General features: G+C 61.9%; 44 protein-coding genes, 2 tRNA genes, 9 pseudogenes and 1 other annotated feature (2 of these 56 cut by a window edge). Of the genes and pseudogenes, 25 read left to right on the top strand and 30 right to left on the bottom strand.

Annotated elements, in window-relative coordinates; all coding sequences use genetic code 11:
* Both E0W60_RS30500 and E0W60_RS30495 read right to left on the bottom strand, forming a co-directional pair.
* On the bottom strand, positions 1-132 hold the 5' portion of the coding sequence (locus tag E0W60_RS30500) for a lipid-transfer protein (RefSeq protein ID WP_135706631.1). Its footprint begins 1,056 nt before the window's first position; the window shows 132 of its 1,188 coding nt (coding positions 1-132); the start codon lies at positions 130-132; the stop codon falls past the left edge of the window.
* Positions 133-193: 61 nt separating this feature from the next.
* Complete coding sequence (locus tag E0W60_RS30495) at positions 194-1,333, bottom strand: acyl-CoA dehydrogenase family protein (RefSeq protein WP_135706630.1); 1,140 nt, start codon at positions 1,331-1,333, stop codon at positions 194-196.
* Between the two features lie 177 nt (positions 1,334-1,510).
* On the opposite strand from E0W60_RS30495, the gene E0W60_RS30490 reads away from it, so the two are divergent.
* The gene (locus tag E0W60_RS30490) at positions 1,511-2,422 is read left to right on the top strand and encodes an enoyl-CoA hydratase/isomerase family protein (protein ID WP_240746099.1); all 912 of its coding nucleotides are present in this window, start codon (positions 1,511-1,513) and stop codon (positions 2,420-2,422) included.
* Positions 2,423-2,472: 50 nt separating this feature from the next.
* Here E0W60_RS30490 and E0W60_RS30485 read toward each other — a convergent pair whose 3' ends face one another.
* From E0W60_RS30485 to E0W60_RS30465, 5 genes are all read right to left on the bottom strand, one after another.
* A complete protein-coding gene (locus E0W60_RS30485; RefSeq protein ID WP_135706629.1) occupies positions 2,473-5,259 on the bottom strand; it encodes a LuxR C-terminal-related transcriptional regulator in 2,787 nt (928 codons plus the stop codon).
* 118 nt (positions 5,260-5,377) lie between these two features.
* The gene (locus E0W60_RS30480) at positions 5,378-6,367 is read right to left on the bottom strand and encodes a Bug family tripartite tricarboxylate transporter substrate binding protein (protein WP_135706628.1); all 990 of its coding nucleotides are present in this window, start codon (positions 6,365-6,367) and stop codon (positions 5,378-5,380) included.
* A gap of 48 nt (positions 6,368-6,415) precedes the next feature.
* Positions 6,416-7,411: a Bug family tripartite tricarboxylate transporter substrate binding protein gene (locus E0W60_RS30475; RefSeq protein WP_135706627.1), complete on the bottom strand. Its 996-nt coding sequence runs from the start codon at positions 7,409-7,411 to the stop codon at positions 6,416-6,418.
* A 130-nt stretch (positions 7,412-7,541) separates the two neighbouring features.
* The gene (locus E0W60_RS30470; RefSeq protein ID WP_135706626.1) at positions 7,542-8,690 is read right to left on the bottom strand and encodes a porin; all 1,149 of its coding nucleotides are present in this window, start codon (positions 8,688-8,690) and stop codon (positions 7,542-7,544) included.
* A 419-nt stretch (positions 8,691-9,109) separates the two neighbouring features.
* Positions 9,110-10,255: a CaiB/BaiF CoA transferase family protein gene (locus E0W60_RS30465; RefSeq protein WP_135706625.1), complete on the bottom strand. Its 1,146-nt coding sequence runs from the start codon at positions 10,253-10,255 to the stop codon at positions 9,110-9,112.
* 190 nt (positions 10,256-10,445) lie between these two features.
* On the opposite strand from E0W60_RS30465, the gene E0W60_RS30460 reads away from it, so the two are divergent.
* The 8 genes and pseudogenes from E0W60_RS30460 to E0W60_RS30425 all read left to right on the top strand — a co-directional run bounded on the left by E0W60_RS30460 (position 10,446) and on the right by E0W60_RS30425 (position 19,204).
* Positions 10,446-10,688: a hypothetical protein gene (locus E0W60_RS30460; RefSeq protein WP_135706624.1), complete on the top strand. Its 243-nt coding sequence runs from the start codon at positions 10,446-10,448 to the stop codon at positions 10,686-10,688.
* 57 nt (positions 10,689-10,745) lie between these two features.
* Positions 10,746-11,936, top strand: coding sequence for a lipid-transfer protein (locus E0W60_RS30455; RefSeq protein WP_135706623.1), 1,191 nt, complete (start codon positions 10,746-10,748; stop codon positions 11,934-11,936).
* Between the two features lie 157 nt (positions 11,937-12,093).
* Positions 12,094-12,285, top strand: a pseudogene (locus tag E0W60_RS30450) (SDR family NAD(P)-dependent oxidoreductase); the annotation flags it as partial.
* A 13-nt stretch (positions 12,286-12,298) separates the two neighbouring features.
* A pseudogene (locus E0W60_RS30445) lies at positions 12,299-13,427 on the top strand (acyl-CoA dehydrogenase family protein).
* Between the two features lie 41 nt (positions 13,428-13,468).
* Complete coding sequence (locus tag E0W60_RS30440) at positions 13,469-13,786, top strand: aldehyde dehydrogenase family protein (protein WP_431189929.1); 318 nt, start codon at positions 13,469-13,471, stop codon at positions 13,784-13,786.
* A gap of 129 nt (positions 13,787-13,915) precedes the next feature.
* Positions 13,916-15,175, top strand: coding sequence for a GMC family oxidoreductase (locus E0W60_RS30435; protein ID WP_135706621.1), 1,260 nt, complete (start codon positions 13,916-13,918; stop codon positions 15,173-15,175).
* Complete coding sequence (locus E0W60_RS30430; protein WP_135706620.1) at positions 15,172-15,546, top strand: GMC oxidoreductase; 375 nt, start codon at positions 15,172-15,174, stop codon at positions 15,544-15,546. Before E0W60_RS30435 ends, E0W60_RS30430 begins: the two co-directional genes overlap by 4 nt.
* 208 nt (positions 15,547-15,754) lie before the next feature.
* Positions 15,755-19,204: an adenylate/guanylate cyclase domain-containing protein gene (locus tag E0W60_RS30425; RefSeq protein WP_135706619.1), complete on the top strand. Its 3,450-nt coding sequence runs from the start codon at positions 15,755-15,757 to the stop codon at positions 19,202-19,204.
* 94 nt (positions 19,205-19,298) lie between these two features.
* Here the strand turns inward: E0W60_RS30425 and E0W60_RS30420 are convergent, their stop codons facing one another.
* Positions 19,299-19,874: a cold shock and DUF1294 domain-containing protein gene (locus E0W60_RS30420; RefSeq protein WP_135706618.1), complete on the bottom strand. Its 576-nt coding sequence runs from the start codon at positions 19,872-19,874 to the stop codon at positions 19,299-19,301.
* A gap of 639 nt (positions 19,875-20,513) precedes the next feature.
* Between E0W60_RS30420 and E0W60_RS30415 the strand changes: the two genes are divergently transcribed.
* From E0W60_RS30415 to E0W60_RS30400, 3 genes are all read left to right on the top strand, one after another.
* Positions 20,514-20,849 carry a restriction endonuclease gene (locus E0W60_RS30415; RefSeq protein WP_240746098.1) on the top strand — a complete coding sequence of 112 codons (336 nt, stop codon included), beginning with the start codon at positions 20,514-20,516 and terminating at the stop codon, positions 20,847-20,849.
* 894 nt (positions 20,850-21,743) lie between these two features.
* The gene (locus E0W60_RS30410) at positions 21,744-22,262 is read left to right on the top strand and encodes a hypothetical protein (RefSeq protein WP_135706617.1); all 519 of its coding nucleotides are present in this window, start codon (positions 21,744-21,746) and stop codon (positions 22,260-22,262) included.
* A 679-nt stretch (positions 22,263-22,941) separates the two neighbouring features.
* Entirely contained in the window at positions 22,942-23,223 is a 282-nt protein-coding gene (locus E0W60_RS30400; protein ID WP_240746097.1) for a hypothetical protein, read from the top strand.
* 398 nt (positions 23,224-23,621) lie between these two features.
* Here the strand turns inward: E0W60_RS30400 and E0W60_RS30395 are convergent, their stop codons facing one another.
* Entirely contained in the window at positions 23,622-23,966 is a 345-nt protein-coding gene (locus E0W60_RS30395) for a hypothetical protein (protein WP_135706615.1), read from the bottom strand.
* A gap of 223 nt (positions 23,967-24,189) precedes the next feature.
* Between E0W60_RS30395 and E0W60_RS30390 the strand changes: the two are divergent.
* A pseudogene (locus E0W60_RS30390) lies at positions 24,190-24,438 on the top strand (hypothetical protein); the annotation flags it as partial.
* A 137-nt stretch (positions 24,439-24,575) separates the two neighbouring features.
* Here E0W60_RS30390 and E0W60_RS30385 read toward each other — a convergent pair.
* Together E0W60_RS30385 and E0W60_RS37190 are read right to left on the bottom strand one after the other, a co-directional pair.
* Positions 24,576-27,548: pseudogene (locus E0W60_RS30385) on the bottom strand (Tn3 family transposase).
* 137 nt (positions 27,549-27,685) lie between these two features.
* Entirely contained in the window at positions 27,686-27,823 is a 138-nt protein-coding gene (locus E0W60_RS37190; protein ID WP_167884623.1) for a hypothetical protein, read from the bottom strand.
* 505 nt (positions 27,824-28,328) lie between these two features.
* Between E0W60_RS37190 and E0W60_RS30375 the strand changes: the two genes are divergently transcribed.
* The 6 genes and pseudogenes from E0W60_RS30375 to E0W60_RS37750 all read left to right on the top strand — a co-directional run.
* The gene (locus E0W60_RS30375) at positions 28,329-30,101 is read left to right on the top strand and encodes a hypothetical protein (protein WP_240746096.1); all 1,773 of its coding nucleotides are present in this window, start codon (positions 28,329-28,331) and stop codon (positions 30,099-30,101) included.
* Between the two features lie 334 nt (positions 30,102-30,435).
* Positions 30,436-31,866 carry a Wadjet anti-phage system protein JetA family protein gene (locus E0W60_RS30370; RefSeq protein WP_133098379.1) on the top strand — a complete coding sequence of 477 codons (1,431 nt, stop codon included), beginning with the start codon at positions 30,436-30,438 and terminating at the stop codon, positions 31,864-31,866.
* Positions 31,859-32,545 carry a DUF4194 domain-containing protein gene (locus E0W60_RS30365; protein ID WP_135706613.1) on the top strand — a complete coding sequence of 229 codons (687 nt, stop codon included), beginning with the start codon at positions 31,859-31,861 and terminating at the stop codon, positions 32,543-32,545. The genes E0W60_RS30370 and E0W60_RS30365 overlap by 8 nt, the downstream gene beginning before the upstream one ends.
* Complete coding sequence (locus E0W60_RS30360) at positions 32,535-36,206, top strand: ATP-binding protein (protein ID WP_135706612.1); 3,672 nt, start codon at positions 32,535-32,537, stop codon at positions 36,204-36,206. The genes E0W60_RS30365 and E0W60_RS30360 overlap by 11 nt, the downstream gene beginning before the upstream one ends.
* Entirely contained in the window at positions 36,203-37,366 is a 1,164-nt protein-coding gene (locus E0W60_RS30355; RefSeq protein ID WP_135706611.1) for a Wadjet anti-phage system protein JetD domain-containing protein, read from the top strand. Before E0W60_RS30360 ends, E0W60_RS30355 begins: the two co-directional genes overlap by 4 nt.
* 201 nt (positions 37,367-37,567) lie before the next feature.
* Positions 37,568-37,857 (top strand): annotated as a pseudogene (locus tag E0W60_RS37750) (ISKra4-like element ISBte1 family transposase); the annotation flags it as partial.
* A 40-nt stretch (positions 37,858-37,897) separates the two neighbouring features.
* On the opposite strand, the pseudogene E0W60_RS30350 reads toward E0W60_RS37750, so the two are convergent.
* The 13 genes and pseudogenes from E0W60_RS30350 to E0W60_RS30285 all read right to left on the bottom strand — a co-directional run.
* Positions 37,898-38,104: pseudogene (locus E0W60_RS30350) on the bottom strand (IS3 family transposase); the annotation flags it as partial.
* A 12-nt stretch (positions 38,105-38,116) separates the two neighbouring features.
* Positions 38,117-39,172, bottom strand: a complete 1,056-nt coding sequence (locus E0W60_RS30345) for an IS110 family transposase (RefSeq protein WP_135706610.1) — start codon at positions 39,170-39,172, stop codon at positions 38,117-38,119.
* A gap of 214 nt (positions 39,173-39,386) precedes the next feature.
* Positions 39,387-39,653: pseudogene (locus E0W60_RS30340) on the bottom strand (DDE-type integrase/transposase/recombinase); the annotation flags it as partial.
* Positions 39,654-39,732: 79 nt separating this feature from the next.
* Positions 39,733-40,976 (bottom strand): annotated as a pseudogene (gene ltrA, locus E0W60_RS30335) (group II intron reverse transcriptase/maturase).
* 514 nt (positions 40,977-41,490) lie between these two features.
* Positions 41,491-42,227, bottom strand: a pseudogene (locus E0W60_RS30325) (IS3 family transposase); the annotation flags it as partial.
* Positions 41,833-41,949 (bottom strand) — a sequence feature (AL1L pseudoknot). It overlaps the preceding pseudogene by 117 nt.
* Before the next feature lie 201 nt (positions 42,228-42,428).
* Positions 42,429-43,931, bottom strand: coding sequence for an ISNCY family transposase (locus E0W60_RS30320; RefSeq protein WP_431189931.1), 1,503 nt, complete (start codon positions 43,929-43,931; stop codon positions 42,429-42,431).
* Positions 43,932-44,189: 258 nt separating this feature from the next.
* Positions 44,190-44,402: an XRE family transcriptional regulator gene (locus tag E0W60_RS30315; RefSeq protein WP_240746095.1), complete on the bottom strand. Its 213-nt coding sequence runs from the start codon at positions 44,400-44,402 to the stop codon at positions 44,190-44,192.
* A 222-nt stretch (positions 44,403-44,624) separates the two neighbouring features.
* Positions 44,625-44,939, bottom strand: a complete 315-nt coding sequence (locus tag E0W60_RS30310; RefSeq protein WP_135706608.1) for an H-NS family nucleoid-associated regulatory protein — start codon at positions 44,937-44,939, stop codon at positions 44,625-44,627.
* A gap of 910 nt (positions 44,940-45,849) precedes the next feature.
* Positions 45,850-46,164 (bottom strand): H-NS family nucleoid-associated regulatory protein, encoded by a 315-nt coding sequence (locus E0W60_RS30305; protein WP_133093102.1) that lies wholly within the window; start codon positions 46,162-46,164, stop codon positions 45,850-45,852.
* 306 nt (positions 46,165-46,470) lie between these two features.
* Positions 46,471-46,549, bottom strand: a tRNA-Ile gene (locus E0W60_RS30300).
* Between the two features lie 141 nt (positions 46,550-46,690).
* Positions 46,691-47,158: a fumarate hydratase gene (locus E0W60_RS30295; RefSeq protein WP_135706607.1), complete on the bottom strand. Its 468-nt coding sequence runs from the start codon at positions 47,156-47,158 to the stop codon at positions 46,691-46,693.
* Positions 47,159-47,737: 579 nt separating this feature from the next.
* A complete protein-coding gene (locus tag E0W60_RS30290; protein ID WP_135706606.1) occupies positions 47,738-47,986 on the bottom strand; it encodes a divalent metal cation transporter in 249 nt (82 codons plus the stop codon).
* A 573-nt stretch (positions 47,987-48,559) separates the two neighbouring features.
* Positions 48,560-48,754, bottom strand: coding sequence for a hypothetical protein (locus E0W60_RS30285; RefSeq protein ID WP_135706605.1), 195 nt, complete (start codon positions 48,752-48,754; stop codon positions 48,560-48,562).
* Between the two features lie 1,365 nt (positions 48,755-50,119).
* Between E0W60_RS30285 and E0W60_RS30280 the strand changes: the two genes are divergently transcribed.
* Entirely contained in the window at positions 50,120-50,371 is a 252-nt protein-coding gene (locus E0W60_RS30280; RefSeq protein ID WP_133093105.1) for a hypothetical protein, read from the top strand.
* A gap of 39 nt (positions 50,372-50,410) precedes the next feature.
* Here the strand turns inward: E0W60_RS30280 and E0W60_RS30275 are convergent, their stop codons facing one another.
* The 3 genes from E0W60_RS30275 to E0W60_RS30265 form a co-directional block, all read right to left on the bottom strand.
* On the bottom strand, positions 50,411-51,031 hold the full coding sequence (locus tag E0W60_RS30275; RefSeq protein WP_133093106.1) for a 3'-5' exonuclease: 621 nt from the start codon (positions 51,029-51,031) through the stop codon (positions 50,411-50,413).
* A 17-nt stretch (positions 51,032-51,048) separates the two neighbouring features.
* Positions 51,049-51,133: transfer RNA gene (locus E0W60_RS30270), tRNA-Leu, on the bottom strand.
* Between the two features lie 318 nt (positions 51,134-51,451).
* Positions 51,452-51,874, bottom strand: coding sequence for an NUDIX domain-containing protein (locus E0W60_RS30265; RefSeq protein WP_135706604.1), 423 nt, complete (start codon positions 51,872-51,874; stop codon positions 51,452-51,454).
* Between the two features lie 343 nt (positions 51,875-52,217).
* On the opposite strand from E0W60_RS30265, the gene E0W60_RS37745 reads away from it, so the two are divergent.
* The 3 genes from E0W60_RS37745 (at position 52,218) to E0W60_RS30250 (ending at position 53,743) form a co-directional block, all read left to right on the top strand.
* Positions 52,218-52,556 carry a CHASE domain-containing protein gene (locus tag E0W60_RS37745; RefSeq protein ID WP_240746094.1) on the top strand — a complete coding sequence of 113 codons (339 nt, stop codon included), beginning with the start codon at positions 52,218-52,220 and terminating at the stop codon, positions 52,554-52,556.
* A gap of 42 nt (positions 52,557-52,598) precedes the next feature.
* Positions 52,599-53,189, top strand: coding sequence for a PilZ domain-containing protein (locus E0W60_RS30255; protein ID WP_240746093.1), 591 nt, complete (start codon positions 52,599-52,601; stop codon positions 53,187-53,189).
* 353 nt (positions 53,190-53,542) lie between these two features.
* Positions 53,543-53,743, top strand: a complete 201-nt coding sequence (locus E0W60_RS30250) for a hypothetical protein (RefSeq protein ID WP_133093110.1) — start codon at positions 53,543-53,545, stop codon at positions 53,741-53,743.
* A 238-nt stretch (positions 53,744-53,981) separates the two neighbouring features.
* On the opposite strand, the gene phaZ is transcribed toward E0W60_RS30250, so the two are convergent.
* Positions 53,982-55,223, bottom strand: coding sequence for a polyhydroxyalkanoate depolymerase (phaZ, locus tag E0W60_RS30245; RefSeq protein ID WP_135706602.1), 1,242 nt, complete (start codon positions 55,221-55,223; stop codon positions 53,982-53,984).
* Between the two features lie 537 nt (positions 55,224-55,760).
* Here phaZ and E0W60_RS30235 point away from each other — a divergent pair.
* Positions 55,761-56,030 carry an ATP-binding protein gene (locus E0W60_RS30235; RefSeq protein ID WP_135706601.1) on the top strand — a complete coding sequence of 90 codons (270 nt, stop codon included), beginning with the start codon at positions 55,761-55,763 and terminating at the stop codon, positions 56,028-56,030.
* A 109-nt stretch (positions 56,031-56,139) separates the two neighbouring features.
* Here the strand turns inward: E0W60_RS30235 and E0W60_RS30230 are convergent, their stop codons facing one another.
* Positions 56,140-56,541: a cupin domain-containing protein gene (locus E0W60_RS30230; protein WP_135706600.1), complete on the bottom strand. Its 402-nt coding sequence runs from the start codon at positions 56,539-56,541 to the stop codon at positions 56,140-56,142.
* A gap of 4 nt (positions 56,542-56,545) precedes the next feature.
* The gene (locus E0W60_RS30225) at positions 56,546-57,025 is read right to left on the bottom strand and encodes a carboxymuconolactone decarboxylase family protein (RefSeq protein WP_133093114.1); all 480 of its coding nucleotides are present in this window, start codon (positions 57,023-57,025) and stop codon (positions 56,546-56,548) included.
* 479 nt (positions 57,026-57,504) lie between these two features.
* On the opposite strand from E0W60_RS30225, the gene E0W60_RS30220 reads away from it, so the two are divergent.
* On the top strand, positions 57,505-57,671 hold the 5' end (the start) of the coding sequence (locus E0W60_RS30220) for an SDR family oxidoreductase (protein ID WP_135706599.1). The gene runs 586 nt beyond the window's last position; only the first 167 of its 753 coding nucleotides appear in the window; it begins with the start codon at positions 57,505-57,507; its stop codon lies off the right edge, out of view.

Below are 57,671 nucleotides of genomic sequence, written 5' to 3'. Positions count from 1 at the left end.
GCGGAAGTCGAGGCCGGCGTCGGCCAGCGCGAGCGTGATGGCCTCGGCCGACATGACGTCGTAGTTGGCGTTTTCCCCGGGCTTGGTGAAGGGAATCATCCCTACGCCGGCGACATACACATTCTGGGTCATGGTCTCTCTCTTCTCTCTTTGGGTCGTGATTGGGGAAGCGCGGTGCGTGCCGCCGCTTGCGTTACAGGCTGCGCGCAATGATTTCGCGCATCACCTCGCTGGCGCCGCCGGCCACGCGGGCGATGCGCATGTCCGTGAAAGCACGGGCGATCGGGTACTCGAGCATGTAGCCGTAGCCGCCATGCAGCTGCACCATGTCGTCCAGGCACTTCCACATGGTCTCGGTGGTGTAGAGCTTGGCGATGGCCGCTTCCTGCACCGTGAGCCGGCGGCGCAGGTGTTCGCCGATGTAGTAATCGACCATGGTGCGCATCGCGACCACCTGTGCCTGCACGTCCGCCAGCTTGAACTTGGTGTTCTGGAAGTCCCAGACGGTCTGGCCGAACGCGCGGCGCTCTTTCACGTATTGGATCGTTTGCTCGAGCAGGCGCTCGGTCTTGGCGGCGCAGTAGGCGGCGATCAGCAGGCGTTCCTGCGCCAGCTCCTGCATCAGGTAAGAGAAGCCCTTGTTCTCTTCGCCCAGCAGGTTGGTGACCGGCACGCGCACGTTGTCGAAGAACAGCTCGGCTGTATCCGCGGCAGGCTGGCCCACCTTTTCCAGCTTGCGCCCCCGGCGGAAGCCTTCGCGCGAGGCCTCGACCATGATCAGGCTGACGCCGCGCGCACCGGCCGTCGGGTCGGTCTTGCAGGCGACGATCACCATGTCGGCGTTCAGGCCGTTGCTGATGAAGGTCTTGCTGCCGTTGATGATGTAGTCATTGCCGTCGCGCACGGCGGTGGTGCGGATCGCCTTCAGGTCGCTGCCGCCGCCGGGCTCGGTCATGGCAATGGCCAGGATCGCCTCGCCGGCGCACACGGCGGGCAACCATGCCTGCTTCTGGGCTTCGGTGCCGAGCCGGACGATATAAGGGGCGATGATGTCCGAGTGCAGGGAGAAGCCGGGCCCGGATACGCCTGCCTTGAATAGCTCTTCGAGGATCACGGCCGAGTGTCCGAAGTCGCCGCCGCCGCCGCCGTACTCGCTGGGAACGGTGACGCACAGCAGGCCCTCGCGGCCGGCCTTGCGCCAGGTGTCGCGGTCGACGCGTCCGGCCCGGTTCCATGCCTCCTGGTGCGGCATGCACTCGCGCTCGAAGAAGCGCCTGGCGGTCTCGCGCAACATTTCGTGGTCTTCGCGAAAGACGGTTCGTATGACTTGCATGGGTTCCTCTGCTCGTATCTGGGGGAGCGCCGCAAGGGACGGCGACGGGTCAGAGAAATGATGGAATTGGCGGGGGCCGACGCCCCCACCCCGCAGTGGGGGGGGGCGGAAAGGATGGCTGCGGAGGCAGCCCACCCACGGCGGGGTGGGGAGGCGCCCTTGCCGCGCCCGTAACCTTTGCTGGAGGCCGGCAAGAAACGCCATGTGAAATGCCGTTTTAGTGAAACCAGGACAGAGCCCACCATGCCCCAATCCATGAACCATGAGACTCCAATGCGCGCTTCCCGGCTCGTCATCGAAGACGGCATCGCCGCATTCAGCCATCAGTCGCCGGCTGTGCGCAATGCATTGTCGACCGAGTTGATGAAGGACTACTGCGACCTGCTTGACCGCATCGGCGCGGACCGAAGTATCCGCGTCCTGATCCTGACGGGGTCCGATGGCAGCTTCTGCGCGGGCGGCGACATCACGGCGATGCGCGACCGGCTGCTCAGCGCCGACCCGGAGGTAACGTCACCGGACTACATGCGGCGTCGTATCGAATTCGCGCAAGGCATGCTGGCGCGGTTGCGCGCGCTCGATATTCCGGTGATCGCGGCGGTCGATGGCGCGGCCTACGGCGCCGGCTTCGGGCTGGCATTGCAGGCCGACTTCGTGTTGGCCTCGCAGCGGGCAGCGTTTTCGATGTCATTCGCGCGCGTTGGCGCGGTGCCGGATTTCGGAGCGGCTTACACGCTGCCGCGCATTGTCGGCATGGCGCGTGCCAAGGAGATCGTGCTGACGGCACGGCGCATCGACGCAGGCGAAGGCGTGGCGCTGGGCTTCGTCCATTCGATCCACGCGGCGGACGACCTGCTTCCGCAGGCATGGGCGATGGCGCGCAAGTTGGCAGGTGGCCCACGCGAAGCCTTCGGCCTGGCCAAGCGGATGCTGAACGCCAGCTTCGAGTCTGACTACGCAACTGCCGCGACGCTGGAGGCGTGTGCGCAAGCGGTTTGCATGAATTCGGCGTATCACCGAGAGGCCGCCACGCGCTTCGCTAATGGCGAGGGCCTGCGCTACGACTGGGACCGCAACAGCGCCCGATAGCCGATACTGCGCTGGATGGCCTGCGCCGGTCCCTTCCCGGTCAGGCCGCCCTATTTGATCGCGTGAACTTCGTGGGACGCCGTAGTGTTGGTGCCCTGCTTCAGGTCACGCAGCCGTTCGGCCGCTTCGTCGCGGCCGTTCACCCCGAGCTTGGAAAAGGCATTCTTAAGGTGCCATTTGACCGTCTCGGGGGTGATGTTGAGTGCGCGCGCAATCTTCTTGTTCGGCATGGCCTGCGCCACCAGTTCCAGGATCTCGCGCTCGCGCTCGGACAAGGCCGCGAGCGCTGCCGGTGGCGCGGCCCGGCTGCCGGCCGACGCATTCGCGGGGGCAGGCGGCACGGCCGCCGCGTCGAGCAGCCGCCGGGTGTAGAACGCGAGCACCGGCTCGAGCGCCTGGTCGCGCAGCGCCGTTTCGAGCAGCGCAGGCACTTGCGGCGACACGTCCAGCAGCGTGCGCATCAGCCCGAGCCGATGCCCGGCGCGCAGCGCCTCTAGCAGGCTGTCGTGCGCGGCCTCGGCCCGCCCGCAGCCCTGTTCGGCTAGCGCTAGCTGCAGCCGCAGGCTGACCGCGCGCCGGCCACGTCCGCTGCGCTCGCAAAAGGCCACCACGGTCTGCAGCCGCTCGCGCGCCGCATCGAAGGCGTTGCGGTGCAAGTCGAGTTCGGCATGCGCGCGTTCGGCGTTAAGCCAGATATCGAAAGCGTGTACCCGTCCTGCATCCGGATAGCGCGCGGCGAGCGCGTCCAGTCGCTGCAGCGACGCGTCGGCCAAGTCGACTTCGCCGGCGCGCAAATACAGGCGCGCGCGCGCACATAGCAAGTAGGCGCGCAGGCGTTCCAGGTCTTGCGCGCAGACGTAGTCGTCAAGGCGGTCCAGGCAGGCAAAGGCGTCGAGATGGCGGTGCCCGGCCCAGTGCGCCCCAGTGAGCAGCAGCAGCGCGCGCATCACGGTGTCGGGCATCGACAGGCGCTCGATCACATCGAGGCGGCTTTCCAGCAGCGCCCGCACCGCATCGGTTTCGTTAAGCTCATACATGGCATCGGCCAGTAGCGTGGCGGCCATGCAATAGACCCCTGCGTAAGCGCGGCCGCGCTTCTCGGCCTCCTGCAGAACCGGCCGCAGTATGTTTTCCACGGCAGCGAGCCGGCCTTCCATGGCGTGGCTCATCGCCAGCAGGCAGCGGCCGATCAGGTGCTCGCGCGGTGCGCCGTCGGCGTGTGCATGGTCCTCCAGTCGTTCGCGTGCCAGCGCATACTTGCCGCGATATACGTACATCCACGCCAGCACGTTGTCGCGCAGCACCTGTTCGTGGCTGTCAATATCGGCAGGCACGTCCTGCAGCTCGGGCTGCAGTTGTGCGATGGCATCGGCGTCGTCGCTGCGCAGCGCCAGCGACGCGCGCAACAGCGTGACCGAGAAGCGCTGCCGCCGATTGAGTTGGCCAGCCGCGATCTGGGCATCGAACTGCGCCAGCGCCCGTGCGGTGGCGTCCCGCCCACGCTCTGGCAGCAGCAGGTAGGCGCTGGCGAGGCGCAGCCCAAAGCGCGCCTCTATCTGTTCCGGGGGCAGCAGCCGCAGCAGCGCGGACAGCCTGGACAGCTCGCCGCGCGCCATCAGGTCGGTGCTGGAAGTGTTGACCAGGTCAGCGGCGGCCTCGTCTTCACCGGCCAGCACCGCATGGCGCACCGCCTCATCGATCAGGCCGCGTTGCTCAAACCAGCGCCAGGCGATCAGGTGCAGCTCGCGCTGCTCGGCCAGCGGCAACGCGCACACACGGGTCTGCAGGACTTCCCGCAGCAGCGGGTGCAGTTTGTACCAGGTTTCGTGGTCGCGATCATGGATCTGCGTGATGAACAGGTCCTGGGCATAAAGCCGATCCAGCCGCGTCATGGTGCGGGTCACGGCGGCGGGAGATCCGGTCAGCGCCGCGCACAGCGAAGCGCTGACCGGGTTACACACCGACATGCGCGTGAACAGCGCCAGGTCGGCGGCAGACATGCGGGCCAGCACTTCGGACTCGAAGTAGGCCGAGAATGCCGTGGCATCGTGCAGCGGCACCGGGATGGCGGTAGCCTGGCGCTGCGCCTTGAGATTGAGTGCTGCCAGTTGCAAACCGGCGGCCCAGCCTTCGGTCATGCGGTGCAGCTCTTCGGCGTCGCGCTGGTCGACACGGCCCAGCTGCGCCTGCAGGAACGCTGCCGATTCGGTGGCGGTAAAGGCCAGATCATCGGGGCCGAGTTCACTGACGAGCCCCTGCGCCATCGCATGCGCGGGCAGGAATGACAATGCGCTGCGCGTGCCAAAGGCGAAATGCAAGTGGTCGGGTGCGTACTGAATCAGGCATTGCAGCGCCCACAGCACCTGCGGATGGGTCAGGTGCTGCAGGTCGTCGATCATGATCATCAGCGGCCGCTGGCGCGATGCCACCCCGCCCAGCAGGGAGAGGATCCAGCGTTCGATTGCCAGATTGTCGCCTGCTGGGCTAGCCAGCACTGCGGCGTCGCGCGTGATGGCGGGATCGACTTCGGCCAGCGTGCCCAGGATGCAGTCACAGAAGCGGGCCCAGTCGTTGTCATCGGCATTGAGCGAAAGCCACGACACGTCGTAGCCCACGCCCACCAGCAGCTGCCGCCAGGCCAGCAAGGTACTTGTCTTGCCGCTGCCCGCGCGAGCGCGCAGCACGACGCAGCGTTGCCGGCGCAATTCCATCAGCCGTGCGGTCAGGGCGGTGCGTGCCATCAGCCGCCGCGCGCCGCGCGGCGGAACAATCTTGGTGCCGACGGCGGCGCTGGCGGGAAGCGAGGCACTGGTGCCAGGCCTTTGGGAGGGATCCATTGGCGGGACGACGGACAAGGACGGGGCTGCCGGCATTATAGGCCCAGGCAGGGCCGCCGAAAGCCGGGCGCCGTCCCGGATGTGCTGCATCTCACCCATGCCGGTGGCGGGATTTGCCTTATGAGCCGCCACGCTCAGCAGCCTCCAGCAAGCCCCGGAAGCGGGCGCTTTCGGCGGCGATGCGCTGCGCCAGTTCCTGGCCGGGCGTGGCCAGCACGCGCATATTGCCATTCTGGGCCGAGAAACTGCGGAAGTCCGGCTGCGCCATGATGCGCTGCAGCGCAGCTTGCAATACCTGGGCACGCGCCTCCGGCACCTTCGCGCTGACGCCGTAGCCGATCCAGATAAACAGGTCAAAGCCGCGCAGCCCGCTCTCGTGGAGCGTAGGCACGTCGGGCAGGTCGGCCTGGCGGGAAAGGCTGCTGACGGCGAGCGCGCGCAGCTGTCCCGAGCGGACCAGCGGCAAGGCGGCGCCCGTATCGATAAAGGCGACGTCGAGCGAGCCGCCGATCAGGTCGCTGATTTCCTGCGCCGGGCTCTTGTAGGGCACGTGGCTGAAGCGGGCCTTGATCATCTCCTCCATCATCAGTCCGCCTACCCGGTAGAACTGCCCGTAGTACCCCATGCTGACAGTGTGCGGTGCCTGGCGCGCGGCAGCCAGTACGTCGTCCACACTGCGGAACCTGGAGCCTGCGCCGGTCACCAGCGTTGCGGCCGCGCCGACCGAGGCGACCAGCGGACGGATATCGCGCAGTGGCTCGTAGGGCAGGTTCTTGTGGATGATGGGGTTGACCACCATGGACGTCTGCGAGATCAACATCAAGGTGTGGCCGTCGGGCGGCGCGGCCAGCAGCGCCTGTACCCCAATCAGGAAATCCGCGCCGGGGCGGTTTTCCACGATGGCCGGCTGGCCCAGCATCCTGCCGATGCGCTCGGCAATATAGCGTGTGCTGCTGTCGGCGCTGCTGCCGGGCCCCACCGGCACGATGAAGCGCAGCGGCGCGGATGGAAACTGCCCCTGCGCGGCGCGAGCAACGTCCGCGCCCAGCATGGTTGCGGCCACCGTGCCGCCGATCTGCCGCAAGGCGCGGCGTCGTTGCTGATTCACTGCATGTCTCCCCTGAATCGTCTTGTCTTGTCGTGCCGCAGCGCCGGTTCATTCGAGGCGGATATTGCTGTCTCGGATCGCCCGTGCCCAGTAGGCGTGCTGTTGCTGCACCGCCGCAGTAAAGGCGGCAGGCGTGGTGCCACGCAGCAAAAGGCCGGATTCCTCCAGCTTGGCGCGCACTTCCGTTTTGGTCAGCGCCGCTCTCACGTCTGCCGAGATCTTTTCGACAAGGGCCACCGGTGTCCGCGCCGGAGCGAACAGCCCGATCCACCCGCTGCCGTCGATCTCGGGATAGCCGGCCTGGATAAACGTTGGCACATTCGCCAGCAGTGGCGACCGGCTGTCGCCCGAAACCGCCAGCGCTCGCAGCTTGCCCGCGCGGATCTGCTGGGCCGCCGCGGTCGCAGACAGGAAGCCGGCGTTCACCTGTCCGCCCAGCATGTCGGTGAGCAGCGGGGCTTCGCCCTTGTACGCCACCGCGGTCACCGGCATGCCGGTCTGCCGCGCGAACATTTCCATCAGCAGGTGGCCGGTGGATCCCACGCCATAGGTGCCGTACGGCAGGGGCTTGCCGCTGCGCCGCACATGCTCGACCAACTCGCGCACGGTGCGCACAGGCAGTTCGGGCCGCACCATCAGGGCGATGTGTGTGGTGGCAATTTCCGACACCGGGGCAAAATCCCGGATCGGATCGAACGGCGCCTTGGCCACCAGGCTGGGGACCTGGACCAGCGCGGTGATCGTCAAGAGCAGCGTGTATCCGTCCGGCGCGGCCTTGGCGACCGCGTCGGCGCCGATCATGCCGCCCGCGCCGGGCCGGTTATCGATTACAACCGGTTGCTTCCATGCTTGGCCGACCGCGTTGAACAGCGTGCGCCCCACGGAATCGCCTAGTCCGCCGGGGGCAAGGGGATAGATCACGCGGACCGGACGGCTAGGAAAGCTTGCGTCCTGGCCATGTGCCACGGTAGCCAAGCCACCGAGCGCGCTGCCGGCCAGGCCGCAGCCAAGCTGCCGCAGGACGCGGCGCCTGAATTCATCCATGTTGTCTCCTTTGATAGCGCGGGTGCATCGCCCACCCGCCGATCATGGCGTGGCAGCGCACTGCATGCCACTACCCGCAAGGGCGGGGTGGGGCAGGCGGGTGGGGATCAGAAGCGTGGATTCAGGGCCGTCAGAAGATCTGGCGCAGACCGACGGTGACGCCCACCATGCTCTTCTGGCCCGTCATGGGCGGGTACTTGAAAGCAAAGGCGGTAGCGGCGCTGTCGAAGCTCAGGCCGCCGTTGCGCGCGTACCCCAGCGACAGGTACACGTCGGTGCGCTTGCTGAAGTTGTAGTCGGCCAGAAAGCTGACCTGCTGCATATTGGGCGGGCTGGTTTGCGGCGCCGTTGCCGTAGCGCGCGCGGCCTTCATGTCCGCGTAGTAGTAAGCCAGCGAGAGGCCGAGTGCCGGTGTGGCCTGGTAGTTGACTCCCGCCCACCAGTAGTCGTCCCGCAGCAGTGTATTGCCGTTGGCAAGTTCGCCCTTGTTATAGCGGTACCCGGCCGTAAACTTGAACGGCCCGGTGTTGTAGAGTGCCGCCACGCCATACTTGCTCACCTTGCCGGGTTGGCCGGTCACGGCGGCAGGGCGCCAGACATCGGCACCGACCGATACGCCGAAGCCGGTGCTGTTCAGGTACATCAGCGACCCGCCGTAGCTGGTGTTGTCGCTGAAATGGCCCGGGACTTCGCCGGCCCCGCCATTGGCCAGCACCACGGCGGCGTTCTGCACCGCCACGCCAGTCCCAAACGAGAAGTGCGCCGCCGCCTGCAGCGGGCCGAACTGGCTGGTGTACTTCACCATGTTGTCGGCGCGATAGTCCAGGCCCATCCACCAGATGCCGGGCTCGTAGGTCGCGGCAAAGCGCAGAGGCGCAAAGTTCGCCATGCCATCGAAGAAGGCGTTGTACTGGCGCCCGAAGGTGAGCTTGCCGTAACTCTTGTTCTGCACGCCGAGATAGGACTGGCGATTGAACAGCGGTGCGCTTGACAGGCTGCCGGTGTCCCACTGGAATCCGCTTTCCAGCACGAACAGCGCCTGAGTGCCGCCACCCAGGTCTTCCACGCCGCGCAGGCCCCAGCGCGAAGCCGACAAGCCGCCGACGCTCGGCATCCCGAAGCGGCTGCCGCCGGCGCCAGGGGTCGTGGCGGCTGCCGCCACCCGGTTGACATACTCCACCGAGCCGTCGATCACGCCATAAAGCGTTACCCCGGTTTGCGCCTGCGCTACGCCAGACATCGTGCTCAGCGCGCCCAGGGCGATTAACCTCTTTTTCATGCTAGCCAGTCTCCTCACAGTCTAATAAGCCTGCCGGCACCGTTCGTTCATGGACTCTGATCCGCGCGGCAGGTTGCGCCATATGCGACGCAGCGCCAGTAGAACGCGGATCGCGTGGAGAGCGGACTACTCAAGAAGGGCAGGGGTGTGGCAAATGCGCACTACCCACAGGGGCTTACCCGGATACCGCAGAGTGGGCGAGCCGGGACTGCGTCTTTGGATGGTGGGATCAGTCACGACTCATCAGTCGAGAGCCCGTGCGCGGCATGCCATCGCCTCTTCCCGGCGCGGCATGGTGTACTGCGCCACGATGCGTTCGATTTCGCGCAGCGCGCACTTCGGCGATCGGGGCCGACAGCCGGTGGCTGCAGGCGCCCGTGCCGTGCCGTGCCGTTGTCACGCTCCCCGTTCGCGAAGGTTCACGGCTGAACCGGCGGCCCGGAGCATGCGGCATCGGGCGACAGCCAAAGCCGGTGCGGCTCATTGCCGGCAAGGATCCCTGCGATCTCCTGCGTATGCTGGCCTCGCATTGGTATCGGTCCTGGCTGCCTGGCCTGACCATCGAAACGCGGCGCCGGGGCAACCTGCAGTTGTCCTTCGCTTTCGAAATACACACCGCGTGCGACATTGTGCGGATGCGCTGCCGCTTCCTCCGGGCTCAGTACCGGCCCGAAACAGACATCGGTGTTCTCGAGCAGCGCACACCATTCCGCGCGCGTCCTGCTAGCAAACAGCTCGGCAAAGTGCCCGTGCAATTCCGGCCAACGCTGGCGGTCCCATTGCCGGGCGAAGCGCGGATCGTTGGCCAGGCCGAGCTTTTGCAGCAGCAAGGCATAGAACTGCGGCTCGATCGTGCCCAGGGTGACAAAGTGGCCGTCGGCACAGCGGTAGGTGGCGAAGAAGTGCGAGCTGTCGTGGATGTTCTGGCCACGCACGCCTGTGACGAAGCCCTTCTTGCGCGTTGCAAGCAGCAACTGCAGCATATGGGCCGAGCCATCGACGATCGCGGCATCGACCACCGTGCCCTTGCCCGTCGTGCGCGCATTCAGGATGCCGGACAGTAAGCCAACCGCCAGGTAGAGTGCGCCGCCGCCAATATCGCCGACCAGCGTGATGGCCGAGGACGGTGGCTCGGAGGGGGCGCCATTGTAATAGAGCGCGCCCGACAGCGAAATGTAGTTGTTGTCGTGCCCGGCAGCCTGCGCCAACGGGCCGGACTGGCCCCAGCCCGTCATGCGTCCGTAAACCAGGCGAGGGTTGCGCAGGTGCAGCGCTTCCGGGCCGAGCCCGAGGCGCTCCATCACGCCGGGGCGCATACCCTCGATCAGCGCGTCCGCGTCCTCGATCAGGCGTAGCACCAGTTCACGGCCTTCGGCCGTCTTCAGGTCGGCGACCACCGAGCGCTTGCCGCGATTGAGCACGCTGCCATCGGCCGGCGCGTCGGACTCTCCGGGGGCGGCGCGCTCCACGGCAATCACGTCCGCGCCGAGGTCGGCAAGGTGCATTGCGCAAAACGGACCAGGGCCGATCCCACAGATTTCCACAATCTTGATGCCAGACAGCATGAAGTTCTCCGTTCTCCAAGGTGAAGCCGCCTGCACCAGCCGAGTGAACACCGGTGCCAGACGGCAGGCCAGCCAAGGTTAAGACCGTTGGCGTCTGGCCTGCCTCCCCGCATTGGGTGGGGGGGCGCGGCGTCCAGCCGACTGATACTCCGTCCACCGCCACATAGCGAATTCAATGGAGGAGCAGAGCATGAGTCATGACGCAGCCTGCATGGAGGCTTCTGATGCTCCTCGACATCCGCCAGCGACCATGGCGCTTGGCGGCGCCATCGCGCCGATGGTCATGGGCCAGCTGGTGCAGGGCGCACCAGGGGTGACTCACGGCTTCGATCTGGGGTTCGTGGTGTTTAACGCTGTCATGCTTGCCGGTTGCGTGGTCGGCATTTTCGGACAGGACCAGGAGCGCTCGAAGCTCCGCTCCGCGGCACGTTGATGCGTTGTCCGGCTAGCCGTTTATTTTTTCAATCCTATCGAGGAAGGAAGCAACACTATGTCCAAAGTCACCGTTGCCGGTGTCGGTATGATCCCGTTCACCAAGCCGGGCGCCAGTGGCACCTATGCCGAGATGGGCGCCGAAGCTGCGCGTGCCGCCCTGGCCGACGCCGGCATTTCGTACGACCTGGTGCAGCAGGCCTATGTTGGCTACGTGTACGGCGACTCCTGCTCCGGGCAGGCGGCGTTGTATCCGGTGGGCTTGTCGCAGATCCCCATCGTCAATGTCAACAACAACTGCTCGACCGGTTCTTCGGCCCTGTTCCTGGCGCGCCAGGCGGTGGAAAGCGGTGCGGTGGAATGCGCGATCGCGCTGGGCTTCGAGCAGATGAGCCCCGGCGCGCTGGGCTCGGTCTTCCATGATCGTCCCGCCCCACTGGGTCGCGCACTCGAACTGACTGCCGCACTAAACCCGGAAGCGGCCGCCGCCGGCGTGCCGATGGCCCTGCTGCAGTTTGGAGGCGCCGGCAAGGAGCACATGGACAAGTACGGCACGAAGATGGAGACCTTCGCGAAAATCCGCGCTAAGGCCAGCCGCCACGCTGCCAACAACCCGCTGGCCGTGTTCCGCAACGTGGTGACTGCAGAAGACGTGATGGCCGAGAAAGTGATGTGGCCCGGCGTGATGACCCGCTCGATGGCTTGCCCGCCGACGTGCGGCGCAGCTGCCGCCATTATCTGCTCGGAAGCGTTCGCGAAGAAGCACAACATCCGATCCGACGTGCGCATACTGGCCCAGTCGATGACCACCGACAGCCCCGTCACCTTCGAGAAGGGTTCAATGATCGAAGTGGTGGGCTTCAGCATGGCGCAGGAAGCCGCGCGCCAGGTGTACGAGCAGGCCGGCGTGGGCCCGTCCGACATCAAGGTTGCCGAACTGCACGACTGCTTCGCCCACAACGAACTGCTGACGTATGAGTCGCTGGGCTTCGCCCCGGTTGGCGGCGCTGAGAAATTCGTAATGGACTGCGACAACACCTACGGCGGCAAAGTCGTGACCAACCCGTCGGGCGGCCTGCTAAGCAAGGGCCACCCGCTGGGCGCGACGGGCCTCGCGCAGTGCTATGAGCTGACCCGGCAGATCCGTGGCACGGCCGGCGGCACGCAAGTGGACGGCGTGAACCTCGCGCTGCAGCACAACCTTGGCCTCGGCGGCGCCTGCGTGGTGACGCTGTATGGCCGCGCCTGATTCCCTCTGAACCGGGGATGCCCGCATGGCCGGCGTCCCGATGCCATCTTCAGAAGACGACGACATGGCAGACAAGATCCTGATCGGCCGCCAGACCACGGCGAGCACGATCGACGCAAAAATCTTAATTTCTTGTTTGAAGTAGAAGGAGCAGTAAATGGGTAAGCTTGACGGCAAAGTAGCACTGGTCACCGGTCCGGGTCGTGGCATCGGCCGCGGAGTGGCGCTGCAACTCGCGGCGCAGGGCGCGCTAGTCATGGTGAATGAACTAGACTTGGCGCCGGCTGACGCGGTCGTGGCCGAGTTCAAGGCGATGGGCGGCGACGCCGTGGCATGCTACGGCAATCTGTAAGGAAGTCGCCATGTCCGGAAACTACCGATCGCCCTGGATGGACGCGGACCTCGAACAGTTCGCGGACGCCGTGCGGCGCTTCTGCAATGAGTATCTGGCGCCCAATGCCATGAAGTTCCGCGCGCAGCATCACGTCGATCGAGACGTGTGGCTGAAGGCGGGAGAACTTGGCCTGGTCCTGCCGGACGCGCCGGAAGTGTACGGCGGCCCATGCGGCGGTCGTGTACCGCGAGCTGGGCTACGTCGGCGACACCAGTTTCGGTGTGTCCCTCAATCACATCGTGGGCCACTACATCCTGGCCTTCGGCACAGAAGATCAGAAGCAACGTTGGCTGCCGGGCATCGCATCTGGCTCGGTCATCGCGTCGATCGCGATGACCGAGCCCGGTACGGGCTCGGACCTACAGGGCGTGCGCACGCGGGCGGAGAAGAAGGAGGGCCTTTACGTGGTCAACGGCTCCAAGACGTTCATCTCCAATGGCCAGATGTCGGACCTCGTGCTGGTGGCCGCCAAGACCGATCCGACCCAGGGCGCGAAAGGCGTGTCGCTGCTGCTGGTCGACACCAAGACGCCCGGCTTCCGTCGCGGCAAGTGCCTCGACAAGGTTGGCCAGGACGGCGCCGATACGTCCGAGATGTTCTTCGACGATTGCACCGTGCCGGTCGACTGCGTGCTGGGCGGCAAGGAAGGGCAGGGATTCTTCCAAATGATGGCCAACTTGCCTTACGAACGCGCCCTCCTCACTCTCCTTGCGGTGGGGATGATGGAGTACGCGCTGGATCTGACCGTCGAGTATGTCAAGGAGCGCAAGGCGTTCGGCCAGGCTATCATCGACTTCCAGAACACACGCCACGTGCTGGCGGACGTGAAGGCGACGGTGCTGGCTTCGCGCACCTTTGTCGACCACCTCGTGCAGCAATGGATCGACGGCAAGCTCGACTCGGTGTTGGCGTCGATGGGCAAGTTCTGGGTCACCGAGCGCCTTGGCGAGGTGGTGGATAAGTGCGTTCAGCTTTTTGGGGGCTATGGCTACATGCTGGAGTACCCGATCGCGCGCCTCTACGCCGATTCGCGCGTGCTGCGCATCTACGGCGGTACCAACGAGATCCAGCGCGAACTGGTGGGCCGGTCGCTTTAGAAGCGCTAACGAATTGCCGTGAGAACTGGCCGGCGGCTGCATTGGCCAGCAAGGCGGCCTATGCAAGCGTGCGTTCGACGATCTTCATCAACGTCAGCAACGATGCCGCCATCGCGCGCGAGGAGATCTTTGGTACGGTACTGGCGGTGATTCCCTACGACTCGGAAGAGGACGCCATCCGGATCGCCAACGACTCCGAGCATGGCCTTGCCGCCGACGTCCGGTCGGGAGATCTCGTTCCCGCCCGTCGCGTGGTGAAGCGCCTGCGCGCCGGTACGGCGAGTTGGCGCACCTCGGCCCGCCGTTTAGTGGCTACAAGCGATCGGGCAATGGCCGCGAGTTGGGCGTCTACGGCCTGACCAGTACCTCGAGCACAAGACGATCGCTGGCTGAGCGGCACGTAACAGGGGGGCGAGGCGGTCGCCTTGCCCCATGGGTTGCCGGTGCGCGCAGGCGGCCGGCAACGGATGGCATGATCTGACACCACCATGAACAATACAAGCACAAGCGCCAACGCACAGGTGGCCGACTACATCATCGTCGGCGCGGGTTCCGCCGGCTGCGTGCTCGCGAACCGGCTCAGCGCATCCGGCAGGCATAGCGTGATCCTGATCGAGGCGGGCGGCAAGGACAGTAATTTCTGGATCGACGTGCCCGCCGGCATCGCCATGATCATGTCGAACCCGGCCTATATCTGGCCAAACCAGATCCGGCGCGTGGCATCGTTCGGCAACCGGCGGCTGACGCTGGTGTCGGGCAAGACGCTCGGCGGCAGCAGTTCGGTCAACGGCATGTTCTACGTGCGCGGCGTGCGCGAAGACTACGACGGCTGGGCACGGATGGGCTGTGCCGGCTGGTCCTGGGACGAGGTGCTGCCGTACTTCAAGCGGGCAGAGCGCTTCCCGGAAGGCAACGCGCAGACGTACGGGCAGTCCGGCGAACTCAGGCTGAGCTGGCAGGACGAGCGCCATCCCTCGTCGGAGGCGTTCGTGAAAGCGGCCATGTTGTCGGGCATTCCGTTCAACGAGGATATGAACGGCGGCGACCCATTCGGCATCGGCATGCCGGTCGCCACGATCTATCAGGGCAGGCGGCAGTCGACAGCCAAGGCATTCCTGCGGCCCGCCCTCAACCGGCCGAACCTCCGGGTCATCTCGTCGGGGCTGGTGCGTCGCGTGATTTTCGAGGGACAAAGGGCGGTCGGTGTCGAGTACGAACTGGGCGATCGCACGCCAACGGTCGTGCGGTGCGCGAAGGAGGTCATCCTGAGTGCGGGCGCGTTTGGCAGTCCGCACATTCTCCAGCACTCGGGTGTGGGGGATGCCGACCGGCTCTGGGGGTTGGGGATCACCCCTGTCGCCCATATGCCTGCCGTCGGCGAGAACCTGCAGGACCACCTGTACGGGCACGTCAAGCTGCGCATGCGACGGAAGGCGGACAGCAAGAACAGCCTGCTGGGCAGCAAGCCGCGCATGGCCTTGGAGGCGATCCGCTGGCTGCTGACCAAGCGTGGTGCACTCAATACGCCGTCGGCACAGGCGATGAGCTACGTGAGGTCGCATCCCGACGTCGGCGCGCCCGACCTGCAGATCGTGATGCGGCCCTATTCCTTTCACGCGACGCCCGGCGGCATCGCGATCGACGCTGAGCCCACCATCACGGTGTCGGCAGGGCTCGCGCGTCCGTATAGCCGCGGCTTCGTCGCATCGGCTCCGCAGATCCGCGGGAGCGGGGGCTGGTTGATATGAACTACCTGTCCGACGAACGCGACGTGGCGGTGCTGTCCAGGGGAATCGACCGGATTCGCGCCATCGTGAAGCAGCAGCCGATCGCCGGCCTGATCGAGCAGGAAATGGAGCCGGGGCCAGGCGTCATCGGTGCTGCGGCGCTGACGGACTTCCTGCGCAGTGCGGCATCCACGATCTATCACCCGACCGGTACATGCCGCATGGGCAACGACGCCGACGCGGTGGTCGATCCGCAATTGCGCCTGCGTGGCGTGAGCGGCGTGCGCGTGATCGACGCCTCGGTGATGCCGACCATCATTTCCGGCAATACCAATGCGCCGACCATCATGATCGGCGAAAAAGGGGCAGACATGATCCTCGCCGACGCGTGATGACTACCCCGCAGTCATGCCAATCCGACGGGTGGCCGGGATTCGAAATTGTGCTCTGCGGTGCATAATTTTGTAATACCGGCCGGCCCTACAATGCGCGGACCACCTTCAAGAACTGCATCCCCAGTCCCCGTGCAGCGGCCTTGTCAACGACAGGGATTGCACCTGTAATGGGTGCATGGGGGCCAAACGGCAGTCAGGGGGCGAGATGCGCTGCACACATTGTCGGTGCGAAAATCCCACCGGCGCCCGGTTCTGCGAGCATTGCGGGCAACAGCTGGCGCAGGCTTGCCCGCAATGCGGCCACGAGTCCAGTCCCGAAGCAAGGTTCTGCTGCGCCTGCGGGTCGCAGTTGCCAAACACCCTCGCAGCGCCGCGCGCTGCCCCGGCACCGACTGTCCAAGGGCCGGTGCCCTCAGGGCCGACTCCGATCCTGTACACGCCGCCTCACCTCGCCGAGCGCATTCGTGCGGAGCGGGCCGCCATGGAAGCCAAGGGCGCGGACGTGGCCGGCGAGCGCAAGACCATCACGGCGCTGTTTGCGGACATGGCAGGCTCCACCGCGTTGATCCAGGACCTTGACCCTGAGGAAGCCCGTAGCCTGATCGACCCCGTCGTGGCGCTGATGATGGAGGCCGTCCATCACTATGAGGGATACGTGGCCAAATCGCTCGGAGACGGCATTCTCGCACTGTTCGGCGCGCCGATCGCCCACGAAGACCATGCGCTGCGGGCGTTGTTTGCCGCGCTGCGCATGCAGCAGGCCATGCGCCGCCATAGCGACAGGATCCGGCTGGAGCAGGGCATCCCGCTGCAGATCCGAGTCGGCGTCCATAGCGGGGAAGTGGTAGTCCGCTCGATCCGCCAGGATGACTTACGCACCGACTACGATCCGGTGGGGCACACGATCCACATCGCCGCCCGGATGGAAGGTGTCGCTACTCCGTCATCTATCCTCGTCAGCGAATCGACCTACCGGCTGACGGAAGGGTATTTCGAGTTCAAGGCGCTGGGACGCACCGAAATCAAGGGCCTGCGCGAGCCGCTGGCGGTGTATGAAGTCATAGGGCTGGGGGCTTTGCGCACCCGGCTGCAGGTGGGGGCGCACCGTGGCCTCGCCCGATTTGTCGGCCGTGAGGCTGAACTCGAGCGCCTTGGTGGGGCGCTGGCCATGGCCCGGCAAGGGCATGGGCAGATCGTCGGGATGGTGGGGGAGGCGGGCGTTGGCAAATCGCGGCTGTTCCTCGAGTTCAAGTCGCGCTCGCAGCAAGGCTGCATGGTCCTCGAGACCTTTTCGGTGTCGCATGGGAAGGCGTTCCCCTACCTGCCGCTGATCGACCTGCTGCGGAACTACTTCCAGATCACGGCACAGGATGACGAACGCCGGTATCGCGAGAAGGCCACCGGCAGGGTGCTGATCCTGGACCGCGCGCTGGAGGAGCAGTTGCCCTACCTGCTCTACCTGCTCGGCGTCATCGAACCGGATTCAGCCTTGCCGACGATGGATCCCGCCATACGGCGCCAGCGCACCTTTGAGGCCATCGCAAGATTACTGGTGCGCGAGAGCCAGAACCAGACCCTCATGGTGCTGTTCGAAGACTTGCAATGGCTGGATAGCGAGACCGAAGCCTTCCTCAATGTGCTGATCACGGAGGTGCCAGGCGCCAGCATTCTCTTGCTGGTCAACTACCGGCCCGAGTACGCGCATGACTGGGGCCGCAATCCCTGCTACACCCAACTGCATCTAGAGCCGCTTGGTCAGGCGGAGGCACAGGGCCTGCTGACGGCGCTGATCGGCGACGATCCCTCGCTGGTGCCGCTGAAACAGCTGGTCCTCACCAAGACGGAGGGCAATCCGTTCTTCATGGAGGAGGTCGTCCAGACGCTGGCAGAGGAAGGCACGCTGCTCGGCCAGCCCGGCAATTACAGGATCGACAAGGCCCCGCTGGCACTCCATATCCCGACCACCGTGCAAGGGGTGCTGGCCGCCCGTATCGACCGGCTGCCGGTGCCGCAGAAGGAACTGCTGCAGACGCTGGCGGTGATCGGCACGGAGTTTCCTTCGAGCCTGGTCCGGCACGTCACAGGGCAGCCCGAAGAATCGCTCCATCCCCTGCTGGTCGACCTGCAGGCGGGGGACTTCATCTATGAGCGGCCGGCCTACCCTGAGGTCGAATACGCGTTCAAGCATGCGCTGACCCAGGAGGTGGCAGGTAACTCGCTGCTCTCGGGGCAGCGCAGCATGCTGCATGAACGTACGGCGCAGGCAATCGAGGCCTTGTTTCCGGACCGGCTGAGCGAATACTGCAACGAGTTAGCGCACCACTACAGTCAGAGCGGCAATGTGCCGAAGGCCGTCGAGTACTTGCAACTGGCCGGCAAGCAGGCCTTGCAGCGTTCCGCGCATCTCGATGCAATATGGCATCTCAGTGCAGCCCTCGATCTGCTGAAAACATTGCCTGACACCCAGGAGCGCATGCGCGAAGAACTGACGCTGCTGTTGACGCTCGGCCCGGCCTGGATTGCCGCGCGAGGCCACGGCGCACCGGAGGTGGAGGCCACTTACACGCGCGCAGTCGCATTGAGCGAACAGAGGGGAGAAACCCCGCAGATCTTTGCGGCTCAGATCGGCCTGTGGTCCTTCTACCTGTTGCGGTCGCAGCTCAAGACGGCGCAAGCGCTGGGTGAACGGCTGCTGAGCATTGCGAAAGAAGCACAGGACCCGGAGCAGCTCACAGAGGCTCACCGCATACTGGGATCGACCGCATTCCGGCTGGGTGAGATCCGGCTGGCCTGTACCCACATGGAGCAGGCGCTGGCGCTGCACCGGCCCGAGCGGCAGTCATATGGTTACCTTTTGCGCTATGCCCGCAACCCTGCCATCCACATACGCTGCACGCTGAGCGGGGCTCTCTGGTACCTCGGCTTGCCGGATCAATCCTGGGCCCGCGCTGAGGAAGCGCTGGCGCTCGCCAGGCATGCCTCGGATCCGTTCAGCCTTGCCTTGAGCCTGGTATTCGCGGCGGAGTTGCATCAGCGCCGAGGCGAGATTGAACGGACGCTGGAGTATGCCAACGCCGCCCTCGCGCTGTCGAGCGAGCAAGGGTTTCCTCTTTATCTGGCCCGGGCGGAGATCCTTCGCGGCTGGGTGCTCGCTACTCAAGGAATCCATGAGGAGGGCATCGCCCTAATACACCAAGGGCTGCGCGCCCATGAGGCCACCGGTGCCTCACTGGGTCGGCCCTCTCTACTTGGGCTGCTTGCAGATGCTTATGGCAAGGCAGGTCAAGAAGCGGGTCTAGACGTGCTAGCTGACGCGCTGACGCTGGTGGGTAATACAGGCGAGTGCTTAGATGAAGGGACTCTGTATCGCCTCAAGGGCGAGCTACTGCTGCAGTTAGCGCGCGAGGATGGCGACGCCTTCGCCAAAGCCGATGAAGCGCAGGCCTGCTTTCAGAAGGCCATTGCCGTCGCCCGCCGGCAAGGCGCGACGTCAATCGAGTTAAAGGGCGCGCTGAGCCTCGGGCGGCTTTGGCACCGTCAAGGGAAAAACGACGCTGCACGGCAACTGCTGGTTCAGGTTCATTCTTCGTTCACGGAGGGGTTCGATACCGTGGACTTGCGTCTGACAAGAAAGCTTCTCGAAGAATTGTCTTAGGCGAAAGACTGCCGAAGTGGGTGGCGACGGCCATCCTAATTGTGCGCCACAGTCCCGCAGCTTTTTCACTTCTATGTGGCCGCCTTCGGCTTACTCAGGCCGCCATGACGGATTGCCAAAGCACCATGGCGCCAACGTTCAACGCGACCGTGCCCCAGAACGTCACCTGAAACGCCCGCTTCCGGTTCTTGTGTCGGAGCAGGTGCTGGGCGGCAAGCGCGCCCGGCCAGCCGCCGCAGAGCGCGAGGAGGTGCAGGGTGGTCTCAGGCGTGCGCCACGTATTCCGGGCGGCCCGCGTCTTGTCGTCTGCATAAGCGAAGAACGTGATGAGGCTGGCCGGGAGGCTGACCATGCCGGCCTGGCGCGGGAAATAACCCACCAGGGCGCCGCCGGCGATGAGCCCCAAGGCTGCCAGACCGGCGAGCACCGGCCAAGGGCTCGCGTCGGACCGCGCCTTCGGTGCACCGACGATGGCAACGTTCAAGGCTTGTATCCGGCCGTCCCGCCCTTTGCCGAGCTCGAAACTCACGCGGTCGCCAGGCGTCGGCGTCACGGCGCGCGTTTGCAGGGCGGTGATGTGAAAGAACACATCTTTCGTGTCCGCGTGGACGTCGATAAAGCCAAAGCCCTTGTCTGCATGCCACGTCTTGACCCGACCTGCTTTTCTCATGGTTTCCGTCTGGTGTTGCGCGAAGGATCCAGTTTAAGGGATGACGTCAAGCGAAACTATGGCGAAATCCGTGAAGTCACCAGGGTATAGACCGGCTGCTCGGCCACCCGTAGTCGGTGGGGTGTTGGCCTGTTGCAACCCGCCATGTATATCAGATCGGGTAGATTTGCCGATGGCGGGATGCCGCCGCATGAGATGAAGAACAATAACAGGTAGAGAAATGGGTCGCAGGAGAAAGGAGCCCTCGCTTAGCGAGGTGTTGATGGATGCGCCGTGGTGGGCATCTGCAGTGCTGGCCGTGGGTGCCTACATTGTGTTGCGCGGGGTCGTCCCAGCGATATTCGCGGCGAGTCCGTTGCTGACGGGCATTTCCGTGTTAAGCCAGTCGTTAGCCTGGGTTCCCGCCGCCATGTTCGGCTTCCTGGGTGTGCTGTCCATACATCCGCGCGCGAGGTAGGGCAGGGACCAGCAAGCAAGAAGTCCCGAAGAGGGCTCGGCGCTTCCGCACGAGCCGACCGTCCTCGCCGCCCAAGTCACCCCGGTCCTCCAGTGAATCCGCCAAGTCAAAGGAGGCCGTTGGCCCGCCAGCGCGGACGGTACCCGTACCGGAGAAGCCAGAAATCAATAGCTGGACGCTGGATGCCCTCAAGCAGTCCCCATGGGCCCGATGGCGGCATCGATGCTACTTTGTACAAGGCTGGCCTGGATATTCCCGTGGCCGTGGTCCAATGCAAAGCATGGAGTAAGCCGGTGAAGGTGGAACAGGTCCGCGCACTTGCCGGCGTCATGCACGAACACAAGGTGCGTCGAGGCGTTTTTTGGTCGTTGTCTGGCTATGTCGGGCGGCCGGTGCAGGAGTCTGCAGAGCGGGCCGGCATTCAATTACTTGACGGTGCCGGATTCGTCGAACGGATTCGCGCACTCGATCAGTATAAGCAATCGACGTTACTGAAGCAGGCGTTTCGGGGCGACTAACCTCACACGTTCTATTGGTCGTTGTCCCACATTGACTCTTGGCTGTCAGGTGCGCGACACCTGCGTGGCCAAGTTGTAAGGGGGTTAGGGACATCGTGCATCGCCCCCTATACTGCAAGTTGACGCGTCCCGAAAGCTAAGCGCTTTTGCTCCGCCAATCACTCGTTTCCGGGCCTTCCCCCTCGACGACGTCTTAGGACTGGTGACTCCTGAAGTCACTCATGGGGATCCCAGGAAAATTCATGCGACATGCCAACGCGGCGACAATTGTTTCGTCCAGTCGCCCATCACTCAGTAAGCCGGTTTTTCGCAAATATCGATGCAATCGATATCTGGCGAGCGAGATTTTTCTCTGCCAGGCCGAGCGCAACGTTGGCTCCCACCTTGATTGCTGCTCTTCCGCGTTTCCGGTTGGCAAAGTCGTACTCTCATCGTGACGAAAATGCCGTAATGGTCCTTGGCAACGCGATACGGGTGGAAAAGATGACCCGTTCGCGATGGAAGATCGGGGCCAACACCGGCGACGCGTCGTTACAACTATCGGCACTTTGCCAGCCGGGTGATCAACACAGGACAAACATGCCTAATACCTCTGCAATGATCAGCTACCGAGTTCGCCCCCTGCACACCAAGCTCTGTTGCCCGACGGCCGGATCGGCCAGCCCGCGAAGGGAAACATCCATCGATTTGGATTCATACGAGTGGGGGCAACCCGATGCCATGCGGAAATCACACTGACAATTGACTGGGATCGCGCTGTCAACGAAGGTTGGCCAAACCTGCGGTCAACATCCTGCCCCAATGCCAAGGTACTCCGGAGCATGGGCCGCAGTCATCAAGCAACCATCCTCCGGCTCGCCGGAAGAGGGAAATGAGATCGCATGAGGTAACGTTATGCGTACGCTGCTGTATTTCAAACTAAAAGACGCCGCCTCGGCACAATTAGCCCAAACGCGATTAGGCGAGTTGGCGCGCACCCCAGCACGCGTGGCAGGGCCATGGTTTGGCCATCCCGACAACCAGCCAGTCGACGGATTGCCGACGATTGACGTCAGCCAGACTACATACTGCGAGGAGGCGGCGATTACAGGGATTTTCGTCGGCGGGATCGTCGGCGCGCTGGTAATCTTCAGCTACGGAACCTCCGTCGGCGCCGGCGCCACCGCCGTGGCGTATGTTGGTGCTGTCGTGCTTAGCGCGATGGTCGGCTGGTGGATCGGCGGATTGGTGGGCGGCAAGATCGGGCGCCTTGGGCTGAGGCGGCACAATGCGCAAGCAGAACCGGGTGAGTTGCTGATGATTGCCGGCTGCGATTCGCAATCGAAGGAAGTCGTGAAGCAGATCATCAACGAACTGGGCGGCGTAGGGATCGACGGTCATAGTGACCTGATGCCGAATCTCAGGTGGCTATGATTGCAGCGCCGGATCCACGATGCCGATACGGTTCCGCAACTCTACGTTGCCCTGCCTGAAAGAAGGAGCAGCCCGAATTATCTCCAGGAATTTTGACGATTCCATCGCGAGATGAATATGGTGGGAGGCGAATGCGCTGGACACAAATCAACATAAATTGCTACCGGGTAATTCTTACGAGCCGGGGACGAATAACCACCTGAAGGATGTGGAATATGGTGCGAAGCATCTTATTAATCGCTGTGATGGGCACCGCGCTTGGCGCTGGGGCGGCATACTCCAGGACGGGTATGCGCGATGTCTATACTGATGGCGCCGGCACAATGGGGACGCGTGACCCCTATACAGATGGAGGGAAAACCACGAAGTTTGACGTCTACTCCGATGGTGCGAGAGTCACGGAAGGCCGCGATGTGTTCACCGATGGTGCAAAAGTCACGGATAGACGCGATTTGTTTTCCGACGGAGCGTAAATCACCAACCGTAATAGGATTGACGATTCGCGATTTTAATCATCATTCTAAATAACGCTTAGAAGCAGCGAGGTGGGCGCCTGGCGCGCGCCCATCCGCGAGTTGTCACTCTCTCAATGGATTCCCTCGGGATGACGATAGGAACGGGAACGGTGCACTGGGCTACCCAAACATGGGAAGAGCCCCCCTTTGATGCGGGAAAGTCGATGGACACCTCGTTGAGAAAACTTACCCGAAGATGGGGGGCGACTATGGAACGGGTGACGGAATATCGTGGGTTCAACATCCATGTCGAACTCAATATGGCATCCAAAGACATGTTCGACGTCTGGTTTCAGGTCGAGGAACCAATGAGTTCGCCAGGCATCGCTGCCTTTGGTAAGCGAATTGAAGTCTTTGGCGGGCCATACTCTCGACGTTGGGCTTACCTCGTGGCCGAGCTGGCAGGAAGGGACTCTGTGGACATGATTCTCGAAGCGGATGAGTGAACCGCAGCCGGTCGCGGGGCAGACATGCCAAGCCGTTCACGATCTAGGCATGCGACGTGTCGATTCAAGCTGAGCAACAGTTCCCCACCCCAATCAGTCCTGCTTTGGGCAATGTGGTACGCGATTCAATCGTTCGTTGTCGCAGCGGGGCGTCCTGATCCATCCACCTCTGAGAGGACTTGCAATGGATTGGATTATTCACTTTGAAACGAGGATTCCATGATCATTTTGGTGCTCGCCCTCCTTGTAGTGTTGATTGCGCTGTATGCTTACATCATTACAGTGGGAATCCGACAAAGGCCGGCGCCCTACAAGGCGAAGTACTCGCTTCGATACTGGTGGAAGCGCCTCGCCTACGTCCTCAAGTAGTCGAACACGTAGCAGAGAGGTTAGGTCGGTCAATAACTAACCCGTTGCGTGCATCTTTTTACTATTTCCCACGTCGCCAAACATACATAAAAGTAAACGGCACCACTTTGGGACTTAGATAGCGCTTGCGGTTGCGGCTCTCGGTCGCCCGCATCTCCTGGCATGATCAACCGGTTCGCGACCTGCAATCCTCCCGGACCGATTGTGACGTCGTGGAAGGCCGTATCAAAGGCGCTATCACGCATTTTGACGACGCCAATAAACCTTCGCAGTTCACCATGCAGACCCGCTTGCCGCAGGAGGACAAGGTTGTCCATCAGGCTGGTGTACTCCGGCAGGGGATCCGTGCCAGCGAGGCCCTTGAGGTCGCGCATCTCGAGTGTCGCGACGGTTGACACGCCTAATGCGGGGTAATCGTCCTTTTCTTGCCGATTGATACGGTTTTCACAATCAGCCCCGAGTCCCCTGTTGGCGTGGCGTTGCAGCCCATTACGTTATTGCGGCCATCCGAGCGCTTGTCGTACAGTTTTGACCCGAACGACACCCCAAAAAGTGCAGATGTCGGCATTTGCGTATCGCTACGTTGGCAGGGAAGAGTTGCCTGCCCGCTTCCAGATCACCAACTTGGCACGGCATGCATTTTCCAGCTACGAGGCGCAAATGCTCGCAGCGGTCAACCGCGCAGTGTCGGCGGCCACGCTGCAGCAATGCATGGAATCCGTCCGCAGTCCACGGGCTGACGACTCTGCAACGCACCTCGAGTGGATCAAGGCGCCTTCCAGACGCAACGGCCCCAAGAACCTCGCTGAAACGCTGGACAAGATCCGCTACCTGAAGTCCCTCGCTGAATACCTGCTGGCTCACTGACTCGGGTTCGTATCGTATCGACGAGGTCCACAATGCGCAGGATCTCGCGGGTGTCGAAACTGTCCTGCAGGCGATGCAAGGCATCGGTGTCAACCGGGCCATAAGGGGTCTGGGTGTTAGGCATGGCGTGGTTTCCGAACGGAGAATGCGGGGGCAGCGAAAAGACTGTCGTGGATCCAGGCCTCCGGAGTCCGCTCAAGGTTTAGCTTGTAGTCGCCAAAGCGCTTGATGTTGCTGGTGAGATATGGGCTGAGGAAGCCGATGTCGTCCACGTCGACCTTGATACCGTCCTTCTCCATGGCACGAAGCGCCTGCATCATGTCGGCGGTGTTCTGAAGGATCACTGCGGAGGCGATCAGATCGTTGTAGCGCAATCGCTTTTGCTGCTCATCGCCGCCGAACGAGAACCACTTGGCAAAGCCATTGTAGGACTCGATCTTGTTGGTCGTCGCTGTGATTTCCTGGCGCAGTTCGCGGCTACCGATCCATTCCAGCAGAAACACGGTGCGGACAACCTTACCGAGTTCCTGGGCGGCCAGCAGGAGGCGATTCTTGCGACTATCCGATCCCAAGCGGCGCAGCAGTAGGGGAGAGGATATGGTTCCGGCCTGGATCGACAATGCGACCTGCATCAGGTCCTGCCAGTGAAGAGTGATCAGGTCCCAATCCACCACGCCCGAGAAAAGGCGCTCAATATGACGATACTTGGAGGTGGGATCGGCTCGGTAAAGTTTCAGATCCTGCCAATTACGAATCCGCGGCATCAGGTTGATGCCAAGCAGGTAGGTAAAGGCAAAAACGGCAGCTGACTGGCCCTGGGTGTCGGCATGCACCGTGTCTGCCTCCACGCCTCAAGCCTGCCTTGAGCAAGCCCTCGATAACGTAGACAGCCTCCCACACGCCGGGCGGGATGAAGTGTCGGAATACGGCGATGTAGTGGTCTGCAACATGCCGGTAGGCCACCGCGCCCTTCTTGCGGTAGCGGAAGTGGTAGCCCGTGAGAAGGTTATTGTCGTAGAAGTCGTATTGCGTGCCGTCAGCCGCCACGGTCTTACCGTCCCCCCAATGCTTGGGCAGGTCGAGTTGGAGATACAACTCGATCAGTTCGCGCTGCGCGGTTTCAAGCCGTTCGAGACTCATATGCCGCCGATTGACGAACGACATCATGTGCGGTGTCACCCGTTCGCCCATGTGGCGAGCTGCTTGCGTCCGAGATTGCAGCCCATCGCGAAGATCGTCAGCAAGTAGCGGTCGGCTGCATGGCGGATCTTGGGATCGCTGCCTGAAAGCGGGCCGAAGTGGCGCGTGAAGTGGGTCCAATGCTCGATGTTGGCCAGGACATCCAGCAGGTTGCGGTTCGGCATGTGGCGGATCAGCGTCTGCTGAAGCGCAAGCGCGCTGGCGGGGATTTCCTTGGCGACGGTCCGGCGTAGTACCGGTTCGCCGTTGCGGCCAATGGTGACGTGCTGACGCTTATCCGGAAAACTATCGTCCAGGTTCTGTGCCGTCGCGGCCAACCACTGACGTAGGTGAGCAACGAAATCCTGCGCGTTGGTGGGCATCTCCAGCTTGGCGCAGTAGTCAGGGAGGCGGCGCTCGCATTCACGCCAGGGCAACAGATGCAGCCGGTAGTCGGCAAACGCGTCAGAGCCGACGACGCAGAGGTCGCCAGAGCGCAGTTCGCCGACCATATGCGAAAGCACGCAGAGCTCCAGATAGCGCCGATTGATGCCAGGCCCCAGATTGTCAGAGCGATGTACGAGCTTGCGCCAGCGCTCCGAGGCGAAGCTCAGATCGACGTCGGCGGCAAACCATTCACGGTGCAGGGCCGCATTCTGCAACACGACTGCCAGTGCGGCCAGCAGGGTGCACGACTGGCTGGTTGACTGCCACTTCAGCACTTCGGCTAGGCGCAACATTACCGAGCGGTGCGGGCGAAAATGCCGCCACAAAAGGGGCAAGTAGTTGTTCCCGCTGAAGGCGCGGACCTCGGCGCAGCTCTCGCGTAGAGGCTCCAAATCGCCTGAGGGGGCAAGAAGGCGCCTTACCTCTACGCCGATCTGAGCATCGTCCTCGCCCTCGGCGACGATCTCGACCACGCCGTCGAGCAGCGCGACGAGCTTTTCCATTTGCGCGCGCCGGCGGGACTGGATTTGCTCCAACTCCTCCCGTGCCCGCTTGTGGATGGCGCTCATGCGCCGGATAAACATTTCGGCGAGATCGTCCCGCACCCGTACCCGCATTTGATTGAGGAGCGCCACCATCAGCGTATAGCGCTTCTCCGGCAAGAGCTCCTTGAGATTGGCCGCGTCCAGGCTCATGGCCTGGCTCGCCAAGGACCGCAGCTTGGAAGCCGGCACGCCTGCCACGGTCTTGGAAAAGTCTCCGATGGTGTCCAGCCAGGTTAGATGCTCGATCAGCAGAGTCAGGTGCTTGCGCGAGGGACGCAGCGCGTGGCGCTTGATGTTGTGATAAGCGGTCTGACGGCTTGCTAGGTCTCGGGTCAGCAACCGGTCAAGCCGGTGCTGCTCGTCCTCGGACAGGCGTCGTCTGATGCGGCGAAACAGGGCCGTTTGCGTGCGAGCGTGGACCTGCTCGACGATGGCATCTAACGTGGAGAAGGATGGCAGTTCGATCTGACGCAGGACCAGCGCATCGATCGTGGCGTTGATGATGTCAACCGGCTGGTCCATCGTTTCGGCGGCGTCGCGCGCAGCGCGGATAGTGACCTCGTTGGCATCGGTGCCGAGGTAGGCCTGGATGCCAAGGAACTCTCGCACCGCCGTGTAGTGTCGGAACAAGGTCGGCGACACCTTTCGGTCGTAGCCAAACTTCGTACCTGGGTTCAGGCCGGCGCTGATGCGCACCAGTTCCGGCACGCTGGCAGGAATCGTGTCAAGGTTCGGGAAGTGGTGTAGCTGCTGAAAGACCTTCAGGAGCACCAGCAGACCAAGTCGCGATTCTAGCCCGCGTGTGGACCGCGTCGCCCAGTCCAACTCTTCCGCGCTTGGGGTGTAGCAGGCCCGCAATTCCTTGAGGGAAAAGACCTTTGGGAAACGCGGGTAGGCGGTACGCTCGACGGTGGCCATACAGGATCTCGACAATCGCTGAAAGGCCGGCCAGCCTAGCTGGGGCAGGTTACAGTTCCGCGCTTATTTCCAAAAGTAATTGATATCGACTGTCATATAACCCGAAGGCTTATGATAGCGGTTTGGGCGTATCTTGGTCACGGGCCTTCTTTCCCCGCGATCGCTGGATCGGCCAACAGCACCGCCAAGCCGGCAATTGCGTCGTCGACCTCCAATTCCGTCGCGTCATCCAGGGCGAGGCGCTCGAAATCTCGTATCACGTCATCTGGGTCCATCGTGGCTCCATGTGGCTTCGTGCGCCAGTTTAGCCGACGAGGTGGTCGGAGCGATCCGCTGAATCCAGGCCCAGATGGCGGACCGGCGGGCTGCGTCGATTCGCCGCCAACACCTCCTGCAGTCTGCTACCGCAACGCCGAGGGGGCTGAGTGGGACGGACAAGGCGAGATCTGTCTGGCTGCGGCGGGCGGTCAATGCGAGGCAGAACGTGTAGTTTTCCGGGGCGAGAGCAGGAGGATAGGGCCCGGGTGTTGCGAGGTCAGGGCCCCATCTTTATCTTTCGGGAGCAGGGCTGGCAGATATCACATCCACCTGACACAGCTCGTGGCGAGCGCCGAGCGTGGACCTGGATGCGGCGGTGCGAATTGGGATGAATGCGAGCAAATATCCGCTGCAGACGCTCGACTCCTGACTGTCCGGACTATCATCACGTTTGCTTGTCCCTGGCCGCCTTTGCCCCGAGGCCGGACACGGCCTGAAAAATTGCCATCATTACGTATGCTCATGAGTTCCCTCCCTGAAGCGCTGAACAATTTGACCGTAGACGATCTGAAATCGCTGATGCGCTGGCTTCCGGAGGCGTCACGCATCGGAAAGAAGGGTGTGCTGGTTGAAGAGGTCCTGCGGAACCTTGCCGGCGACAGGCTGTGCGCGCTGTGGGAAGGCCTGGACGAGACCCAACGTCTGGCGGTGGCAGAGGCCACGTATGCCGAGGATGGCTGCTTTAACGCCATGCGGTTCCGAGCGAAGTATGGGCGTTTGCCGAACTTTTTTGTCCGCGACGAGCAGCGCCGACACCAACACTCTGGGCCGCCCACGGCGTTGTGCCTGTTTCTGTACTATCAGAACGGATGGCGCTGCGTGCCTGCCGATCTGAAGGAGCGGCTCATGGCATTCGTGCCGGCGCCCGAGCCTGTCCGGCTGGACACGACCGCTACGCTTCCCGACATGCACGGTGAAAGCCCGTTGACGGTGCGGCTGTGCGAGCGCGATGCCCTGGCGGATCTACCGGTGCTGCTGCGCCTGGTGGATCAGGGAAAGATTCAGGTCAGCGAGAAGACATCGCTGCCGGGCACGGCGACGCTGCGTTTGTTGTGCGGGCAACTGTCCGGTAGCGACTACTACGCCTACCACGCGCCGAATCCCACCGATCAGGAGATTGGTCCGATCAAGGCATTCTCTTGGCCGATACTGCTTCAGGCAGCCGGACTTGTACAATGCAACGGCAGCAAGCTGGCGCTGAGCAAGGCAGGACTGAAAGCCCTGACGGCGCCCACGGCTGACGTGCTTGGCACAATCTGGCGAAAATGGCTGAAGGCGACGCTGCTGGATGAATTCAGCCGCATCGATGTCATCAAGGGGCAAAAGGCCAAGGGCGGTGCGATGGCTGCCGTGGCGCCGCGCCGCGCGGCGATCACCGAATTGCTGCAGCGTTGCCCGCCCGGCGAGTGGGTCAGCATCGACGCGTTTTCCCGCTTCATGGTGGCAACCGGGCGTACTTTCGACGTGGCCCGCGACCCTTGGAGTCTTTACATCTGCGAGCCGGATTACGGCAGCCTGGGACACAGTGGCTACCATGACTGGGACATCCTGCAGTTGCGCTACATACTCTGCTTCCTGCTCGAGTATGCGGCGCCACTTGGCATCATCGACGTCGCATACACCGAACCGGCGGGGGCTCGGCCTAATTTTCGCGACATGTGGGGAACGGATGAACTCCAGTTCCTCAGCCGCTACGATGGGCTGGCCTATTTTCGCGTGACCTCGTTGGGCGCCTATTGCCTTGGCGCCAGCGCCCATTACACGCCGGCGCCGGTTCGGTCCAGCGTTAGGCTGTCTATCATGCCCGGCATGCAGATCAAGGTCATCGGGGACGGTCTTTCGGCGGAAGAATCCCTGGTTCTGGACATGTGGGCGACAGAAGAGGTGGACATGCTCTGGCGGCTTGACCTTCAGAAGGCCATCGTAGCGGTCGAGAGGGGGCATGACATCGCTGAACTTCGCGAATTCCTGCAGGCCCGGGACGACCAGCCGCTGCCAGATACGGTGGAATCCTTCATCAAGAGCACCGGCAAGCAGGGCAAGGCGCTGAAAGTCGCGGGGACCACGCTGCTGATTGATTGCCATGACGCGCAAATGGCAGCCATGCTGGCCACTCGCAAGGAGACCGCCCGTCTGTGCCTGCGCGCCGGTGATAGGCATGTGGTCGTGCGGCTCGAGGATGAAGAGAAATTTCGGACACATATTCGCGCGTTGGGCTATGGGATGATGGCCTGAGGTTTGCACAGGTCGGCTGTGCCATGCCAGGGGTGGCCGCCGGCGGTGAGGGCTAATGGAATAGTTCAAGTTTCGTCATTCCCCGGACCATACCGGGTCACCGACTATCGACCGCGGGCACACCTGCATGACTTATATTTAACATAATGCGGTGCTCGGCAGGCACAACAACAAGGCGCAACCGGGGGCGCGCCGGTAGCAGACGGTAATGGTGAATCCCTGAAGCGGGTCGCGCATGGCAGCGCAGCGAGGGGGTGGTATCGTACGCGTTTGGTCGCTGCGTCGGTGGTACGCAGGTGCAACGACAGAGTATTGAGAGGGGACATCAGCCGCCATGGTGGATTCGGCTTATCCGCAGTTCTTTCGTCCGCTGACGCTGAAGAGGCGCCGGCTGATCGCGGCTTGCATCCGCGCATTCTATGCGCGGCTTTATGGTTCCCATGCCGACTACCGTTCCATCCTCGGGCGCGAGGACTTGCGTGACCTGTTTGTTCAGACCATGCAGTCTGCCACGCTGCCGGCCGACCCTGCCGGGGAAGATGGCGAAGATGGATTCACCGCCGGTGACCTTGCCGACGACCAGAAGCTGGCAAGCGCCATCGTGCGCCTTCTCGTCGCGGATGGCTGGCTCGAAACCGCCGAGGATCGCGTCAGACTGGTTACCGCCTATCGCTTCACCCGCGCCGGCAAGATCTTCGCTCAGGCGCTGACGCTGGCCGACCGCCCACGCGAACGGACCCGTCAGCGCAACATGCGCTCCTGCAAGAATGCACTGAGCGCCTTCATCGAGCGCCGCGACGTGGAAGACCTGCTCGACGCCTACGAGTATGCTGATCGGGTCATCGCCGACCTCTCCGAGGACATCGAACTCTTCTATGACCTGGCCCGCAAGATATTGCTCGATGCGCATGTGCAGGGAAATTGGGATGGGTTCATTGAGTTCGTAGAGCGACGTTTTCGTGATGAGTTCTCGCCCCGGCTGGTCTATGACAATGCCGAGCGCCACCGGCTGGACATCGGGGCACTGATCGAACGTCTTAACGAGTTGAGCGCGGCCGAGATGCAGGCCATTGACGATGACCTGGCCAACCACGCGGCGTGGGCCGCGCAGTCCGCGCCGGACGGGGCTATCTTGAGATGGATGCTTGATCGGATCGACGAGATGGTGACTGCGGCCTGCCGGACGAAGCAGCCGGAATTGTTCCGGGCCATGGAAAGCTATGTCCGCCGCCATGTGGTCTTGTTGTCGCAGAGCCTGTTCATGGGGGCATCGGGCAGCGGGGCGGCATTGTCCGCCCTGATCCGCCGGCTGGGGGAGATGCCAGAGCGGGAGCAGGGCGCGTGGCTGGAGCGGCAGGGGGCCGCGCTCGCACCGGTAAGCGTGGCACTATACGATCCCGCCGCGGTACAGCCGAGAAAGGCCGGCGAGCGTAACCGGGCACAGGCCGTGAGCATTGTTCCGGAGATCACGCAGGAAGAGCGTTTGCGTCAGTTCGTACGGCAAGCGGAAGAGCGGGCCTTCTCCCTGTCGCATCACGACGTCGTGGATTACCTGCTCGGTTCCATGCGTGGCACGGGTGCGCTGCGCCTGTCCGAGTTGCCGGTCGACGATGCCATCCAGGCGTTGTCGTTGTTGCGGGCCGTCGAGGCGGCACGGGACCATGAGGGACTGGACGTGGAGCGGCTAGACGCCGAGCCGCTGGACAATGCCATCATGTCGGGCACCGACTATGCAATCAGGAGGCGACACATCGGCCATGGATGAAATTACGATTGGCCAACTGGTGGAAGCGGAACTGAAGGCGGCGGGCGTCAGGCCGGAGGCGTTCCGGCAGATTCTCGGCCGCCTGTTCGGGCTGTCCATCCTGCATCGGGAGGACAGCGCCATCGAGCGTCAGCTCTACGACGACGCCGTGCGTATCGAGGGCCTGCTCAATGCGTACTTCGACGTGGGCGGGTTCCGGCTGCTGCACGAGCGGCATCAGAGTTATTTTCGGCTTTACCCGCCGGGGGCGCGCGTGCCTGGACTGCCCGCCGAGGACGATGCAATCGCGGTGGACGCCGTGCGGGCGAAGCTCTCCGCCGATTTCGTGGCATGCTGCCTGGTGCTGCGCTTGCTGTACAACGAAAGCCTGCGGCAAGGCTCGATCAACGAGCGCAACGAGGCGCTCGTCACCGTGGAATACCTGAATGCCACGCTGACCGCGCAGGCGCGCCGCTCACTGCCGGCCAAGACTGCGCGGGAGAAGCTCTTCGCCGACCTGAAGCGTGCCCGCCTGATCGACTACCGGGCGGATTCCGAGGTGGAAGATGCCGACGCTCTGGTGGCCATTCGTGGAACGATCCTGCAGTTCGTGACGGATCCCGCCATCGATGCCCTGCTGGTCGAAACACGGACGCCCGTGTCGGCCGTCACGTCGCCGGAGCCTGACGATGAAGCTTGAGAAGCTCATCCTGGTCAACTGGGGTTTCGTGGTGTCCCGGGAATACCCCTTTGGTCACACCACCTTGCTGTCGGGTTCGACCGGCGTTGGGAAGTCCTCTTTCCAGGACGCGATCCAGCTGGTCATGACCGGAGGCAAGCAGCACATCAACGTTTTCAACTCCGCGCAGGACGAGAGCGGCGCCTCGCGCGCCGGCGGCAAGGTGAGGCGGACGCTGGCGTCGTATGCGGTAGGCATGCGCGACAATCTCTGCGTCCGGCCGTATGGGTCGCACACCTATGTCGTCGCAGTCTTTGCGCCCGATGACGGGGAGTCCGCCGAACCATTCACCGCCGTGGTGGCCGTGGAAGCCGCCGTGTCCGGTACGCGCGAACAAGGTCGAAGCGTCGACGTGGCGCGCAAGCTCTACTTTGTGCTGCCGGGCAGCCGCGCGATGGAGGCGGATTTCATCGAGTCACGCAAGGGCAATTCGATTACGGCGGTAAAGGTCGAGGATATCTACCATCGGCTGCGCCAGCGCTATCCGCGCGTCCTGCCGTTCGAGAACAGCATCGAAGACTATCTGTGCAAGCTCTATGCCGAGTTTCGCGGTGGCGGCAAGACGCTGGTCGGGCCGCGTGAGGCCGAAGCAGCGGCACGTGCTTTCGTCCAGTCCATTGCCCGCAAGACCGTCGGCTCGGTGGACGAGCTGATTCGGGAGCAAGTGCTGGCCGAGCCTGATTTCTCCGATCAGATCGGGCATATCGCTTCGCTCATGCAAAACGTGCAGCGTCTGCGCAAGATCGCCACCGAATTACTGGCATGCCGGGAGCGGCTGGGCGTGCTGAAGGCACACGCGGATGCGTTCCTTGCTGCGTTCGAAGAGGCCATGGAGGCCGAACTGGGCGAAGCGCTGCGCCGGCAGCAGGATGTCGAGGAGGAAATCCAAAGACTGGAGGCCTGCCGGCGCCGCGCCTTGGCCGATGTCGAAAAGCAGCAGGCGCTTGCCGACCGGCATGCACAGGCGCTAAAGCGCGCCACGGAGTTGCACGGCACTGCCAAGGGGCGCCTCAATGGCAATCCGGTGGCGCAGGATCGTGAGCGGCTCAGCCGCGAGATGGCCGCCGCCACCGATGATCGATCCCGAATCGCGCTGGACGTCCTGGCCGCCCTGACGGGCTTGCGCGGCGTGCTGGACGAACTGGCTGCCCTGGCTAAACTGCCTGCAGGGCCGGCCTGCGCCTACGCAGCCCATGTAGAACGGCTGGTTGTCGAGGCCGCGGCGATCGATGCCGCCGACGGCCACGCCGCCGCGCGTGAACTGGCGGCGATGCTGACAGGCGCGCAGATCGACCCGGCGAGCCTGCGGCGCGACCGGTTTGCCAGGCTGGATGCCGCCCTGGCCCCTGTTGCGCAGCAGCTGCACGGTGCCGACGGCCTGTATGGGGCAGTAGTACAGGAGCAGACGCGAGAGTCAGATCGCGCGGCCGCCCTGCAAGGGGAAATCGATGACCTGAAGCGGCGTCGGCAAGGGCTGGAAGATGGCCACTTTGACTTGCCGGCGCATGTGGAGGCCGCGGTCCGATATCTCGAAGCCCAGATGCCGGGCGCCCGTCCCAGGGTGCTTTGCAACCTCGTCCAGCCGCGGGAGGGCTCACGTTGGCAAAACGCCATCGAAGGGCTTTTGGGCGGCAACCGCTTCGTGATCCTGGTGGACGCGCAGTACGAGGGGAGCGCCATCCGGGCGCTGCGGCATGAGATGCCGGCGACTAGGCAAGGGCGAGAGGCTTCCGTGGTACAGGGCGAACTGGCCAAGCGGCGGGCGGAAAATCAGGCGCTGTCGCCCGATGCCGTGCTGCAGGAGCTGGTGATCGCTGATGAGACTGCGCGCGCTTATCTGATTGCAAGCTACGGGCGTTATGTCAAGGTAGCGGATGCGCAGGCGCTGCGCGGCGCGCCACAGGCACTGACCGTGGACGGCATGGCCAGCGGCGGGTTCAAGATGTTTTCGTCATGGGTGGAGGACGGCGAACTTGCCTTCGGTGCAGAGGCTCGGCGCAAGCGCGTGGTGAGGCTTTCCCGTGAGATCGACGAAAAGACGCGGGAAAGGGACGCACATCGCGCAAGCGCCACGGAGTTGGCTGCATGGGGTGCCCGTCTGCTCGGCCTGAAGCTTGTGCCTGTCGCACCAATGCTGGACAAGCTGGGTGAGACGCAGCGTGAATTGAGCAGTCTCGCGGCGCAGCTCGCCAGCCTGGATGACGCCGATCTTATCGTGCTGGAACGCCGCGTGGCGCGTGCAGAGCAGCTATTGGACGGCCACCACCGCTTATCCAATACCGCATCGCGCTTAGCGGGCGAAGCGGAGGGGCAAGCGCGTGGCTTTGAGGCGAACATCGCTGACGCCGAGGCTAAGCTTGCTGGGTGCCAGGACGGCGTGAGACAGGTCAACGCTCGCGTGGCTGAACTGATCCGGCTCAATCCGCATTTTGACCCCATCCGGCTGGATCAGCGCGCCCGGGATGCAGCCAGGGAGCAGACTTCCGCGTCCTTCGATGGACGGCGGCGCCAGCAGGCCGGCCTCTACCGCCACGAGCGCGAGGCATTCGAGCGGAAGCTGGAGGCACACAACCTCTTGTCTTCCTCGTTCGATGAGCGGGTCGACTTTCAGCCTTGCCAGTCGACCCAGGAGGAGTACGAGTGGCATGCCTATGGCGGCGTGCCCGCCGCCCGGCGGCAGATCTCGGCCATGCTCGAACGGCTCGATCAAGTGCGCATTCTCAATAACACCAGCGAGCTTCGCGGCGCCGAGAAGAACTTCAACAATACCTTCAGTACGCATTTTGCGCTGGCCGTACGCACCGCGGTGGAGCAGGGCATCGATCCGCTCAAGCGGCTCAATGAAAAACTCAAACGCCTGGCATTCGGCGAAGACCGTTTCGAGATCGAATATGGGCAGATGGTCAAGGAGTACAAGAAGTACTTCGACCTGTTCCAGGAACTGAACCGGCTGGCCGAGACGCAAACGCCGGTGGATCTGTTCTCGGCGGCCGAAGGCGTGCTGTCGGCCGACAGCGTCGTGGCGCTGGACGACATTAAGCTGCTATTGCTCGACACCAACCGCGACCACGCGTTGCGGCGACTGAGGGACATAGCGGACTACCGCAACTATCGCCAGTATGACATCCGCAAGTATTCGGAAGATGGACGCGAGGCGTCCTTGGCGAGAATGGCGACGTTCTCGGGAGGCGAGCTGATGACGCCGGCGTATCTGGTGCGGGCCGCAGTGCTGGCCCAGGCATTTCGCCAGTTCGAAAAGACGCCGAGCCTGAAGCTCATGATGATCGACGAGGCCTTCGACAAGATGGACGAGGGCCGCACCGCTGCCGTGATGCGCTATCTCAATGAGAACCTTGGCCTGCAGCTGGTGGTTGCCATGCCGTCCCGCGCGTCCGGCCCCCTTCTCGAGTTGTTCAGTTTCGAGCATCGTTTTTCCCTGATGAAGGTGGAGGGTCTGGCAGGGGAACTCGATAAAATTACAGAGGTGGACAGCTCGCTGTTGAAGGCCGACCGGCTGCATGCCCTCTGGACTGAACGCCGGGAGGCGGTGCGGCGTGAAGCGGCATGGCAGTTCGACTTGCAGGAGGCACGCAAGCAGTTGGTCTCGGACACGGGGACATGAGCGTCGACGGCATTCCGGGGCGCCGGCCGGCTGCCCTCACCGCGTTGCTGAATGCACTGGTGGACCGCATCGAGGCGAAGCCGTTTGCGGAGAGACGCCGCGATATCAGCTTCCCGTTGAGTGCCGGAACGTGGCCAGAGTTCTTCGCGATCGCCCTGCACGGCGAACGTATGTTCGTGTGGCGCGCCCTCGAAGCGTTGCAGACGCAGCCCGGGTTGGCGCTGGTGCTAGACCAGCGTCGCGGCCAGCGTGATCTTGATATCTGGGAGCGCTCACCGAAGCTCGTCATTGCCGCGCGAGCGGAAGCGTTTCTTCGCGATGAGACGGGGCGCCAGCCCAGCGCCTTGGTCGCCTGGATGGCTCAGTGGCGGCAGGCTGTGCCAGCGCGCTTCAGCAACGCGGCGCTGTGCGAGCGGCTGCTGTCTCGTCCGATCCTCATCCTGCCACGATCACCGGAGCAGGTACTTGAGCGTCTCGCCGGCATCCCGGCGCTTGTCGGCGAGAACCTCATGCTCCATGAGGTGGCAAGCCGGCAGTTCTGGGGCTTGTCTAAAGTTCTCAACGGCCAGCAGGAGGCCATTGCCCTGTTGCTTGACACGGATGTCTGCCCCTTTCCGGACAAGCCGGTACAACTGCTGGTAGCCGCCCGTACAGCCGATCCTGCCGCCCCGATTCTTTTTGTGGAAAACGCTGCAACATTTGAAGCGATGGCGGCAGGGAGGCTGAGTGCCGCCGAAGGCTTTGTCCTGATATACGCATCCGGATACAAGGCGAGCGCGAGGCGGCTGCGCCAGCAGGGTGGCAGCTCGGTTTATTTTGCCCCGGGCGTGTTTGAGCGGAATGCGGCATTGGGGCTTAGCGTTCTTGCATGGCTGCATGGGACCGACGTCACGCGCCCTGTTCATTTCTGGGGCGACCTGGATTTTGCTGGGATGGCTATTCTCAAGGAGTTGCGTGTGGTATTCCCGGGCGCGCAAGCGTGGAAGGCTGGCTACGAGGCGCTGCTCGCACACCTGCTCGCCGAGGAGTCCCACGCACCGGATGAAGCAAGGAAGTCGGGGCAGACCGATCCTGGCCTCACCGGTTGCCGTTATGCGGATGAAGTGCTGCTCCCAGCGCTACGTAGGCTGGGCCGATTTGTCGACCAGGAAAGTCTGTAGCATCTTGACTAATCCCCACGCCAGACACCTACGTGAAAGCCTGCCTTGAAACGCTGGCTCTGCCGCGCACGTCGATACGGCCCGATAACGTTGTGCTTATCGAGTCGTCAGCCAAACTGTCAATGATTGGTTGCGACAGATCCGGGCGTAGACTGGTCGTCGCAGATTGTTCACGAGAGGAGGACGGCCACGCTTGCGGCATTGATCAGGGCACTGCATAGCGCCAAGTGGCACTTCTGACACGGCTGCCCCTATCCGGCGTTGCATCGATTGGAAAGCCTGAGGTGGGATCTGACGCTGAGGCCAGCCCCGAAGAAGCCAAACTCCTCGGCAAACTTGAGGAGTTCATCGTCTACCTGGACAACAACCGGCACTTCATCGTGAATAACGGTAACCGCCATAGGCATGGGGAGCCCACTGCATCGGGGTGCGTCGAGTCGGCCGTCAACCAGGTAGTCAGCAAGTGGTTCGTCAAACGCCAACATGCCGCTTTGACCTTGCCCCTGTTTCACGAACCCCATAGCCGAGCCATCAGGCCGCTTGCCCTTGCTGAGCGGCAGCCCAATTCTTCTCGAACGTCATGGGGCTGACGTAGTTCAATGTCGAATGCAGTCGGCGGGCATTGTAGAAGCCGAGCCAGTCGACGATTTCATCCATCGCGGCACGCCGCGTCGCAAAGTGCCGACCGTGCAGTCGTGCGACCTTCAGCGAACTCCACAGGCTTTCGGTAGGCGCATTGACGCTCCTATGTCAAGCGGCGCGGCTCGAATCGGTCAGATCGGCCAAAATGAGGGGGTACAGCTCCCTGACGATATATCGCTTGAGGCAGCGATGAATCTCCTTCTTGGACATGCCTTCCTTCGTTCGGCGGTCGACGTATGACCGTGTCCTGGGATCGCTGCGCATTCGCACCATGGCGATAGTCCACAAGGCATTATTTGCCGAACGATCTCCGCCCCTGTTCAAGCGATGCCGGACCGTTTTACCGGACGAAGCCTGCAAAGGACTTGTGCCACAAAGCGCAGCCAGTGCAGCTTCGTTTTTCAGCCGGTCAGGATTGTCACCGGCAACGGCAACAAGCACTGCCGCTGTCTGAGGGCCTACGCCAAACCGCTCCCGAAGCCGCTTGGCATGCCGGCTGGTCAGGCGATCAAGCATGCCGTCGAGGGTGCTCAGCTCCTCTGCCAGTGCCAGCCAGCGCTTGGCCAGTAGGCGTAGAGTGGCGGTCAAGGTTTGCAGCAAGGGAGTGTCGCCTAACGAGCGCAGGCGGGCGCAGCTTGCCACGCATTCCGCCGTCTTTTCTTTCAGAAGCCGTTCACGGATCTCCTGAGGCGCGCTGACCAGCAAAGCTCGCAACTGATTGATAGCCTGCGTCTTCGCCTTTACGGCACTGCGCCGGGCAACAGAGACGGCACGCATCGCTTCTGCTGCTCCAGACTGCGCTTTGGGAAGGGCAGTTGCCTTCCCCGAGAGGACTGCACGCGCGGCGTTTTCCGCGTCAGTGGGATCAGATTTCCCGCGAGACCGGCGAGCCGCCCGGTCAGGGCGATTGACTTCCAGTACCTCGATGTCATGATCGCGTAGCACGCGGGCTAGGCCAGCCCCGTAAGTTCCTGTCCCTTCGACTCCAGCGCGCCGCAAGCATCCGAACGAGTTCGCCCAGGTCAGAAGATTGAGATAGCCATTGGTGTCTGCAGAGACCGACTGCGTGCCGAGGAGCTTGCCCGTGCTGCTGATCACCGCCCCGACATGCGTATCCAGATGCGTGTCGACACCCAGAATTACTTCGTCTTGTTCTTGTTCCATGCGTGTTATCCGTTGTAGTGGGCACACCGCCAATCCCACTCGCAGGACAGGACACTCAGGGTGCAGGACAAAGCTCCTATCAGGTCACAAGCGTTGGGCCCGGCAATGCTCGGGGAACGCCGGAACCCGATCGACAGGTCAACGCCAAGGCAGCTCGGCCAATCCCAGCACGGGTCAGATCGGTCCGACGTTCAAAGCGTATTTTGGACTGAGTATCCCAGCAATCGCCGCGCCGGCTCATAGACGAACGCATGCCGTACGCCTTGAGCGAGTCCTGGAAGAGCCCGCTGCAATACTGGCTGCCACGGTCGCTATGCACAATCACCCCGGCTTCGGGGCGGCGCCGGAACCATGCCATGCGCAGGGCGTCCGTGACCAACTCGGCCTTCATATGCGGCCGCATCGACCAGCCAACCACTTGCCGGCTGAACAGGTCGACAATGACTGCCAGGTACAGCCAGCCTTCGGCCGTCGCCACATACGGGTGAGTAGGCCGGGGGAATTTCACCCCCAGCCTCTCGCAGAACCGGACGTGAGCCTCTCAACTCATCCGGCTCCCATCATCCAACCGCAGGAAGACATCCCATTCCCCAATGCACAAAGGCACTCGGGAATTGACGCGCAAGCCGCCCGAGAGCGTGTCTCGCCCGCTTTTTTATGGCGAGCGAGAGTTTTGTGCTTGCGCATCATCCAGCGCACCAGGTAGTCATTCATGTGTTTCCAGATCACCGACATTGCCGAGCCGTGGAAGCGGCCGTAGTACTGCTGCCACCCCCTCAGAATCGGATTGAACATCGCCGCCAGGTCGCCCAACTCGCGGTCACACATCAGTTGCAGATGCCATCCCCGAATTGTCTGCCGCATCGCCTTGAGGGCGTCACGGCTTACCGCCGGAGAGAAGTTCACGTAGACCCGCTGATACTTGTCCACCGCTTTGCGCGGCCGGAAGGTGTACCCGAGGAAGGTGAACTGGACATCAGGATGCGCTTCCCGCCGATTGACGTCCTGACAATAGACGATCCTTGTCTTGCCCGGATGCAACTCGAGCCCGCACTCGCGGAACCGCTCGCCGATCCTGCCTAACGCCAGCTTGGCCTGAGCCAAGCTCTTGCAATGGACCACCCCATCATCGGCGTAACGGCAAAACCGCACGCTTCTGAGGTTACGGGCGACCCACACGTCGGAGGCATAATGCAGGAATAGGCTGGCCAGTAACGGACTAACGACGCCGCCTTGCGGCGTGCCGCGCGTCCGTTCCTTGAGTTCCCCGTCGGCGGTCTGCATAGGCGCTTTCAGCCAGCGCTCCACATACAAGAGAACCCATGGGGTCTGGCAGTGCTTCTTGAGCGCTTTCATCAGCAGGTCGTGGTCGATATTGTCGAAGAGTCCCTTAATATCGAATTCCACAACCCAGTCGTACTCCCAGCTTCGCCGCCTCACCATGGCAATCGCGTCATGGGCAGAGCGCCCAAGGTCGATAGCCATAGGAGTTTGGATGGAACATCGGGTCGATCTGCGGCTCCAGCAGGAGCTTGACCGCCGTCTGCGCCACCCGGTCGGCAACCGTGGGCACGCCCAACATTCGCACACCGCCTGACTTCTTCGGAATCGGCACCCCTTTGACCGGCGGCGGAAAGTAACTGCCGGAGCAGAGTCGATTCCATAGCCTGTACAGGTTATCGCTCAGGCGACTCTCGAATTGCTCGATCGATTCACGGTCGACGCCTGCGGCGCCGCCGTTCCCTTTGACACATTGGAATGCTTTCCAGATTAACGCTTTAGGAATGTCAAACGGTTTGGTCATGTGGCCGTGCTCCTCCTGCTCACGCAGTTGACACGACCCCAGACCGGGATGACGCAGCCCCTTCGCTCCACCGCCATTACAGCGGCTTCAACACTACTACGAGCTGCTCCGCCCCTTGGTGGCGCATCGCTACTTTCGGCCTCGCCTTTCGGGCTTGTGCCTTTCGCTTGGCATCGCCACCGAAGGTTCCCGCAGTTCAACGTAAGAGCCCGAATCAGGCTGACGCTGCCTCTATGCCGGACACCGCCTGGCGCGTAAGCAGGTAACGGCCAGACTGATCGCGGGGCAACATCACTCCCCGGTTTTGATGTCATCTGAACTGTTTCGACACTTGAACGGCAGTTCACTGTTGTTCGTCTTCCATGATTCATACCTGACGCCTTCATGGCGCCTTTTCCATGACGCTCACGACCAGGGCTTTTGACCCAAGCCGCTCATGGTGGTTTGCCACCCGCTCCTGCAAGCCGATGGCGAGGGGCCATACCCTCATCTCCTACGCCGCTTGCTGCGGCACACTGAAGTCCGAAACCCAGAGCTGGTTCGGCCGCTCGGCCCTGGACTGACGGTTGACCAAGTCCGGCGGGCGCGCTGCTCTCGCATCTGGAGTTGTCGTGCGAACCCGCTTGCCGCGAATCACGCTGCGCAAACTCTGCTGCTTCATCAGCCTCTCGACCGTACAACGCGCCACCGCAATGCCTTCCCGGTTCATCTGCTTCCAAACCTTGTCGGCCCCGTAGACCTGCATGTTGGCCTGCCAGACTCGCTTGATCTCGGGCCGAAGCCACTCATCGCGTTTGGTTCGCGCAGAGCGCCGCGATGGATCGCGAAGCTGCGCAGCATGGCGCCGATAGCCCGACGGAGCAATCTGCAAGACCTTGCAGATCGGCTCGACCCCGAAGGCGTCGCGATGCAGATCGACAAAGGCCTTCAGGACTTCAAACGGCGATCAAGCTCCGCCTGGGCGAAAAACGCGCTCGCCAGCTTCAGGATCTCGTTGGCGCGGCGCAGCTCCTTTACCTCACGCTCCAGCGCCTTGAGGCGTTCACGCTCCGATGTGGTCGCGCCATCGCGCTCGCCGCTCTCCACCTGCTCTTGTTTGACCCACCCCAACAGAGTCTGGCTCGTGCAACCGATCATCGGTGCGATGGATTCGACTGCCGCCCACAGCGATGGATGCTCGCTGCGCTGCTCTCGAACCAGACGTACAGCTCGCTCTCGGACCTCGGGGGAAAACTTGGTTTGCTTGCTCATGGGCTCCATTCTCTCAAGAATTGGAGCCTCCACTAAACCCGGGGCGGTTCAGCTTGACCGCCCTGATGCGATCCTCGTACGAATACATGAACTACCTCCAAGTAGTCCAAGTTTTCGTCTGCACCCCCAACTACGACATTACTATTTGGGTCTAACAGCACATGTCCAGCGGGTTTTGAAAGGTCGTCGCGCCCGCTAAATTCAAATGTCGGTGCGGGCGTGCTTTTTGTGCGGGGTTGGAGGCTTTTGCGGGGTGGTGGTGGGGCGGTGGTGCTGGCCTGACGTGACTGAGTTCAGCTCAGGGTTGAGCGGTGGATTCACCATGGGCAAAGTTAAAAGGTCCGCGTTCCGCTGCAGCGGGGCTGCCGCCAGCGCGCGCTCCAGATCGAGCCGGTTGATCAGCCGCTGGCGCTTGGTGCTCGGCGATGGCCGCTGGCGGCGCGGTGGCTCGCCCACCAGCGTGCGCGACGGTCCCGCCTGCTGGCGGCTGTCGCGCTGCGCCTGCACCTGCGCCGTGACGGCCAGCACGTGCCCCAGCCGCTTGTGCTCGACGATCGCGCCCTGGTCGATCTCGCCGAGCCGGTCGTAGGTGGTGTAGGGCAGAGAAGCGCCGTCGGCCCACAACTCGATGCGCCCGTCCGGGTACTCGGCGACCTCGACATAGCGGTGGATCAGCCGCCGGTGCTCGGGCCGGTCCTCGAGCAGGTACATCACCTTGTCGTACTGCAGTGTGAGGCTCCGGGACACCTTGCGCCACTCGCGCCAGCTGAAGATCCGCGCCAGGTCCTCGTCGCCGCGCAACGGCCGGTGCGCATCGAAGTCGCGCTTGGGCACCTTGGCAAAGCGCGCGTTGAAGTCGGCCATAAACCGTGGCGCAAAGGCGTTGGCGGCCTCCATCGAACTGATCCCGCGCAGCCGCAGCTCCTTGACCAGCCGGTCCTGCAACGTGCCGTTCATCCGCTCGACCCGGCCCTTGGCCGGGCTCGAATTGGCGCACAGGCTATCGATATTGAGCTCGAACAGCGCGCGCCCGAACTGGGTGTAGCCGCGGCCTTCGGCGCTGTCTTTGGCGTTGACGCGGAAGATGCCGGCCTTGTCGCTGTAGAACGCCATCGGCTTGCCGTGACGCTCGACATAGGCGCGCGTGGCGGTGAAGTACGCTTGCGTCGATTCCGTTGGCACGAACCGCAGTTGCATCAGCCGCCCGGTGGCGTCGTCGACGAAGACCAGCAACGTGCACGCCGGCGCCCGGTCCTCGAACCAGGCGTGGTCGCTGCCATCGATCTGCACCAGCTCGCCCAGGCAGGCGCGGCGGTTCCTCGGCTGGTGCACCTTGGGCGGGCGCAGCTTGCGCGGCACCCAGAAGCCGGCGTCGATCATGATCCGGCGCACCGTCTCCGTGGCCAGGTCGATGCCATGGCGCTCGCGCAGCTTCTCGGCCGCCAGGGTCGGGCCGAAGTCGGCATAGCTGTCGCGGATCAGGCCCCGGACACGGGATTCGAGCCCGGGCGGCAGCTGGCGGTTGCTGTCACGGCCGCGCTTGCGCGAGCCCAGGCCACAGGGACCGTCCTCGTGGTAGCGCAGCACCAGCCGTTCTACCTGACGCCGCGACAAGCCGAGCTTCTCGGCCGCGCGCCAGACCGCCAGGCCATGGTCGACCACGGCCTGAATCACCTTGAGCCGATCGAGTTCGCGCATCGTCATCGTGATGGTCTCGGGCTTGCGCATCGCGGCCTCCGGTCTCGGACAGACGGAAAGCCGCCAGCATGCCAGCCTTGGCTAGGGGTACGACATTTCTATTTGGCTCAACTACGACATTACTATTTGGGTCTAACAGCACAAAAACGCATAATAAACATTATGTTAAATAAACTCGCGCATCCAGCCGTCCTCGCGAAGTAATCGACTTCGCGAGGGCTGGTCACAAGCTCGATCGTGTGGGTTTGAAGTCAGCTATGCAGACTATTCCCACGCTCTCTCGTCGCCAAGCTTGGCAGCATGGGTAGCCGCCTGCTCAAGCCAGTGGCCGTGGGCTTTCGGAACAACCAAGAGTGTCAGGTCAAGCCCCTCCAGCACTCGAAGGACGTACTCGAAATTTACGCTTTTACCGTTTTCAAGTTTGGATAGCATGCCGACGGCTACAGCGCAATTTTTCGCGGCTTGATCAATCGGCATGCCCTGGGCAGCCCGAGTTGCTCGAATTCGATCGCCCAACTGTGAAATAGAGCGAATGGTCGCGCGGGCTGGAGGCGTCGGATCAGGAAGAGGCCGTGGCATAGAGCAGCGCAAAAAGGTGTTGCGCCATTGTTTCACGATAATGAAACTACGGCAATATGCCTCGATCGATTGGTGCGGTTCGCGGCGCCTCACCGCGCAACCCCTGGTTTATCGGGGCAATTATTCCTGCGGAATAAGGAAACGCTCGGGTCGTTTGCCGAGCCACCCAGGCGTACGCCCTCTTCCCGACCAAGTCTTTCCAGTCTTGGGATCCATGTACTTTGGCGGCAGTGAAGTCTTCGTTGCAGATGTGGAGCTGGAAGCGGCAGGACGTCCTCGACGGCGCCGCGGGGCTACATCCTCCGGAGAAAGACCATACTGAGCCATCAAGGATTGAATTTGCTCGATAACACTCGCCACCTCGGTTGAACGAGCCACTTCAATTTGAGCTTCCAAGGCTTCCTTCTGAGCGACAAGCTCTTTGTACGTTGCCATATCTCCGTCTCCGGTTCGTTAGCTAAATCGACTTATACGCACTACATGGCAGAACCGCAAGATATTCTCGCTCTCTATTCTGAGACGTCGTGAACGGGCCCTTGCTGTCTATGCCGATGCAAATCATTTTGGCTCGTGGGGTGTTATGGTGGGCTGCCGTCCCACCTTGCGGTCACGCCCCCCAATTCGGCGGCTTGGCCTCACGAATGTAAAGCGCGAGTGGCCGAGCCAATAGTGTCAACAGGGACGATGGCTCGTTATTCATACTATTTGATTAGCGTGTAACTGTCGCCTCTGAACATGTCCGATATTCCGAAATACAAAGCGACACCGCCGGAAGTAGCAGCTCCTTGCCGGAGCCACACTATTTTTTGGCCAATTTGATGTGTCCCCTTGGGTACATTGTCGAGCGATCAAGCCCTGCTTTGAACGCGGTGAGAAACGCATACTCGACTGCCAATCGATTGATGCTAGCGCCCGGTACCCATGCCACTGGCGTTCAAGCAATACGAATTCAGCCAGCGCCTGGTTGTGCCCTAAGCCAATTGTCCGACAAGCGGTTGGACAATTGCGGCATCCCCACCCTCGCATGGCTTTGACAAGTGATGCCATGCTATTGCACGCGCCCAGGGAGCGCTGGCTGCTCGGGCCAGTTGTTCTCAATGGATCGCCACCTGACTGCGTCCCGCCGACTATGCAGCTCAATTGCATGTCTTGGCGCCTTGGCGGATACTAGATGCGGGTAACTTGCGAGAGTTTCCCGATTTCTTCTTGGACGTTCCACGGCTCTCCGCTACCGGTCGAGAGCCGCTTTTTTTGCGCCGGTACAGGGAAACGAAACCGATTCCCTGTCAGCTGACGCCTTGGATAAGGCAAGTTGCCATCGCCCGTGGGGCGATGGCCATGCACGTCATTCCTGCGGAATGAGGAAGCGCTCGGGGCGCTTGCCCAGCCATGCCGGCGCCCTGCCTCGGCCGGACCAGGTTTTCCCTGTTTTGGGATCCATATACTTGGGCGGGAGCGCTACTTTTTCTGCGGCAGCAGAAGTGGTACCCGCTGGCCGGCCTCGGCGACGGCGAGGCGCAATGTCCTCAGGCGAGAGGCTATACTGGATCATCAGATTACGAATCTGTTCGATGACACCCGCCACCTCAGAGGCGCGTGCCTCTTCGATTTGGGCCTCCAGCGCTTGCTTCTGAGCCAACAATTCCTGATACGTCGTCATCCTGTCTCCAATATTTTCCTATCACGATTGACTTATACGCATTTCCAGGGCGGTCCGCAAGATTTCTTCCAGATAGCCGCCAGATTGGAGAATGGACGGATTGAGCGATGTTGCCCAGGCCCCCAAGTTGTCCAGAAATGGGAAGGAATCGTCCTTTGGGATACTGCCACTGCGACAATGGCTGTTATATGCGGACTGCGAGCATTGCTGCAAAGCGGCGTTACGTGTCCTTCTGAAGGGGGCGGCGCCAGACAGAGCCAGGTAGTATTGGGCAGAGATCTGACCAGATCAAGGCCAAGTATGCCTTGGTGGGCCTCCCGTGAGTCGAACACGGCACCAACGGATTATGAGTCCGCTGCTCTAACCAGGCATGAGCTAGAGGCCCAGTAAAACCAAAAACGGATCAGCTGTCAGCGCTATGCGCAGCATTTGCTTTTCCGTCGATGCAGAGCGCAGCGCTAAGATGCGCCCCACATCTTCGGCCAATCGGCTGGTTGGCAACATCGCGTACCAGCCGAGGTCTAAATCAGGCCGCAGCTGCGGGCGAGGCCGCCGGTGCAACAGCCCTCTTTGCCGGGGCCCGCTTTTTCGTCACGGCTTTCACTGCAGCCGTTTTCGGGGCCGCCTGCTTCGCCGCAACCTTATTGCCGGCAACCGCTTTTTTTGCAGCGGGCTTCTTCGCAGCCACCTTGCCAGCCGTTGCCTTCTTTGCGCCGGCGGCCTTAGCCTTCTTTGCAGCCGCTTTGTCCTTTGCAGCCTGCTTTTCAAAGCGAGCTGCAGCCTTTGCGGCTTCCGTAGCCTTGGCGACGTCACGCTTTGCTGCCTCGATCGCCTTCTTGGTGTCGGCGCGCAGCTTCAGCAGACGCTTCTTGGCGGCCTGCGCCTCGCGCGCAAGCACGCTGGCCTTCTTCGTCGGAACGGCTACCTTCTTTGCGGCAGGCTTGCTCTTGGCAACTGCATTCACCCGAGTCGTTGTTTTATTTGCTGCGACCATGTTGGTTATTCATAGTGTTGTGGAGTGCGGAGTATAACCGCACAAGTCGTGTACACAATAGAAAACGATGTACGCATTGCGTCGAGGTGCGAGTCAGACCAGATCACAGGAATCCGCGACGCGGCATAGCGCATAGTGGCTCGACAAGCTGATGGAGCAACATCGAAGCATCCGAAACTAATCGGCTGCTGCTGGCCGGACTAACATCGTGTTGTGTTTTGCTCGCGGCCGCTAGTTCTGTAATGGAAAGTCCAACACCACATTGTCAACTACCTTTCCGTTCTCAACGGTGCATTCGCTTGCACGATCTGTCCAGCGCAACCGGAGTACCAACAACGCTCTTCAGTCAATTACGCTCAAGTTCTTCCTTGTCTATGACCTTGGCCCGCGGGTAATTGAATAGGCGATCGCCGGCCCGCGCCCCCTGTGATTTCAAGCACCCGCTGCGCAGCAGGGTTGACTTGGTTGTGGATCGCGTGCCGGGCTCCGGCGGCCTTGGCATGTGTCAACGCTAGCGCGCCGACACCGGCGCCACCATGCTGATCACGAAAATCTCCAGTCGCCTGAAGCCGCGCTTCTTCAGGACGCCTGCGCCAGGTTCTTGCCGCTTATCAGGCAGAGCCGGCTTGCCATGACCTGCATCAGCATTGCCCTGGCCGTCCCCACCACCCACAGCAAGCGGTAGCCGTGGACGGGGCCAGCGGCGCGGTCAGTCGCCCAGTTGCCTGGGTCCATATACCCGACCGCAGCGAGGTAGCCCGGGCCGGGAAAGCGAGCGAAGTCGCGCCAGGTATAGCCGGATGGCGCGGCCACGAGTTGCGGGCGCATGGGCACAATCCGCTGGCGCCCCTATACGGCGACCGGGAACAGGCGGGCGAATAAAGACGCCGCGCCCTCGGCAACGTTACGTACGCGTTTCCGGCGCTGGCTTTGCGGCGCCACAGGCACATCCAGTTCTGCACTGGCATTGCGGCGCTCAGTTGCATCCGGCTCCGCAGGCGCACGGATTCCGTTCAGCAGTTGCCTGGCAACCGCAGGCGCAGCCGGCGCCAGGGCAAGCAGCGCAATCGCATTGGGATTGGGTAGTGGTAGTCATGGCAGAGCTCCTTTCTGTTGGAAACGAGACGCCAGTGTGCCGGCCACCGATGACGGGCAGCTTGAACGAAACGGCTAACATTCGCCTAGACGCGCTGGACGCTGATCCCGCCGAAGGTATGCGGTTGGTGGGCAGCGACAATGGCAGCCACCCCAATCTTGTCCGGGAGTCTGCAAGCGGACTCTGCGTCGATGGCCAACTGCGCTGCCAGCGGCAAGGTAAGATTTGGTTCCAGCCAACGCCCCCCGAAGACACGTCAGCACAATAGCCCGCTCACGCTAGAACGGGGCCAGTCAGTGGGGGGCTTACAGCCGGATCAGGACCAGGAGAAGGCCACCCAACGCGGTCGGCATCGCGCACAAAATGCCGAAGAACAACGCCCCGAGGATCGACTGGCCGTCAAGGTCGTAAGCGATCTTCCATTGCTGGCCCTGGGCAGCCTGACTCAAGCTGCGCCGTTCGGTATCGTTGCGGTGCAGGACTTTCGAGAAAAGTTGCATTTAAGACTCCGAGTTAGGGAAGCTTCCAGGAACCGGGACCACGGGCGGACAGGCCGGAGATAAGCCTTGCAGCCATGTGCGGAGCTTCAATCTTCAATCCCGAACCAGAGTCACTGATTTACGAAGTAAGTGCTTCGATCCTTGGCTGGTGCTGAGATTCTGTACTCACCGATGAAAAAGACTATCGGTCTAATGACGGACTGCATTGTTGATGCACAGGTTGATTCAGACCTGAAACGCAGCGAACCTGTGACGGGTGATCCGCGCAATCAGGGCGATAGGCTTTGAACTCCGGCGCTTCACAATCTTCGGTGCATTGCAGACCAGGCGTTGGACACCGCCAGCTACACCGAGATAAATAACTGCCAAAAAGGCGAGCGTATAGACTGGTGAGGATTTGAGCTGCGAATTGTGGGCATACGTATCGAGCAAAGCGTAGCCGTAATGCTTGTTCCCATACCGCAGACCTTATCCCTCAAAATGATGCGTGCTATTTGGGCTCGATGCACAGGCCCCATTCGCCTGCGTCGCCGTCGCCGTTACAGAATTGAAATAGAAAACGGCTGGCATCGTTCTCTCCCCGCGAGCGCTCCGAGGGTTATTTTGAAAAATTGCAAGCTACCACCGTCAAGTGTGCGTCTTGTTTGAGCGTGGCGTTTCGGCTCTGCATCAACCCGTGCGCCGCTGCACTAGCCTGTTCGCCTGATGTGCTGCCGCGTCATGGCGAACTACGCTTGCAGTGAAGATCACCGCAATTGAATCTGGGGCGCCATGAGTAACTGGGAGCGGCGGGGCGCAGTGAGCGTCCACCGACCTCGCACTATGTAGGGCGCGAGCACAGGGTGGTCGCATCGGACCGCAGTGAGCAGGCTGGCAACTATAGAGCCAGGGCACTACCCCAACACTGCCTTGGTCAGCTGACCCACACCAGAACTTGTCGACCTAATTAACGTTTATGCTAAATAACCCCCTTTACGCTGCGGTTATGCTTGTCGAGTCAGCGAGATCAATCAATCCGAGTTCGAATTCTCACAAGTGTTACGATGAATTTACGACAACAACCGAAAAATCGATTCGCCTTATCCTTAGTCAGTCTGAATGCAATTGCGGAAACAGTATTAGGGATGCTTGGCTCGCCTACGGCGTCTACTTAGCCTGGTGGAAGCTTACTGTCGGTCAACGGACATCGGAGGACGACGAGCGCTTGCACAAGCTTGTCAAGGGCTTTAGAGAGGCGCCCTAGCGATGGTATTCCGCTGCATCGCGAGGTCTGTTGCTTCTCATGCCCACGCAGCATAGCGTCATGCTGCCGGTCGGAAAATATACCGGGACCAGTTCTTGCCAGCCATTGCGGCCGACCAAGGCGTGAGCATCGATGAAATGAAACGCCGATTTGATACTCAGGTGCCCCGCCCGACGCAGGGCGCGGCCGACAATGAGTGTTCCTTGGGCTCCCGCTGCATATCCTGCTCAGGGCATGAAGCTGGCTACTACTGGGCGGCGGAAACCGATATCTCCGATCCCAACGACTGCACCCGCGACTCCCAAACCATTGTTGAGGACTGCCAAGAATATGCTGAGGAGCGCCGAGAATCCAGCAGCAAACCCGAGAGTTAATGGTGTCCGACCGGAAAATTACCCTTAGCTCGGTGCATGCTAATCAGCGTCCGATTCGGCTAGCGAACGAAGGAACATCGGAACCTTGGCGCGGTTGGTGGCCTGAACACGGGCGATGAGCGCGTAATCGACCTGCCTGACTCCGTACGTCCGAGCGATATCGAGTCGCAGTCGATGCCACAGATGGCAGGTCATTTCAGCGTCGGCCATCGCTCTGTGCGCGCGCCCGGTCTTGGGCAAATGGAGCAAATCGACGAGTGTTGATAACCTGTGATTCTGAGCGTGTGGGTAGATACGTCTGGAGGTGAGCATCGTGCACGCGAAGTGCTGATTGGCCGCGATGTCCAGGAGCCCAAGCTCGGCTTGCCAAAACCTTCGGTCAAATCCGGCATTGTGGGCTACCACCGGATGTCTGCCGACAAACCTGGCCGCTTCACTCATGACCTTCGATGCGGCAGGCGCATCTGCGATCATGTCATTGGTGATTCCGGTCAGGCTTACAACCTGCGAGGGGATACGCCTTCCAGCGTTCATCAAGCTTTGATAACGGTCGATAATCTCGCCGTCACGCAGCAAGATGACAGCAATTTCCGTGGCTCGGTCACCGAGACTTGGCGACAATCCCGTCGTTTCAAAATCAAGAACCGCGACCGTCTGCATCCTGCTTCTAAGTTGTTTGGTGCCGACGGCGAGACTCGAACTCGCACAGCTTTCGCCACTACCCCCTCAAGATAGCGTGTCTACCAATTTCACCACGTCGGCTGTAAAGAAACATATTGCCTGACGTCGGGGAAATCAGGCCTTTCCGCTCTCGCTGGGGCATTTCCCTTCGCTTAAGCCCCAATCGCTGGGAAATCGTTTCAAGCTTTGCATTCTAACCTAAGATTCACGCTCTGGTCACGGCGAAGGGCGCGCGGATGGCACCGTGCAAGAGCAAATGACTCACGCATTGGCACGCACTTCTTCAATTTGAAGCGGTGCACCGCATAAGATGAGCATTGGTGTTGCGATAGGCTGTGCAATCGCAGCACTGGCGATTCCTCCACCACTTTGCGATTGGGGGAAGGATATCCGCTGACCTTAGCTCGGCGGCCCGGCCATGCTCTGAGCCCATTCGAGTATCGGCTCGAACCGAGATGGCAGCAGTTGCTGGGCCTCCGCAAATGTCACCCAGCGGAACTCGTGGTGCTCTGGACGCCCTAGTTCAGCACTAATTGGTAAGCGCACCTCACCGCTCGGTGACGCCGCCAGATAGAAGCGCGCTATCTTGCCGTTCGTATAGGGTTCTGTTTCGCGATAGTCCTTCCCCCAGCGAAGCTCAAGCGTTGACAAGCCGGTTTCCTCCCTGGCTTCCCGCATCGCTGCCGATAATGGCTCTTCGTTAGGTTCTGGTATGCCTTTGGGCATGTCCCAATTTCGATATGCGCGTAGGACCAGGCAGAGCCACTGACCAACCGTAGGTCGGAGCACAACCAATCCAGCAGAATGCTTAATGAGCCTCATTGGCAGTCTCCCTCATACCCAGCATAAAGTAGCGTACTCCACGATCTCGGCGACGTCCGAGCAACTCCAAATCAGGGGCCGGCAACCCCGCTTCTGCTGGCATGCAAACTACAAACGTCGGGGCGGAATCGAGAATGCTTACGCTGCACGCAGAAATGGGTACGCTTGGTTGTGGCAAAGGGGGCAAAGGGGCGGCCGACCCGCTCTCAAGTGAACCTGCTCCATTGGCGATTAAGCTATGGTGTGCTGGCATAACCCGTTAAAAGCTGATTTGTCCATCGCTTACGGACGCCGGCTTTCGAGGGCCGGCTGAGGCGGATGGGTGGTAAGCAATGGGATATCAGTGAGCAGCGGCCGGCTGATTTTCAGCGAAGCCAAGATCCCCCATGTGGGCATCGCCCTGCGTTTGCCGGTGTACCGCAAGGTGCCGAACCTGAACTCCGTGGAAGCCCGCCGCGCTGCTTACGTTGGCTCGCTCGGTGCAGGCATTCGCGTGGCTGATTTGCTGAAGGACCTGGCCAGCAACGAGAACCTGCGCTGGGTCAGGTTCCGCGTCTACGATGCCGGCGACTTTTTGGGACCTCGGCAAAGGGAATGCCCACTTTTCGCGGGAAATGGCGTTGCTGGCTTGGCGCGGCCACAAGCCGACCCCGGACACACTGTTCCAGGCGATCGAGACTAGCCATCGTACAGTGCTGCGGGAAAAAAATGGACAAGGCCTTGCATGACCGTCAGCCGTTCGAGTTCGAATGCCCCTACCGCTCTCAACGTGGGAAATGCCGGCAGTGCCCAGCGAACTCGTCGATGCGTTCTGGCATGCCCATATCCTGGATACCAGGCGCTATGCCGACGACTGCCGACTGCTTTCGTCGTCGAAGATCCGCAGGTCGTCTATTTTCAGGGTAGGCAAGCGTTGGCAGCGGCGTTCCCGCGGCGAATCCGCTACGAAGAACGGCGGCGGCATCCTCGTGCAACTGTGCCGGCCTCTTTGGCGTTCATCTGCGAACTGCGCCTTCAGAACGGTGAGCGGTTGAGACCGGAAATCGGGGACGTGTCACAATCCGGCCTTGGTCTGCGATCGAACGAAAGCGACATCCGTCGGCTACCGATCGGCACGGTCTTGAGAGGCTGCAAGCTCGAGCTTGGCCAGCAGCGCCTGCAAGATATCACGCTGCAGGTAGCGGGATGCGGCCTGCAGTGGCAGGGTCGAAGTGTGATGCACACGCTAGGCTGCGCCTTTGTCTCGCTCACACTCCATCAGCAGACCCTCTTACAGCGACTGGTCTACCAGATCGAACGCGCACGGCGGCAATGATGTTGCGCGCAGCGTTCGCCAAAGCGGCTCAACCTTGCACCGTTTGAAGCTCAGCTTCTCGCGCGAGCTGATTCACTTCCTTACGTGGAGCAGTGATCCAGCTCGCCATGGTCTCGGGAAACGCCTGAGACCTCAACGACCCATGTGCCTTGGCTACGCTGCGCTGCATCGCAGCACACGAAGGGCTTGATTCCGCCGGGCAGACCGATTACGGTAAACGCTCGGTTGTGCGCATACTCAGCGCGTCCTCGCACCGAATCCACTCGCAGTGTCTTCCTACCCTCTTCCGTGGAACTCCATCCACGGACCAGCAGTCGTAGTTCCTTTTTTCGTGCCCGACAAAGGAGCCTGACATGCTCAGTCCACATGAAATCGCCGCGCTGCTACTGCTTGGCGACGCGCATGACATCGACGATCTTGAGCCAGAGCAGCTCGACGGATTGCTGGTCCGCAAACTGGTGACGATGGAGCACGGTCATGGTGGCGATGATGTCCATCCTCGCTTGACCAGTCAAGGTACTTCCATGTTTGAAGCCCTACGCCGCATTGCGTAATGTGGCGCGTGCGGCATGCAGTGCGATTAGCACCGGGAAGGCGTGAGTATCGAAAAGCCCTATCGCGTTGTGACCTGTTTGTCGCGACGGATTGCTAACGCCGAATACCGCACGCACTAGCCTCGTTGAGGAAGCGGTAGGCCAGTGGTGGCCGTCATCGTGCGGGCCGACATCTGAATTCTTGCAAATGTGCCGGTGATGCCAACTGTGGTGTTTGCATGATCGGCGGGCATCGTGGCTAGGTATCCTGTCGAGTCAGCGTGCGGATACCAGGGTAGATTTCTGAGCGCCAGCGGGTGCCAGAGAATAGATCATAGTGGCCGCAGTGGCGCGCTGTCATATGCCGCTTGTCGCGTGCCGCAATGCCGCGACACAGAGCATGCGCCGCGTGCGTCTGTCCGCAGCCGGAAATGGCGTCGTGTTCGCCTTCTATGGTCAAGAGCCTAGTGGCTCGGATGTCTTGCGGACGCACGAGCTGTCCTTGCACGAACCAATTGTCGTGCGCCAGACGGAATTCCTGGAACACGATCTGGATGGTATCCAGGTAGAACTCTGCCGCCATGTCGAGCACCGCGTGGTAGCCATCGCAAACGCGCCGGAGGGCTTCGGCACGCTCGTAGTCACCTGCGGCGCGTTCCAAATAATAGTCCCAATGCGACGCCGCCAACAAACCTGGCTGTGCCGCCATCAAACCGGCAAGCTGCAGGAAGTTCGGGTACACCTTGCGACCGGCACCGGCATAGCGACCGGGCACGGTATAGATCAAATTCCGTTGGAACCACATGAGGGAGTGGTCTGCGGCGAACCTTCCCACCGCGGTAGGGCTGCGACGCGCATCGATCGGCCCGCCCATTAGGATCAGGCTGCGGGGAGCCGGCTCGTCCGCGCTGGCCAACAGCGAAACAGCTGCCAGGGCCGGTACGGTAGCCTGGCAGATGGCAATCACGTGCAGCGGGTCCTCCGTGCCAATCTGACGAATAAAAGCCTGCAGTTCGGTGACATAGTCATCCAGGTGAAACGGCCCGTCCACCACGGGCACACAGCGCGCATCGATCCAGTCCGTCACATAGACGATATGCTCTGCCAATAAGGTTTCGACGACCTCGCGGAGCATGACGGCGTGATGCCCTGCCAGCGGCGCACAGACCAGCACAGCAGGTCTTGTATGGGAGGCGGCGGGGCCAAGAGCGACCGGATCCGGTGCGAAGCGCAATAGGCGGCAAAATGCCCGTTCCAGGACGACTTGCTCCACCACCGGGACGACGCAGCCGTTGTGCTCAATGGCTGCGATACCGAACCCCGGCTTGTCGTCGCTTTGTCCCAGACGGGACAGCATTTCGTAACCAGTGGCAAACATGTGAGCGCCCGGTATCTGCGACAGCGGGTTCTCATGATCGGAAAACGCGCTGGCCGCGTTCGCTGCCCACACAGCGAATGGCGCGAACATTGCACGCTGATACTCCATGAACCGGTAGAGCATTGAAGCCTCCAAGGAAGTACACCGGCTGGAAAGCGGCACGACCAAGCTCGCACCGCGGAATCTCCACTGTGGAGGCCCCATACCTATGCGGGTGCCGGGCCTCTACCAGAGTTTCACTATAGGCGGCGGGGCAGATACTGCTGCAGTGCCAAAGATTGGTGAACCATCCAGGGCGGTAGATATCGGAGGTAGCAGCCCCATCATGGCGGTACCGCTTAGGTAGTCAAGGGCAGACTGGTCTCCGGAATTTCAAGGGTTCTGCCTCCTAGAACATCACCGGTACCTGCTAGGCGTTCCCGGGAGTACAAGATCGCGGCGAGCGCGTCGGCTATGCGTACGTTGCCACAACGGGGGCACGTAGGTCCCCTGGCGGTCATGCACGTGCATGCGATGTGCATTCCGGGCGGCATTAAAAATCGCCGTGGCGCGGGATGCAAAGTAAGTCTCCGTGTTCGTTCCCGGAACGAGCGATGCCCTGCCGATCGCGGCCAGCCATGACATGCGATTCGCACTAATCTGATCAACGCGCTCGAGGCAATGAACGGGGACAGCGATGATATCCGTGAACTGCGCATCAGCACCAGTCAGGCCGACGCTGGCTGTGTGGTTGTGACTGTTTGTGACCCGGGGCCGGGCTTTGCATCGCAAAACCCCGAGCAGGCGTTGGCACCGTCCTTCACGACCAAGCCGACGGGTCTCGGGATGAGGCTGTCGATCTGTCGTTCGATCATCGATGCGCACGGCGGCGAGCTGTCGATCGGCAATGGCGTGCCCCCATTGGATGATGATGCGGGACCTGCTCGCTGATCACGCTGTCGCAACAAGGAAACGCCGACGCTCGCGAGGACGAAGCGTCGGCACAGGAGGAAGAATCAGAATGCCTCAGGCGTGCACCGGCCCGGGAGAACGGCTGGCGCTACATCACCGGCGTGAAGATCGGCGCCCCCTGCTTTTTGATCAGGAGCACGACGAACTTCGCCGGCTTGGTGTTGCTGGCATTGCGCCCAACAGTGTGGAGATCGTCCGGGCCTTCATAGAAGGTTTCGCCCGCCTTGAGCGTGACTTCCTTGCCGCCCTTCACGCCCATCACAATGCTGCCTTCGAGCACGTAGACGAACGCGTGCGCATCATGACGATGCACAGGGTCGTAGGCGCCAGGCGGATACTCCACCGTGATCATTTCCACTTCCTTGCCCGGATAATCGGGCAATGCCTTCGTGGTCAGCGGTTTGACCACGACGTCCGGCGGCGCTGCGTGGGCCAGCTGCACCGACATCGCCAGCAGCAGGCTTGCCGCCATCGCAATCATGCCTTTCATGGCATCACTCCAGATTGGCTTTGTCCAGTCCGAACGTCTTGTCAAACGCGCCCGGCACCATGCGGAACGCTACGTTCAACCGGTTCCAGGTATTGATTGCGCCCACCAGGAAAGTCAGGTCGGACAGCTCCTTTTCGGAATACTGGGTGCGCACGCGCTCGTAGATATCGTCGGGCACACCTTCTGCGGACAGCCGGGTCAACGCTTCGGTCCATGCCAGCGCTGCGCGCTCGCGCGGCGAGAACAGCGTGGATTCGCGCCAGATCGCTACATGATGCAGCCGCAGTTCGCGCTCGCCGTGGATCTTCGCCGTCTTGATATGCATGTCGACGCAGAATGCACAACCGTTGAGCTGCGACGCGCGAATCTCGACGAGTCCGCGAACGTGTTCCTCGATCGTCGTCTTCGGGAACAGGCTGTTGAGCTCCATGAGCTTTTTTAACAGTTCCGGGGATTGCTGAAAGTAGTTGATGCGTTGAGCCATGATCACTCCTGCTAGGTTGGCGGGGATGCTCGCCGGACCTGCGCTGGATTACTGCAGGCACCGCTTGGGAAGAATCGTAGCCTTCGGCCCGCGGCACCAGTAGTGCCGCCAAGGTACCCACTCTGTTGTCGCATCGACACCAATCGGAGCCAGCGTTGGCCAAAGCTGATCAGGGGCTCCTGCGGGTGGGTGCCAAGGCGGCGACGGATCCATCTATCCGATGAAATAGGAAGCAAGCGTCATGTCGTAATCGGCTTGAACAAGGTCTACCATTTAAGCCGAGCAAAGAACTTGTCATCGCAATCAGGCGTTCAACCATGCCACATGCAATCCGCGTTCGTCCAGAGCCGGGCCCTTATCCATAGGGCATGATTGTTCCACAATGGCTTCATACGATGCGACGGTGACAGGCACGTTCAGTGATACCCCCCACACCAGGTGCGCAGCGCGTTCCTCTACCCTGATATGGAGAATCTGCCATGAAGATCGTTGTAATCGGTGGTTCTGGCCTGATCGGCTCACGTCTTGTCACGCTGCTCAATGAGGCGGGCCATACGGCAGTCGCCGCATCGCCGCGTACCGGTGTCAACACAGTGACCGGCGAAGGCCTAAGCCATGCACTGGTGAATGCGGATGTCGTCGTGGA

This window comes from Cupriavidus oxalaticus (assembly GCF_004768545.1).
Classification (GTDB): Bacteria; Pseudomonadota; Gammaproteobacteria; order Burkholderiales; family Burkholderiaceae; genus Cupriavidus; species Cupriavidus oxalaticus_A.
This window is presented reverse-complemented; position numbering and strand designations above follow the sequence as displayed.

What these genes read in the sequence shown, in the direction of transcription:
- E0W60_RS30495 (WP_135706630.1), bottom strand. Translation starts at nt 1,333, where the DNA reads ATGCAAGTCATACGAACCGTCTTTCGCGAAGACCACGAAATGTTGCGC.
- E0W60_RS30485 (WP_135706629.1), bottom strand. Translation starts at nt 5,259, where the DNA reads ATGGATCCCTCCCAAAGGCCTGGCACCAGTGCCTCGCTTCCCGCCAGC.
- E0W60_RS30475 (WP_135706627.1), bottom strand. Translation starts at nt 7,411, where the DNA reads ATGGATGAATTCAGGCGCCGCGTCCTGCGGCAGCTTGGCTGCGGCCTG.
- E0W60_RS30470 (WP_135706626.1), bottom strand. Translation starts at nt 8,690, where the DNA reads ATGAAAAAGAGGTTAATCGCCCTGGGCGCGCTGAGCACGATGTCTGGC.
- E0W60_RS30465 (WP_135706625.1), bottom strand. Translation starts at nt 10,255, where the DNA reads ATGCTGTCTGGCATCAAGATTGTGGAAATCTGTGGGATCGGCCCTGGT.
- E0W60_RS30460 (WP_135706624.1), top strand. Translation starts at nt 10,446, where the DNA reads ATGAGTCATGACGCAGCCTGCATGGAGGCTTCTGATGCTCCTCGACAT.
- E0W60_RS30455 (WP_135706623.1), top strand. Translation starts at nt 10,746, where the DNA reads ATGTCCAAAGTCACCGTTGCCGGTGTCGGTATGATCCCGTTCACCAAG.
- E0W60_RS30435 (WP_135706621.1), top strand. Translation starts at nt 13,916, where the DNA reads ATGAACAATACAAGCACAAGCGCCAACGCACAGGTGGCCGACTACATC.
- E0W60_RS30430 (WP_135706620.1), top strand. Translation starts at nt 15,172, where the DNA reads ATGAACTACCTGTCCGACGAACGCGACGTGGCGGTGCTGTCCAGGGGA.
- E0W60_RS30425 (WP_135706619.1), top strand. Translation starts at nt 15,755, where the DNA reads ATGCGCTGCACACATTGTCGGTGCGAAAATCCCACCGGCGCCCGGTTC.
- E0W60_RS30420 (WP_135706618.1), bottom strand. Translation starts at nt 19,874, where the DNA reads ATGAGAAAAGCAGGTCGGGTCAAGACGTGGCATGCAGACAAGGGCTTT.
- E0W60_RS30415 (WP_240746098.1), top strand. Translation starts at nt 20,514, where the DNA reads ATGCCCTCAAGCAGTCCCCATGGGCCCGATGGCGGCATCGATGCTACT.
- E0W60_RS30410 (WP_135706617.1), top strand. Translation starts at nt 21,744, where the DNA reads ATGCGTACGCTGCTGTATTTCAAACTAAAAGACGCCGCCTCGGCACAA.
- E0W60_RS30400 (WP_240746097.1), top strand. Translation starts at nt 22,942, where the DNA reads ATGGACACCTCGTTGAGAAAACTTACCCGAAGATGGGGGGCGACTATG.
- E0W60_RS30395 (WP_135706615.1), bottom strand. Translation starts at nt 23,966, where the DNA reads ATGCGCGACCTCAAGGGCCTCGCTGGCACGGATCCCCTGCCGGAGTAC.
- E0W60_RS37190 (WP_167884623.1), bottom strand. Translation starts at nt 27,823, where the DNA reads ATGGACCCAGATGACGTGATACGAGATTTCGAGCGCCTCGCCCTGGAT.
- E0W60_RS30375 (WP_240746096.1), top strand. Translation starts at nt 28,329, where the DNA reads ATGAGTTCCCTCCCTGAAGCGCTGAACAATTTGACCGTAGACGATCTG.
- E0W60_RS30370 (WP_133098379.1), top strand. Translation starts at nt 30,436, where the DNA reads ATGGTGGATTCGGCTTATCCGCAGTTCTTTCGTCCGCTGACGCTGAAG.
- E0W60_RS30365 (WP_135706613.1), top strand. Translation starts at nt 31,859, where the DNA reads ATGGATGAAATTACGATTGGCCAACTGGTGGAAGCGGAACTGAAGGCG.
- E0W60_RS30360 (WP_135706612.1), top strand. Translation starts at nt 32,535, where the DNA reads ATGAAGCTTGAGAAGCTCATCCTGGTCAACTGGGGTTTCGTGGTGTCC.
- E0W60_RS30355 (WP_135706611.1), top strand. Translation starts at nt 36,203, where the DNA reads ATGAGCGTCGACGGCATTCCGGGGCGCCGGCCGGCTGCCCTCACCGCG.
- E0W60_RS30345 (WP_135706610.1), bottom strand. Translation starts at nt 39,172, where the DNA reads ATGGAACAAGAACAAGACGAAGTAATTCTGGGTGTCGACACGCATCTG.
- E0W60_RS30320 (WP_431189931.1), bottom strand. Translation starts at nt 43,931, where the DNA reads ATGACGATGCGCGAACTCGATCGGCTCAAGGTGATTCAGGCCGTGGTC.
- E0W60_RS30315 (WP_240746095.1), bottom strand. Translation starts at nt 44,402, where the DNA reads ATGCCGATTGATCAAGCCGCGAAAAATTGCGCTGTAGCCGTCGGCATG.
- E0W60_RS30310 (WP_135706608.1), bottom strand. Translation starts at nt 44,939, where the DNA reads ATGGCAACGTACAAAGAGCTTGTCGCTCAGAAGGAAGCCTTGGAAGCT.
- E0W60_RS30305 (WP_133093102.1), bottom strand. Translation starts at nt 46,164, where the DNA reads ATGACGACGTATCAGGAATTGTTGGCTCAGAAGCAAGCGCTGGAGGCC.
- E0W60_RS30295 (WP_135706607.1), bottom strand. Translation starts at nt 47,158, where the DNA reads ATGGTCGCAGCAAATAAAACAACGACTCGGGTGAATGCAGTTGCCAAG.
- E0W60_RS30290 (WP_135706606.1), bottom strand. Translation starts at nt 47,986, where the DNA reads ATGCGCCCGCAACTCGTGGCCGCGCCATCCGGCTATACCTGGCGCGAC.
- E0W60_RS30285 (WP_135706605.1), bottom strand. Translation starts at nt 48,754, where the DNA reads ATGCAACTTTTCTCGAAAGTCCTGCACCGCAACGATACCGAACGGCGC.
- E0W60_RS30275 (WP_133093106.1), bottom strand. Translation starts at nt 51,031, where the DNA reads ATGCAGACGGTCGCGGTTCTTGATTTTGAAACGACGGGATTGTCGCCA.
- E0W60_RS30265 (WP_135706604.1), bottom strand. Translation starts at nt 51,874, where the DNA reads ATGAGGCTCATTAAGCATTCTGCTGGATTGGTTGTGCTCCGACCTACG.
- E0W60_RS30255 (WP_240746093.1), top strand. Translation starts at nt 52,599, where the DNA reads ATGACCGTCAGCCGTTCGAGTTCGAATGCCCCTACCGCTCTCAACGTG.
- E0W60_RS30250 (WP_133093110.1), top strand. Translation starts at nt 53,543, where the DNA reads ATGCTCAGTCCACATGAAATCGCCGCGCTGCTACTGCTTGGCGACGCG.
- phaZ (WP_135706602.1), bottom strand. Translation starts at nt 55,223, where the DNA reads ATGCTCTACCGGTTCATGGAGTATCAGCGTGCAATGTTCGCGCCATTC.
- E0W60_RS30235 (WP_135706601.1), top strand. Translation starts at nt 55,761, where the DNA reads ATGAACGGGGACAGCGATGATATCCGTGAACTGCGCATCAGCACCAGT.
- E0W60_RS30230 (WP_135706600.1), bottom strand. Translation starts at nt 56,541, where the DNA reads ATGAAAGGCATGATTGCGATGGCGGCAAGCCTGCTGCTGGCGATGTCG.
- E0W60_RS30225 (WP_133093114.1), bottom strand. Translation starts at nt 57,025, where the DNA reads ATGGCTCAACGCATCAACTACTTTCAGCAATCCCCGGAACTGTTAAAA.